We start from the raw sequence: 41818 nt of genomic DNA, 5'->3' as shown, positions 1-41818 counted from the left end.
AAAATTCTCATTTACGACTGCATGGATGCAGAAGGTAGAGCAATGCAGGATCAATTGCCGAGAACAAGTAAATAGCCAATTTTTTGCCTAGCTATCAACATGTTTTTATAGCCTCAAAATAGCTCACTCAATTAAGCGAATTAATATAACACCTATAAACAATTTCATTTTTTACAATTATAGGCCATTAATTAACTGATTTAATTTGAGTAAAAATTTAAATTAAGTAAATGATAATAACTTGTTGCATTTTTGAGCGTTGTTCCTAATACTGATGCTTGTGCTGTGTATAGCGCAGCACAAAACACCACATGAATACCTTTAATGATCAAAAACACATTGAACACACACCATTAAGGAATTATATGAACAACAAAAAACGCACACAAAAGCTAAGTTATTTACTTGGTGCAGGCCTTGCTATGTTAATGAGCTTTTCTGCGGTAAGTAAAGACTACAAAATTATATTAATTCATGGTTTACAGGTTTCTCAAATAACAAACAAGTCGGGTAGTGACGTTGTTAATGATGGCGAGACCTATTGGCAGTCGTACTGGAACAACAGGGCTGACGAACGTATTGATTGGCCTGCATACGAGCGAGTAGAAGGTAAAATTGCAACTGATTGGGTATGGCCTAAATTAAAACAAATTTCTCGCTCGAATCTATGCGATCAAGGTTGTGTATTAGTAACGCATTCAACGGGTGATTTAATTGCACGTCATATTATTGATAATCAGGAAAATTGGCTAGAAAATGCAGGACTTGAGCCACTTAATATTGTGGCTACCTTTGATTTAGCGGGGGCAGGTGGTGGTAGCGAGCTTGCAGATGTTGCAGTAAGTGCATTAACTGGCGCTGCATGGAACTTTGCAGTGGATGCCGCACTCAAATGGTGGTTAGGAAGTGATGTAACAGAAGCCGTAGGCGTTTTACACGACTTAAAAGTAAATAATGCGCGTAAAATTTCACCGCTTCCTGATGCACGTACCCCTCGTTTACGTTTTGTAGCCGATGGAAATGCATATTTAGGTATAACAGGTGGTTTTTTAAAAGGTAATGATGATTCGGTAGTGGCATCACATTCGTCATGTGGCGCAAGCTCTGCAAAATCTTTTGGCAGTTGCAGCCAAAGTATTGATACAGATGGACGTTTAAAGTCGCAAGGTGATGCTGTAAATAGCTTTATGCCAAACCATTACCCAATGATGATGAGCGACAGTTACAGCCATAATGAAATCCATAACGCTCAGCGCAAAGGTAATGTGACTATTGCAATGAATAATATAGGCGTTGATGGTCAAAATATTGGTTTTAATACTTTTGATAAAACAAGAGGTACTTGGTTTTGGAAAAAGCAGTACCGTTATATAAAAGACTCAAATAGTAAAAGTGCGTCAGCACTTATTTATAATGTGATCCCATAAACATTAATAGCGTGCAGTGATCTGCACGCTTTAAAGGAATATTTAATACTTATGAAGAAATTTTACGCAGTAGCGTTACTTATCAGTATAGCTTTATATACTTTATGGTTTGTTAACCAAAGTGATGAAGCTCCAATCGATGAGCGAAAAAAACAGTTGGTTTATCAGTCAGCTGTGGCTACTGCACCTGTTCCTAGTAAAGTGATAGCCATTGATTTACCAAAAAATAAAAAAATAGAGTCAAAAAAACAAGTTGCCTTTAATGAAGATTTAACAAAAGCGGCAGAGCAAGTGGTTATGCAATATGAAAGTGCACTTAAATATCCACCTTACTCTCAACCTTTAAACCCGCAAGATGAAGACCGTTTAAAACCAAACCAATTTTATCCTGTAATAAGCCCAATTGATGAATCGGGCACTGAAGCGCTTACTTTGAGCTTAAAGCAATATAGATATGTTTACCCAGAAGAAATTGAGTTGAGTGTAAGTGCAACTAACTTAACTAAAGTAAGTGTTGAGTTATCAAATACAGATACCAAAGAGGTGCTAAATACTCACAAGAGCTCAGCGCGACAAGGTGAGGCTATTGTTACTTTTAAAGCTAAAGAAGACTACCCACGTAATTTACAAATATTTGTTGATGCCGATATAGCAGGGAAAAAAGTACCAGTAGTCGCGCAGATTCAATACATGGCGCCTAGTGCCACGTTAACTGGGTTTGAAAATGCTTACCCCCAAAATGAAAATATGCTTGTGCCTGCAAATTTAACTGTAAAAAAGAGTGGCCTTTACCGTGTAAGGGCTAATTTATACAGTGGTAATACACCTCTTGCACATTTAGTGGCTAAAGAGCGTTTGTCGCAAGGGAGTCAAAGCGTTACCTTAAAAGCGCATTGGTCGGTGTTACCCCAAGGTATTACTGATATGCATTTAAGTGACTTTGTGATTGAGAGGATGTCACCAAGTCCTGGTGAGCTCAATAGCTTTGGTAATAGTGAAGTTAGTATTTTTGAGATCACCGATTTTGCATACGATAGCTTACAACAACTACCGTATCAGGCAAATAATCAAGAAAAGCTAAGTTTAGAGTTTTTACAGGGATTAGCGAAGGGCTAAAAAGAGCTTAATATAAGCCCTTAAATGTGTAATTTAGCTTAAATTTATAGTGACTACATCAGCTTGAGCTGGCTGCTCGTCGTCTGTATTTACAGGCACTTTTGGAATATCTGGCTTATCTAGCGCAATATCACCACCATCTATTACTTCACCGGTTTTTAGGTTTTCAAAATCAAATAATTCAGCATCAGCTAAATGAGAAGGCACTACATTTTGCATTGCTGTAAAAATACTTTCTATACGGCCAGGGTGTTCTTCGTTCCACTTAGCAAGCATGTTTTTGGTGTGCTTACGCTGTAAGTTTTCTTGTGAGCCACATAAGTTACACGGAATGATAGGATAACCCTGTACAAAAGCATATTGGCTTATGTCGGCCTCTTTGCAATATGCCAATGGACGAATAACCATATGCTCGCCATTATCGCTCATTAATTTAGCCGGCATACTTTTAAGCTTGCCACCGTAAAACATATTTAAAAAGAGTGTTTCGATCATGTCATCGCGGTGATGGCCAAGTGCTATTTTAGTCGCGCCAAGTTCTTTTGCCGTACGATATAAAATACCGCGACGCAAACGAGAGCAAAGTGAGCACGTTGTTTTACCTTCAGGGATTATATCGGTAACAATACTGTAGGTGTCTTCTTCAACAATTTTGTATTCGATATCAAGTTTATCAAGATACTCTGGTAATACATGCTCTGGAAAGCCTGGTTGCTTTTGATCTAGGTTGACCACGAACAAGTCAAACTTAATTGGCGCAACACGTTTAAGGTGCTGAAGCATTTCAAGCATGGTGTAGCTATCTTTACCGCCTGATAAACACACCATAATGCGGTCGCCCTCTTCAATCATATTGAAGTCCATAACGGCTTGACCAGTTTGGCGGCGTAAACGCTTTTGAAGCTTATTTAAATTAAATTGAGCTTTAGCTTGATCTGAATGTGACAATTACGCCCCCTTGATAAACATACGCAAAGTTAATTGCTAAAAAGAAAGGGGCGTATTATATACCCAAGTACTATGGGTATTAAAGCGCTAGTTAAGGCTTTGTTTAACTTTTGGCAAGAGGGCTAACATAACCGTCTGGTTTTAATGCCAGTACATCGCAATCTAAACTATCAATTACATGCTCTGCGGTGTTACCCACTAAAGCCGCGCTTAAACCAGTACGCCCAACAGTGCCAATAACCACTAATTCACTATTTAAACGTTTAGCTACATCGGGGATCACATCCTCAGGTAAGCCTTCTTCAATAAAACATTGCTCTGTCGTTAAATTAAAGTCGTTAGCAAGCTGTGTTGTAGATTCAATGTGGTGTTTTTTTACTGATTCGTTATAAACACCTGGGTTAAACTCTGGAATTTCGATAGCAATATTTACAGGTGTTGCTGGGTATGCATTAACTAAGTTGAGTTTTGCGTTTGCCAGTTCACATAAAAACTGTGCATCTTTAATAATGCGTTTGTTAAGTGCAACGTGTTCATCGTTTTCGCTTACTGCGTTAATAGCAGCTAAAATATTACCATTAGCTGGCCATGCCATTTCTTTTACAAACAACACCGGGGCAGGGCATTTTCGTACTAAATGCCAATCGGTAGGGGTGAATATAACTGATTTAAGCGCGCCGTGCTGATGTGTGCCTTTAATGACTAGGTCAAAGCTTTGCTCCATAACGGTATTAATAATGGCTTCGTAAGGACGGTTATGCCAAACCACTTGGGTATCTATATTGATATTTTTATAGGGAGAGACCAAGTCGGTTAGCCAAAGTTCGCGGTCTTTTATAACAGCGCTTCGCATGGCTTCTCGTTCTTCGCCAGAGAGCATGGTAGTCATTTCGTAAGAGAAGTCGTAAACCGTCATAAAGGCGGTAATACTTGCGCCAGATTTTTTGGCAAGCTCAATTGAGCGTGATAAGCCATGCTGGTCGTCTTTGGTAGGATCGATAACCGCTAAAATGCGTTTTATGGTGTTCATGAGCTACTCCTTAGTTGAAGTTCTATATTTAGTGTAACGCAAATACAAAACAGTTAAAGGGGTAGCACACAAATTGTTGTTCTAAATCAAAGTTACAGCGAGTACTGGCTTAGCAAGGCTTAACTATTGCCGCAGTTTTTGCCAGCGCACTGTTATCTAAAATAGTAATAAACTTACCTTCAACTTTGATTAAATCGGCTTTTTGAAAACGGCTTAATAAACGGCTAATGGTTTCAACGGTTAGACCTAAGTAATTACCGATTTCTCCACGGGTCATGGTAAATCTAAATTCTTTACGCGAGAAACCACGTTCACCAAAACGCTCTGAAAGGTTATAAATAAAGCTGGCTAAGCGCTCTTCTGCTGATTTTTTATTAAGCAGTAACAACATTTCTTGATCGTAGGTAATTTCGCTGCTCATTAAACGCATTATTTGCTGGCGTAACTTAGGTAATTTACCAGCGAGTTCGTCAAGGGTATCAAATGGAATTTCGCATACCATTGAGGTTTCAAGTGCTTGAGAAAAGCTTTGGTGGGCCATTTTGCTAATAGCATCAAACCCGACTAAATCGCCAGCTAAATGAAAGCCTGTAATTTGCTCATCACCTTGCTCTGAGAGTGTATAAGACTTAAATGAGCCAGAGCGTACAGCGTAAATAGCCTGCAAAGGTGCGCCGGACTCAAATAAATAGTCGCCTTTATGTAGTGGTTTTTTTCGCTCAATAATTTCGTCAAGTTTATCCATTTCTTGGCCATTTAACGAAAACGGCAAACACAATTGGCTTATACTGCAGTTATTACAGCTAATAGCACAATTACTTTTAGCGCGACTTTGAGAGAAATCCATAATTTAATCCGTTTTAGTTTTTATATACTGGGGCAAATAAACCTCGAAAGGTTAATACACCATAAACATTAATGTACTAACTTGTCGGTTGCAATAATCAATAAGTAGATACCATACCAAATTATAACACTACCTAATACAATACGGGTCCAAGGATGGTTTATTATGCTATTAAGTTTTTGCGCCGTTAAGCCAAGTGTGATCATGGCTGGAAATGTCCCTACTGCAAAGCATAACATTACAATAGCGCCATCAAAGGCTGTAGGGCTCGTCATTGCCCACGTTAATGCTGAATAAACCAAACCACACGGAAGCCAACCCCATAACGCGCCATAACCCAATGCTTTAACTGTCGAGTCAACGGGCATTAAATATTTATTAAGCTTAACAATATGCTGCCAAATAAGCGTTTTGCCTATTTTCTCTAACCATTGCAATGTAGGACCTAAACGCATTATGTAAACGCCTACCAAAAGCATAAAAATTGCTGCAATAAATGAAAGCGTTATAGAAAATGATGTATTTTGTTTAGCAAATTGGCTACTTATACCCGCAACGAGTGAGCCTGCAACCATGTAACTTAATGCTCGCCCAATATTATAAGCGAATGAGTAGGTAAGAGTTTTACGCTTGTCGCTGGCTAATTGTAAAGAGCTTGCAATACCTCCGCACATAGCAAGGCAGTGGCCGCTACCAATTAGGCCCATTAAAAAAGCGCTAATATAAAGAGGGTCAATCATTGCTTTTGTTGTGCTGCTCTTTATCATCTTCAAACAAAATACTGTGACCTTGTTTGTTTAAATCAGAAAATTGTTCGCTTTTAACAGCCCAAAAAAATACACCAATGGCAATAATGACGAACAATATAGCAATCGGGATCAAAATATAAATAATGCTCATAACTTTAAAAGCCTTAGTGAATTGCTAATAACAATAATTGAGCTGGCAGACATTCCAATAACGGCCATCCATGGAGCAACAAGACCAAGGGCTGCGAGCGGCAAGATAGAGGCATTATACAATAAAGACAGGGCAAGGTTTTGCTTAATAATACGCCTAGTTTGTTTAGCCACATTTAATAGGTGATCAATTGACGCTAAATCACTATTTAATAGCACTACATCAGCGCTATTTTTAGAAATATCAGCGCCGGTTTCCATTGCAATAGATAAATGAGCACTGGCAAATACGGGGCTGTCGTTAATGCCATCACCCACCATTGCAACCACCTCATTTTGCGATGACCATTGCTCTACAGCAGTTTGTTTATCTTTAGGTGAGAGGCCTGTTTGCACACTTTCAAGTTTTAGCTGCTTAGCAATTTTTTGCCCTGCATCGGAAGCGTCACCCGTTAGCATATGGCAGCTTAAATTTTGCGACTGCAAAGAGCTAATAAGTTTTGTTGCATCACTTTTTACTTTATCAACAAAATAAAAACGTGCGATTACTTGTTTGTTTATATACAAACTGGCTTGAGCGTTGGTTTTTTTACTCTCAAACCAGCCGCTTTTACCAATAGCATAATGGTTAGCTGCATTTTGTGCGCTAATACCGAGGCCAGGATGCACCTCTATATTATTTAAATCATGTTTAGCGGGAGGGTATTCGTTAAATGCACTCGCTATAGGGTGCTCAGAATAACGCTCAAGCTGAGCCGCTATTTGTAAAACGTCAGCTTTGCTGTACTTTTCATCAAGTATATCTACCGCGTCGAGTGTAAATTTTCCTTGGGTAAGCGTGCCTGTTTTATCAAAAGCAAATAATGTTAGTTGTGAGAGCGTTTCAAGTACATGCGCTTGCTTTATCAATATGCCTTTTCGGGTAAGTGTTGCAACAGCGCATGTAAGTGCGGTTGGAATAGCTAGACTCAAAGCACATGGGCAAGTGGCAACGAGTACCGAAATAGTGATCCAAAAGGCATGCTCAGGGTCTATTTGATACCAACCAATAGCAGTTATAGAGGCAAATATAAGTAAAGATGCAATAAACCACTGAGCTACTTTATCGGTTATCTCCACTAATTTAGGGCGCTTGGTTAATGCATTGTGTTGCAAGCGAATAATTTGGTTTAAAAGCGTGTTTTGGCCAATTTTATTAATTTTTATTTCTATTACGCCATCGTGATTAACGCAGCCGGCGTAAACATTGTGACCAATAAATTTAGTAACAGGTTGATGCTCGCCGGTCATCATTGACTCATCAACTGTTGTTTTACCTTTAACTAACTCACCGTCGGCTGGAATAGTTTCGCCAGCTTTTATGAGTACTATATCGTTTAGTTTTAGTTTTTTTGCAGCAATAATGTGCTCATTGCCGTTTTCATCGAGTGTGCGGGCAGTAAGAGGGAGTAGTTTTTGTAAGTTAGCTGTAAATTCACTGGCTTTTAATCGGGCTCTAAATTCTAAATATTTACCTAGCAATAGCAAAAAGGTAAACATACAAACCGATTCAAAATAAACTTCGCCCACTTGCATAAACGTAGCATAACAACTAGCACCATAAGCCCCAAAAATAGCAAGCGATACGGGTAAATCCATGTTGAGTTGTTTGGCTTTCAAACCATTAATGGCATTAGTTAAAAAGGGCAGGGCGCTGTACAAAATAACCGGCGAGGCAAGCACTAAGCTTATCCACCTAAAATATTGCTCAAAGTTGCTATCCATTCCTGAAAACATGCCAAAGTACATGGCAAATGCAAACATCATTACTTGCATGGTCATCAGCCCAGCAACACCTAAACGACGTATATAAGCTTTAGCTGTTTGCTGCTTTTGTTGGGCTTCTGTATCAGCTTGGAACGGGTAGGCTTTGTAGCCAATTTTAGCCAAAGCGGTAATGATTTCACTCAGTGGTGTGTTTGTTTTATCCCACTGGATCATAGCGCGGTTAGTTGAGGTGTTTACGTCAACGCGCTTAACTGTTTTTAAGCTTAGTAGTTGCTTTTCGATAAGCCAGGCACACGCGGCACAGGTAATGCCTTCAACACTTAAAAATACTTCAGAGATATTGTCGTTTGTGGCTATAAACTCACCTTGTATGTCTTCATTGTCGTAGCTTTTTATAAACGCGAGTTGCTCTGGTACTAATTGCTCTACTTTACCGGCTCGAACGGTGCGGTATTTGTAGTAGTCGGTCATGCCTTGATCAACAATGTTTTGCGCAACCGCTTGGCAGCCAATACAACACATTGGCTGTGACGTGTTATCTATAATAACAGTTGCACTAAACCCTTTAGGCACACTCTCAAGACAATGAAAGCAACAAGTACTCATATTTACTACTACTTATAATTAGGCGTTACTAACAGAGGCTGCTCTGTAGGAAGTGTGATGTTTTCTTTTAACTTCCAGCTGCCATCTATAGGCTCTATAAACACAGAGTAGGCGCCCGGTGTATAGTTTTCGAGTAGGGCTGTAAATTCTTTATTAGCATTTGGAGTTAATGTGGCGGCAAAGTCATGGGCTTTGATGGTACGATGATAAAATGATAATTTTAGTGCAGGTACATTACTATAATCGCCTTTAGTAAATTTAAAACTAACGCGTTCATCAGTAACATTAAGCTCACCGTGTAAAAAGAGTGCTTTGGCTTTTTCAAACTTAGTAAGCTCTAAATTTATAGCTTTACCTTTTTTGTAGTAATCATCTACCACCATGTCTGGGCCATTGCCCACAGCAGTAATAATTAATGTTATGCACCCAATAATGGCCGCGAGCGGAAAAAAGATTAAAAACCAAGGCCAAAAATTTTTATACCACGGAGTAGGTTGCATAGTTGCTCTGAAATTAGTTTAGGTGGGGTTATTTTATAGCAAATATTTGTAAAAGACTAAAAAAAAGCCTCCGACTGGAGGCTTTTTTGATCTGGATTAATCTATTGAAATAAAAAGATTAATTATTGGTTAACTCAATGTTTATTTATCTTGCGATAAGCTGTAAACATACGCAGTTAACAAGTGAATTTTATCTTCACCTAAAATGTCTTTCCATGCTGGCATAACACCGGCGCGGCCATGGTTAAGCGTTTCTTCAACAGCGCGTTGAGAGCCACCATATAACCAAATGTTATCTGTTAGGTTAGGTGCACCAAACGGTAAGTTATGTGCAACAGACCCTTTACCATCAGCACCGTGACACGCTGCACACATGGCAAACTTAGCGGCGCCAGCGGCTGCATCTTTTTGGTTAACAGTACGACCAGATAAGCTAAGAACATGAGCCGTCATTTCTTTTACGCCTTGCTCACCAAGTGCAGCACCCCAAGAAGGCATTGCAGCTATACGACCATAAAGAAGTGTTTCTTTAATTTTGTCAGGTGAGCCACCGTATAACCAATCTTTATCAGTTAGGTTAGGGAAGCCAGTTCCACCACGAGCATCAGAGCCATGACACTGAGCACAGTTTTGCGAAAATAAACGCTGACCAATCTCAAGTGCTAATTGACCATCTGTTTGCTCGTGTTTATCACCATTTTCAAGGGCAACTTGCTGCGCTGCATCACCTTCAAATTTAGAATTAACTAAATCTAAAACGGGTACTTGTGCAAGTTTGTTGAAAATTGGACCAAAACGTTCTTGTGCAGCTTCGTACTCTTTATCAAGTTTAACAAAACGGCCTTCTTCTTTAGCATCCGCAACTGCTTTTTTAGATTCAGCTAAAGACGTAATACCCTGATTAGAGCTAGTCCATTTACCTAAACCTTCCCAGTTACCTAAACCTGGGTAAGCTGCAAGGTAATATACAGACCAAACAAATGTTGCAAAGAACATGTACGTCCACCATTTTGGTAGTGGATTGTTCAGCTCTGTAATACCGTCATATTCATGCCCACAATCTTCACCTTCTTTAACTGCAACATAGTTTTTAAGGTTCCAAACTAATAAGCTAAAGATGATAATTAAACAGGCTAGGGTTAAAACAATAACCCAAATACTCCAAAAGCTAGTCATTTTTCAGACTCCTTTTCCTCGTTAGAGAGTGTGTTGTTATGTTTTTTTTCATCTTCAAAAATGGCATTAGCAGCGTTATCAAAACGATTTTTGCTACGTTTGCTGTATGCCCATACAACAATCACAATAAACAATACTAAAATTACCAGAGTCAAAATGCCTCTGTATGTTCCGTAATCCATAATTTTTTACTTCAAGTGGGTGCCAAGTTGCTGTAAATACGCGATCAAGGCTTGCATTTCTGTTGCGCCTTCGCCGTTATTCATAGCGTTAACTTTTTCAACATCTGCTTGAAGCTCTTCGTCGCTGCCATAACCTAACCCCGGGTGTTTTGGGTTTTCAGGGTTGATAGCAAAAGTATCACGGAAAATTTGTAGTTTTTTCAGAGTTAGGCTGGTATCAACCGTTGTCTCTGCTAACCAAGGAAAACCTGGCATGTTCGACTCAGGAACCACGGCACGTGGGTCAACTAAGTGAGCATAATGCCAATCGTCCGAGTAACGTTTACCTACACGAGCAAGGTCAGGGCCAGTACGTTTAGAACCCCATTGGAAAGGGTGATCCCATACTGACTCGCCAGCTACAGAGTAGTGACCATAACGCTCAACTTCATCGCGAAAAGGGCGGATCATTTGTGAGTGACAGTTGTAACAACCTTCACGTACATAAATGTCTCGGCCTTCCATTTCAAGCGCGTTAAGTGGGCGCAGGCCTTCAACAGGTTTAGTCGTATCGTCTTGGAACATTAGCGGAGTAATTTCAACTAATGCACCAAAACTAATAGCAAAAACAGTCAGAATAGCCATTAGGCCAACGTTCTTTTCTACTATTTCATGTTTATTTTGTGAATTTTTATTGCTCATCATCTCACTCCGTTATGCTAATTGTGCTTGCGCGTCTAACTTCAGTGATTCTTTTTCAGCTGAAATTGTACGGAAAACGTTATAAGCCATAACTAACATACCTGTTACGATGAATACACCGCCTACAAAGCGCATAATGTAGAAAGGATGCGACGCTTCTAAAGACTGAACAAAGCTGTACATTAATGTACCGTCAGAGTTAACTGCACGCCACATTAGACCTTGCATAACGCCTGAGATCCACATTGCAACAATGTAAAGTACAACACCTACCGTGTGTAACCAGAAGTGGGTGTTAACCAATTTAACGCTGTACATACGACCTTGTGCGAATAACGCAGGGATAAGGTGGTAAATAGCACCAATTGAGATCATAGCAACCCAACCTAGTGCACCTGAGTGTACATGGCCGATTGTCCAATCTGTGTAGTGAGATAACGCGTTTACAGATTTAATTGCCATCATTGGACCTTCAAACGTAGACATACCGTAGAAAGACAATGAAACAACTAAGAAACGAAGTACTGGGTCGGTGCGAAGCTTATGCCAAGCGCCTGAAAGCGTCATAATACCGTTAATCATACCACCCCAAGATGGAACGAATAAGATAATAGACATCACCATACCTAAACTTTGCGTCCAATCAGGTAGCGCAGTGTAATGAAGGTGGTGAGGACCTGCCCAAATGTATAATGAAATAAGTGCCCAAAAGTGAACAACCGATAAACGGTAAGAATAAACTGGGCGACCTGCTTGTTTTGGTACAAAGTAATACATCATACCTAAGAAACCAGCAGTTAGTAGGAAACCTACAGCGTTATGACCGTACCACCACTGAACCATTGCATCTACTGCACCTGCGTAGATAGAGTATGATTTAGTTAACGATACAGGCACTGCCATGCTGTTTACAATGTGAAGCACTGCAACAGTAATGATAAAGCCAGCGTAAAACCAGTTAGCAACGTATATATGAGATACTTTACGTTTGATCAGCGTACCAAAAAATACCACTGCGTAAACTATCCATACTACCGCGATTAAAATATCGATTGGCCACTCAAGCTCTGCATATTCTTTAGAGCTAGTAATACCTAGTGGTAGTGTAATTACGGCTAATACAATTACAAGCTGCCATCCCCAAAAAGAGAATGCGGCAAGTTTGTCTGAGAAAAGACGCGTTTGACAAGTACGTTGAACGACGTAATAAGACGTCGCAAAAAGTGCACTGGTACCAAATGCGAAAATTACTGCGTTCGTGTGTAACGGACGTAGTCGAGAGTATGTTAACCATGGTGTATCAAAGTTAAGTGCTGGCCAAGCTAATTGGGCAGCAATCAGAACCCCAATACTCATGCCAACGATGCCCCAAATCACTGTCATAATAGCGAATTGGCGTACAACTTTATAGTTATACTCAGTTTGTGATGCTACTGTTTGGCTCATTTTCTGGCTTCCGCTGCAATAAATGCGTTTAGAAATGAATTACCCACTTTAAAAAAGTGGGGCCTACTATTTTTCTCAAGCGTGTTACCTAAAACGTTCAAAGCCTGAATGCTTCAGAAAACAAACTCGAGAAACCCTTATTTTTTGCGGGTGAAATGATAAATTTTTTGGCCTAAAAAAGATAGGTCAATTACATAAAATTATGACATCAATCAAACTTTGTGAGCTTGTTGTTTATTTTTTGATACAGTTTGTGCCTAATTTGCTCTAATAGTAACACTCACACTTGTTATTTATAGTCGTGATTATTAGTATTTGCTTTTCTTTGCTGCGACATTGTTATGCTTATATATAGGTTAAGTTTATTTACTGCGTTGATTTTTTTATTAACAGCGTGTGATTTTTCTAAAAATTCAGACGTCAAATTACTTAAAAACGCCAAATGTGAAGCTAATTTACCATGTACTTTTTCGAACGGTGTTAAAGTATGGTTAAGCGAGAAAAACCTTTCACCAGAAACTCCATTCACTATTTTTAGCGACTTACCTGCAAACATACAAATTGAAGATGCCAAGCTAAAAGGGATCACTATGTATATGGGTTATATTCCGCAATTTTTTAAAAAGCATAATGACTTATGGCAAAGTAATACGATGGTTGGAATTTGTTCAGAAAAAAACATGCTATGGAATTTAGAGCTAATAGTAAAAAACACCACCACATCACAAATTGATACTCTCAACTATTATTTTTATGTCACTTACTAAATTTAATCTTCACTATACTGTACGAGCTTTATTCTATTCAGATCATTAAAGCTCAGTGCGAGATTAAAATCTCTACAATTCTCACTCGCTGTAAAAGTAACTCTAAAAAGTTCAATTTTTAATTGCCGCTGAACAAAAAACAAATCCAAAATTCCTTTGTAAGTAACTAATTAAGACTATTTAGCCGGTAACTATGCATAAATATGGTTAGTAATTAACATTTAGTTTTACGCTTTTAATAATGTGCTGTGATCAAGTTGTTAATTTGTCTGTTTTTGGTACAAAACTCAAGTAATTACATTTAATTACAAAGTGAATCACTTTGGTTTCAGCTGTGTTTATAATGTTTCTATATTTATTTATAGTATTGATTTTAATCTGTATTTATTAATTAACACTGAAACATAATGTAACCTATGTACCGAAAATGGTTATTCTATTTTGTTGTGTGATATAAAATGAGCTGCTGTTAAGTTTTCATTCAGTTAAAAGCGCCTAAGTTGCCCACCTGACTCACTATTCTAATAAAAAGTGAGCATTACCAATTAAGGTAAATTTCCAACAAGTAGGGTTTATTCATGAAAAAGTCAACTCTTGGTTTAGCTGTAATTGCAGCATTCCCAATGTTCTCAAGTGTGCAAGTTCTAGCTGCTGAAGACTCAGCACAAGCAATCGAAAAAATTCAAGTAACGGGTTCTCGCATTAAGCGCGCAGATATGGAAACCGCTAGCCCAGTTACTATTATCGGTGCTGACGATATCACTGCTTCAGGCGCTGTATCAGTAGACTCTGTACTACAAAAAATGACCGCTACAGGCGGCGCAATGACTAACCCAGGTATTAATAATGGGTCTGGTGGTAATGCATCAATTGATTTACGTGGTTTAGGTTCACAACGTACTTTAGTACTTGTAAACGGCCGTCGTATGATCAACTCAGGTACAGGTGCTGCTTCTACCGTTGATTTGAATACTATTCCGGTATCTATGATCAAGCACATTGAAGTACTTAAAGATGGCGCATCTGCTGTTTATGGTACGGATGCTGTTGCAGGTGTTGTAAATATTATCTTAAAAGATGATTTTGAAGGCTTAGACCTTAACGTTAAATCAGCAATCACTACTGAAGGTGATGCAGATGAAACGTCTTTTGATATCACAATGGGTGGTAACTTCGGTCGTGGTAACGTTGTAATCGGTTTACAGTACACAGACCGTGGCGATGCTTCTCAGGCAGATCGTAGTTTCTCTGACTGTCCATTAACTGAAGATGGCGATGGCAGTGCTCCATACTGTTCTGGTTCTTCTTATACGCCTAATGGCCATGTTTGGTCAGGTGATGAATCTTTGCAAGGTCAAGCTGATAATGGTTGGCACGACTTTGGTACTATTGACGCTTACAACTATTCGCAATCTAGCTACTTATACACGCCAATGCGTCGTTTAAACCTTACAGGTATTGGTAGCTTTGATTTAACTGATGACACGCGTTTATACTCTGAGTTTACATACTCGAAACGTTGGTCAGAGCAGCAATTAGCGCCTCAACCAGTATGGTTCGACTTTGACTACGCTGAATGGATGGGTGATTCTTTAATCGACCAAAACATTAACTACGGTGATGAAGTTTCTTACGGCCGCCGTATGGTAGACACTGGTACACGTGACTCATCTCAAGTAGTTGATACAGTTCGTTCTGTAATCGGTGCTGCAGGTTATTTAGATAATGGCTTAGAGTGGGATACATCAGTTATTTTTGGTCGTAATGACTCAGTGGATCGCTTAAGCAACCTTCACAACATGGGTTCAATTCAAAGCGAAATTGAAGCTGGTAACTTTAACCCTCTTTCACAAGCTTCATGGTCAAGCAGCAGCTTTAGTGACTATGTTTACACCGAGCAAAACTCAGGTGGTAGTCAATTGTTTATGATTACAGCTGCGCTTTCTGGTGAGTTAATGGAAGTACCAGCGGGCTTTGTAGGTTTTGCAGCAGGTCTTGAGCGTCGTGAAGAAAAAGCATGGTACACACCAGATTCTATCACTTCACAAGGTCTTGCGAATGACCCACGTGTTGATGCAACAAGCGGTCGTTTTGATGTAAACGAAGCATACCTTGAACTTGCTATTCCTTTAGTTGCTGATGCTTACCTAGCACAGAATGTAGAATTAAGCGCTGCGATCCGTGCTTTTGACTACAGCACATTTGGTTCTGATGAAACGTGGAAACTTGGTTTAACTTGGCGCGTAAACGACGAACTAATGCTTCGTGGTGTTCGCTCTACAGCTTTCCGTGCTCCTACAGTTGCTGAGTTATACTCAGGTGATTCTCCATCTTACGAGCAAGTTAGCTTTACAGGTGCACAAGATCAAGCTGAAGTTACAGTGGGCGGTAATGACCAATTAACACCTGAGTTAGCTGATACAGTTACTGTTGGTGTAGTTTACGAACCAGAGTGGTTTGATGGCTTCTCAATGACGTTAGATTACTACGACATTGAAATTGAAAACGCTATTGCAACAGTAAATAACCAATACATTGTTGACTCATGTCTTGCATCAGATGGCTCTTTAGCTAATCAATCAACAGCACTTTGTAGTTCAGCAAATATTGATTTTAACCAAAGCACTGGTCGTATCTCGTTTAATAACCAACTACAAAACGTAGGTTATGAGCAAACAAAAGGTTATGACTTAAACTTAAATTACAAATTTGATTTAGCTGGTCTTGCTTGGAACACGTCATTAGATGTTACTTACCTTGACGAATACACTGTTGATGTTATCGAATCAAGCATTGATTACGCTGGTTTAATCACTTCTGGTATTGGTGGTTATGCTGACGTTAAAGCAAACTTTGAGTTAGATGTTAAAGGTGATGTTTGGTCTGCTAACTACAAAGCACGTTACATTGCTGGAATGGATAGCTACAGCTGTCTAGGTAAAGAATCTACATGTTATGCACCAACAACACCATCTGTTGTTTACCATGATGTAAGTGGTTCTTACTTTATCAGTGAAATGGTATCGTTGACTGCTGGTGTAAATAACTTATTTGATAAGCAACCACCATACTACTCAGGTAACAACGATTCTAACACTGACCCGTACACATACGATGTACTTGGTCGTCGTGTATTTGCTGGTGTAAACGTTAAGTTTTAATTAGCACATTAATCGTATTAAGGCTCAGTTTTTACTGGGCCTTTTTTATTGAACAAAGCAAAGGAGACAAGTACACTTAATACCATTATTAGAAGGAGAACTGATTGTTAAAGCAAGACGAAAACTTATCTTTTGTCATTGAACCAGAGCTCAACCCGCGTGCTGAGCAGCGTATTGATCTGTATTTTTCTATACCCAATGAAATGGGTATTAACCCGCAAACTCTCACTGAAGAATCTTACTTTAATAACCACTTTAAATCGCACTTAGCGTATAACGCTAACAACATTCACTTACCCTTAGTAAGAAGCCGTTTTGTTAGTAAAAACAAAGGTGAGCAACAAGATTACCGCCAAAACCTTAATTTGTTTTGCTACCAGGTTCGTCTAGCGCTGGATGCTGATATACGAGACGCGCTTAAAATTGAAGATGTTGAAGATTTTTTCCAGCGAGCTATCGAGTTATTTGGCCAAAGTGAAGGATTACTTAAAAAGCTTAGGCGTTACACACCTGATGATGAAAAACTGATCCCATTTTTTACTAATGCTGATAACTACTTAAGCTGGCATGTTGAGCAGTCATTTTTAAAGCTATTAGATGAAGGTCCACGTAGTAGCGATTTTGCAAAAGAACGTAATGATCTACTGCAATTTTGTAAAAACGAGAATAGTTACCGTGGAGAGAAAAACTATAACTCCGAAACCACATTACAAGACGCAAATCGTATAACCAATAAAATGCGCCTGTTACAACGTCTAATAGAGCATGGCGTTATTTTACAGCGCCAAACACGGTTTCTTAATAGCTACCTTAAACGTTTAGTTAAAGGCACGGTGACTGCGGTTATCATGGCATTTGTAATGGTGGTAATACTAAACGCACGCTCAACCTTTACTGAAGTAACAGCCACGCTAATATTAATTCTAGGGGTTATTTACGGGCTACGTGAAATATTTAAAGAGGATATAACACGGGTAATTTGGCGAGCTATTGTTCGCGGTCGCCCTAAATGGCGCTTTAGTTTTAAAAACAGTATAAGTAAAGATAAAATAGCCAGCCAATTTATTTGGCTAGAATATGTTCGATTTAAAAAAATTCCGCAAGAAGTTAAATCAATATTTTCAAAGCGTCGCCAGCAAAATAAGCAAGCAGCGCAGTGGCTGCACTTTGCAAGCGAAACACGAGTAAGCGCAAAAGAGTTTCTACCAGGGTACGATACGCTACAGCAAACATTGCAGTTTAATTTAGCGCCATTTGCGCGTTATTTAAAACGTGGTGAAGGTAAGTTATACCATTTAGATAGTAATAAAATATCTAAACAAGGGGTAGAGCGGCGTTATCAGTTAAATATGGTACTAGTATTAACTGAGGAAGATAAAAAGCTTTACCAGCGCTATAAAATAACGCTAAACCGCAGTAAAATCATAAATATAGAACTTATTTACTCTAAAAAATAGGTTTATAGGCATACATTAAAAAAGGGGGATAGATGAAATCTATCCCCCTTTTTTAATTATTTAAGCGTTACTTAGTTAGCTAAACCATGTTTGCTATATAACGTCACTTTGTCTGAAACAAGTGTAATTTCGATATTTTTAGATTCGTCGCCCCATACACAGTTTGTGTGCAGTGTTTTTTCAACACAGTTATCAGCACTGCCTAAAATGGCTTCTACTTCAGTTTTGTCCATGCCTACTTTAATTTTTTCATAGCTTTCTAGATTTACTTTAGAACACGCTGCAAGGCTCAAGGTAGCTGCGATGATAAGGAATTTTTTCATTGTTATATCCTGCTAAATATTAATGTTTAAATTTTCTAATTTGGACAATCATGCCCATTCGAGGGTGATCAAAGTAATGTACTTCGCCACTTATTACACGTCTAAACTGCGAAAAGCGGGCTGATTCTATATCGCCGTTTTCTAGCTTTTGGCTAATATCAAAATTAGCTGTAATGTATAAATAATGTCGTAAATGTATTTTAAATAAACCATCTAGCTCCCATTCAACATTTGCCTTGTCAGGGTCGTCGAAAAGCTCAGGTTGCGTATTTAATAAGCTTACAAAGTCAGGATTTGAATAGCTTGGAATAACATTATTATCACTTTTAATATGTTTTCCAGCTATTAAATGCATGCTCGGTGCTCGTGACTTACTGGCGCCTTCAAAGCGCCATCCGGTATGCAAAATAGGTGTTAACCCTTTTCTGTCGAGCTGACGCAATTGAGTTTTAAACTGTAATTGTTCAGGTGCTAACAAATAGGTTTGCTGCATATGATCCTGTGCTGCTACTTGTGGCGTTACAGGTAATTCATCGTAGCTTTGCATGTAATCAGTGCTGTCGTCGCATACACCAGATTGCGGGTTTGAGTTAACTAATGAATCAGTAAAAGAGTGCTTTTTAAAACGCGCGTCGCCATCTATACAAGCTTGCATTGCTTGCTCTGTATAAAGAGGTGTCATTAAATCTAGGCTGTTTTTATCTTCAATAGTGTCATGTTTAAGTGTAAAGTCTTCTTGTAAGTATGGAGCAGGGCGCTGCTTAAATACCAGTACTTCTACTTCAAACCAACGTTCTGCAAATGCAGTGCTGCTAAATAAGCAACATAGAACAATAAGCGATTTTTTTAGCAACATTAATGGCTAACCTTTTTTTCGAAATCTGCAATCATTGCAGTGACCATTTTTAAGCGTTCGCGAGCGTTAGCTTCACTAATTGCGAAGCGCAGTTTATTTGCGCCATCCATTTTGTACACCTTAGGTGCACTTTGTATCAAGCCAATGATGAAGCTAGGGTTAACCTTCGTGTTTTGACTAAACTCAAAGTAGCCCCCTTTAGGGTTTGCTTCAATTTTTGTTATACCTAAATTACTCGCTTGCATTTTAAGTTGTTGCAAAATAAATAGGTTTTTAGCAGCGTCAGGCAGTAAGCCAAAGCGGTCTATTAGCTCTACTTGTAATTCATCCATATCAGCAAGACTAGCACAACTTGCTACGCGCTTGTACATGCCAAGACGCGCATTAACATCGTGAATGTAGTCATCGGGTAGTAATGCAGGGAGTTTTAAATCTACTTCTGTTTGTTTTTGTAATAGGTTTTCAAGGGTTGGCTCTTTGCCTTCACGTAACGCATTTACGGCTTGTTCAAGCATTTCCATGTACAAACTAAAACCAATTGTTTGCATTTGCCCTGATTGATCGTCACCTAATAACTCACCGGCACCGCGTATTTCTAAATCGTGAGTCGCAAGAGCAAAGCCTGCGCCTAAATCTTCGAGTGACTCTATGGCTTGCAAGCGTTTTGATGCATCTTTAGATAAAGATTTAGGATCGCCAGTTAACAAATAAGCATACGCTTGGTGATGGCTTCGTCCTACACGTCCTCGTAATTGGTGTAACTGAGCAAGCCCAAGCTTATCGGCTCTGTCCATAATAATTGTGTTTGCAGTGGGTACATCTATTCCGGTTTCGATAATAGTGGTACACACCAGTACGTTGTATTTTTGATGATAAAAATCAGCCATTATTTGCTCAAGTTCCTGCTCGCGCATTTGCCCGTGAGCTGAGGTTACACTTGCTTCTGGCACCCATTCGCTAATTTCTTGAGATACACGTTCAATGGTTTCTACGTTGTTGTGTAAAAAGTATACTTGGCCACCGCGTTTAATTTCACGAAGTACTGCCTCGCGAATTAAATCACTATCTCGTTGGCGTACAAACGTTTTAACAGCTAATCGCTTAGCTGGCGGGGTCGCAATAATAGATAAATCACGCATACCACTCATCGCCATATTCAAAGTACGTGGTATTGGCGTTGCCGTTAGTGTGAGTATGTCTACATCAGCACGTAGTGCTTTAATTTTTTCTTTTTGGCGAACACCAAAGCGATGCTCTTCATCTACAATTAGCAAACCTAAGTCGCTAAAATTAATGTCTTGCTGGATGAGTTTATGGGTACCAATAACTATATCTAACTTACCATCAGCCATTTTTTCAAGAGTGTCTTTTTGCTGCTTGGTTGAGTTAAAGCGTGAAAGCACACCCACTTCAATTGGAAAGTCAGCAAAACGGTCTTTAAAGTTTTCATAGTGTTGTTGTGCAAGCAAGGTAGTAGGCACTAATACAGCAACTTGTTTGTTATCGTTAACAGCTACAAAAGCAGCGCGCATGGCTACCTCTGTTTTACCAAACCCTACATCACCACATACTAATCGGTCCATGGCTTGTTTTGATTGCATATCGCCAAGTACCGCTTCTATTGCGTTGCGCTGATCGTCGGTTTCTTCAAAAGGGAAACTGTCGCTAAATTGACGATATGTTTGTCCATCAAGCGTAAATTTGTTACCTGGTTTGGCTTGTCGCTGAGCATAAATATCAAGAAGCTCTGCAGCTACGTCTCGCACTTTTTCAGCCGCACGTTTTTTAGCTTTTTCCCACGCGTCTGATCCTAATTTATGTAGTGGGGCACTAGCCTCTTCACCACCAGAGTATCGGCTAAGCATATGCAGCGCTGATACTGGTACATATAGTTTAGCTTCACTGGCGTAGGTGATAGTTACAAACTCGGTAATAACACCTGCGGCATCTATTGTTTGTAGCCCTTGGTAGCGGCCAACACCATGATCTAGGTGAACAATAGGTTGACCCTCTTTAAGCTCGGCTAAGTTTCGTATAAGTGCATCTTGGCTTGCTTCGTATTTGTGTTTACGACGCCTACGCTGCGATACTTTAATACCTAATAATTCTTGCTCGGTAATAATAGCAAGGCTTGGCTTAGTGCCAAGGACCACACTTTGCTCAAGCGGGCTTACAATTAAACCTACGTCGCTGTCGCTTTTTGTAAATTGCTCTAACGTATCAAACTCTTTAAATTTAATGCCACTTGGTTTTAATACACTTAATAGCGATTCTCGTCGTCCGTCTGATTCAACGCTTAGTAAAATACGGCCTTTATTCTTTTTTTGCTGGGCAACGTAATTTATAAATGCACCGTATGGTTCGTGTTGTTTATGATCAATACGAATGGCTGGTAATTCACTAACGCTTAGATTTTTATTGCCTGCTTTAGTGCCAAGTTTGGCAAGTGATAAGCGAATACGAGAAAATTCACCCAAGTTAGAAAATAGCTCATTAATTGGCTGATATAACTCTGTTGGCTCTAATAATGGGCGCAGTGGATCTACTCGGCGGTTTTCGTAGCGTACATTTACGTCGTGCCAAAAGTTATCTGCAGCATGCTCTAAATCGCCTAGTTGCATTACTGTGGTTGTATCTGGTAAGTAATCAAAAATAGTGGCGAGTTTTTCAAAAAACAAAGGCATGTAGTATTCAATACCTGCCGGCCAAGTGCCTTTACTAACTTGCATGTAAACAGAGTCTTGCTCTGAGCTTGCGCCAAACTTTTCTCGGTAATTTATTCTAAAGCGTTCTACGTCAGCTTCGTTTGTAGGAAACTCGTGAGCAGGAAGTAATTCAATTTTATCTACCTTTTCGTCAGAACGCTGGGTTTCTACATCAAATAAGCGAATGGTATCAAGCTCGTCATCAAAAAAGTCGAGCCTAAATGGGTGCGGGCTACCCATAGGATATAAATCAACTATAGAGCCGCGAATAGCATACTCGCCGTGCTCCATAACTTGTTGCACGTGTAAATAACCAGCTTGCTCTAAGTTGCTACGTAAGTTATGAGTATCGAGCTTATCGCCTACTTTAAAATTAAGTGTAGATCCGTAAATAAATGAAGCAGGCGCAGTACGAAGCATTAATGTAGATACAGGCACAATTAAAACGCTTTGTTTTTCGTTTTTAAGGGTGTTAAGTGTGGCTAAACGTGCTGAAATTATATCTTGATGCGGGGAGAAATGATCGTAGGGCAGAGTTTCCCAATCAGGAAAAACCATGACCGGATTAGCGGGTAACAGGTATTCAAGCTCGGTTTCAAGGCGTAAAGCACTGGGTGTATCAGGCGTTACAATTAAAACCAAGTCATCTTGTTGTTTTACGCCCTCAGCAATGGCAATACTTAAACCACTGCCACTAAGCTGCCCCCATTGAATTTTATCTTTTTGAGATTTTACCCAAGGCAAGGCTGCCCATTGCTCAAACGCCATAATATTATTTAGTCTCGGTAAATTTTTGTTAGGTCTTGGTAATGATCAATTCTACGGTCGCGTAAATACGGCCATATACGTCTTACGTTTTCAGACGCTTTTTGATCAAGTTCTACCACTAAAATTTGCTCATCAGTGTTATTGGCCTCTGCCAATATCTCACCTTGTGGGCCTGCAATAAATGAGTTACCCCAAAATGCAATACCTTCGCTTTGCGCACTTGGATCGCTCTCATGGCCTACTCGGTTACAGCTAATAACAGGCACGCCATTGGCAACAGCGTGGGCACGCTGAACAATAACCCATGCATCTTTTTGACGGGTTTGTTCATCGTTATCATCACGTGGATCCCAGCCAATTGCAGTTGGGTAAATTAATATTTCAGCACCAGCCATTGCCATTAAGCGCGCTGCTTCTGGGAACCATTGATCCCAACAAACTAATACGCCTAATTTACCTACAGAGGTTTGAATAGGCTCAAAACCTAAATCACCTGGGGTAAAATAAAATTTCTCGTAAAAACCAGGGTCATCAGGAATATGCATTTTTCGGTATTTACCGGCAATGCTGCCGTCTTTTTCAAGGACTATAGCGGTATTGTGGTATAAGCCTGTCGCGCGTTTTTCAAATAAAGAGGCAACAATGACTATTCCAAGCTCTTTGGCAAGTTCGCCTAAGGTATTACTACTTGGGCCCGGAATTGTTTCAGCTAAATCAAATACGTCTACGTCTTCAGTTTGGCAAAAGTAAAGGCTGCGGTGCAGCTCCTGTAAAACAACTAGCTGTGCGCCTTGCTTGGCTGCATCGCGAATTCCGGCAATTGATTTTGCCATATTTTGCTCTGCGTTATTGCTATTAGATTGTTGTACTAAGGCTACATTTAATTTTGCAGGGCTTGTCATTGTGCTGCTCCAGCTAAAAATCCACGAGGTAGTTGCATGGTAATACAGTGCAAACTGCCAAATTGTTCAATAATAGGTTGGCAATTAATGCCGATAATTTCATGCGTTGGATACGCTTTTTGAATTTGCGAAAGGGCAAGTTCGTCATTTATATCGTTATAAGTAGGTACTAATACCGCGTTATTTATAATTAAATAGTTAGCGTAGGTTGCAGGCAAACGCGTATTCTCATTGTCGTATGCTGCTTTTGGCCAAGGCAATGCAATTAAAGTATATGGGGTGTTATTTGCTGTTTTAAAGCTCTTTAGCTGTTTTTCCATCGCGCTTAAGGCGCTAAAATGTTCATCATTTTCATCATCACACTTTACATATACCAGTGTATTATTAGGCGCAAAACGCACTAAGGTATCAATGTGGCTGTCGGTGTCGTCACCCGCTAAATAGCCATGCTCTAGCCATAAAAAATCGCTAGCGCCTAAATGGCTTTTTAAAAGGCTTTCTATTTCGTCAGCTGATAAATCAGGGTTACGGTTTTTATTGAGTAAACATTCGCTAGTTGTAAGTAAAACGCCGTGTTCGTTTATTTCAATACCACCGCCTTCAAGCACCATATCAATTGCTTGATACTGGTTATTTGTATCGCCAAGCGCTTTTACCAAGCTTTTGTTAATTTGATTATCAAGCGCGCTCTCAAATTTATTGCCCCAACCATTAAATGTAAAATCAACCACGTTTAGCTCAAGCGGATTGTTTATTGATGCACACGTTAATGGGCCATGATCGCGTGCCCATGTATCGTTTGTAGGGGTAACTACAAAATGAACTCGGCTTAAATCAATAGCGGCGTTTTTAAGTAGCGCTGTTATGCTAATTTTTAATGCTTCACTGTGAGCTACTATTACAAGCTGTTGCTTGTGTGTTATTTGCTTTGCAAGTTCAACATACACGGGTTCTACACGTGCTAAATTATCAGCCCAGTCGGTGTCTTTATGTGGCCAAGTTAGCATTACTGCATCTTGCTCAGCCCATTCTGGTAAAAGTCTAAAGTTCATGAAATTTTGATACAAATTAAGGTGCCGCTAGTTTAGCATTTTACGTAAATATGTCAGCTAATTATCACTGTTAGGTTCAGCATTAACTTGTTCAAGTTCTTGGCGTTTTTTTAGTTGGCGTGTTTGGGCGTGTAAGCTTGCTCTTACTACAAGCTCTTGGTCGGTAGTTCTGATTGATGTAAACAGCATAGTGTATTGATAATGTTCATTATCTTTTTTCTCAACAGCAACTACTTCGGTATAACAATACACTGCAGAAGCTTCGTGGTGCAAAAATAGCTTCGTTCTGAATGCTTGGCCAATTGAATAAATGTCTGGGGAGGTAAAGCGAATACCGCCACCGCCATAGCTGTCACATTGAATGGCGCTATCTTGTGCTTGCTCAGAGGCTAAAATATGGCTCATGATTAAATCAATTTTACGAGACTGCGCCTGTAAAAAGGCGGCTAGTTCTTGCGCAACATCACCTAAATTTCTAAGCGGGCGTAAAGAACTTTGCTCAAGCTCACTGACCTCATTAGCTAACCTAAATAGAGGAGGAATGTCGTCTTCAAGTTCAAGTTGCGATTTCGGAACTTGGTTATCAGATACCGCGAATAAATTCACTCTTATACTTTCATTTATTTGAAAGTACTCTTCAAATTCGCTTAATCTTTGGCTTTTCATAACTATCTCCACTACGCATTAGCTAACTCGAGTAAACCCATACAAAGCAGCTATTTACGGCGCTATCTACATAGAATTTACGGCTACTATTTACAGGTAAATTCGCTTTGTTTTTACTAAAACTCACTGAATCGAGAAAGTGTATTTAAATATCATTATAGTTCAATATGTTAGTAACTTTTCAACCAAAGTTTAGTTTAGCTAAATAGTAGCGTTGTAAAGGGGAAATTACTAGGGTCTATTAATCTGTCGGCCTTAAACCCATATAAAATAAGTAAAAACTGAGTAAAGCATTAGCGCTCTGCTCTTGGGCGTTATCCATATTCACGTAAGCATTTATCAAACATAAAAAAGCGGCCAATGTCATCCTAACATCGGCCGCTCGGGTATTGATTAATTAGCGTATAAACGTGCTTACTTAAGTAGAGCGACTAATTCATGTAAATCTTTCACAACGTGATCAGGTTTTTTTGCAAGTGGGTAAAGCGCTTTACCTGGGCGTGCAATAAACGTGGTTTGTAATCCGGCTTCTTTAGCGCCTGCTACATCCCAACCATGTGCCGCTACCATCATTGCTTCATTTGGCGCTACATTTAACTTTTTAAGTACCCACTGGTAAGCACGTAAATCTGGTTTGTATATTTTAATATCTTCAATGCTGTAACGCGCATCAAAGTAAGACATTAAACCAGCGCTTTCAAACTGTGCCTTAACACCTTTGTTTGAAGAATTAGTAAGGCTTACTAACTTATAGCCTTGTGCTTTAAGTTTTGCCAGACCTTCTTTAACATCATTATGTGGTGGGAGTGTTAAAAGCGGGGTAACAATGGCTGTTTTTGCTTGTTCACTTGTTATGTCTATATTGTTATTTTGTGCCACCATCATTAGCGATGCCACACCAATTTGACCAAAATCGTGGTAACTACCGCTTACTGTATCTACTAAAGAGTGGTGCAACATAGTAGAAAACCAAAGAGGCAATAAATCTTCTCGACCACCTAGAGCTTTACCAATTGAGGTACGCATTGATGTTAAATCAAGGAGTGTTTCGTTAACATCGAAAATAAGTACTTTAGGTTTTTCTTGAGTTTGCATACCATCAGCTACCGCATAGCCAGAAAGCAAGCTTGAGCCTACAAGTAGTGAAAGAGTAAGGTTTTTTAACGATTTTAAAATAGGCATTAATTTTGCTCCGATTCAAGTGCTGCCATAATATCAATAGGCTCTGCACGCAGGGTGTAGTCTTCGTTTAAGAATGCGTAAGTAATAACGCCTTCTTGGTTAATTACGTATGTGGCGGGGAGTGGTAATTTAAAGCTTTTATCACCGTAGTAGTGCTCAAAATCAATTCCAAACTGTGTATAAAGTGCTTGAATACGCTCATCGAGTGTAAACAATAAGCCAAACCGCTCTGCTACTTTATTACTCACATCTGAAAGTACATCAAACTCAAGCTCGTTTTTTTGTGTAGTTGAGAGTGTTTCATCGGGTAACTGTGGTGAAATAGCAATTAACTGGGCACTTTGCGTTTTAAATTGCGCTAAGTAATCGTTCAGTGCTTTTAACTCTAAATTACAATAAGGACACCAACCACCACGGTAAAAGCTGATAATTACTGGGCCTTTATTTAATAAATCATTAAGCTCGATACTTTCACCGTTATGATTTGCCAAGGTAAAGTTATCTACCTTTGCACCAACTTGTAAGGCATTATCTTTAATGTGCTGAGCTATAAGCTCTTCATTTGTTGTGTCCATTAATGCGAGTACATCAGCGGGTAATTTAGCTTCTTTTTGCACATTGTATGCATCTATTTGCGCTTTTAAACTCATTATTAAATCTCAAATTTAAATGTAGTGTGATTATGTGTGTTCTAGTTATTTAAATAAACATTGCAAAACTGAAAGCTTCATTCGAAAATATTAAACATTGAAAAATATCACCAAGCTAGCTTATGTATAATTTAAGTGATTTAGAAACCTTTATTGCCGTGGTCGAAAATAAGGGGGTATTGGCTGCAGCTCGAGAGCAGCGACTATCACCCGCAACTGTAAGTCACAGGCTTAGTAAACTAGAACGAGAACTGGCCACTGTTTTAGTTTTTAGAGATAGCAGAAGAGTAAGGTTATCGCCTGCTGGTGAATTATTTTACAGCCGTGTAGGTGCCATAATTGAAGCATTACACGACGCCGAACATAGTATAGGTGCACGTAGCTCATCGGTAAGTGGATTGTTGCGCGTTACTATGCCACCGTGGATTTTTTCAAAGTATGTAATGCCAAAACTCACAGAGTTTGAGAGTAAGTACCCACAGCTTAAGCTCGATTTTTTAATAACTGATCATTTTGTGAATGTAGTGGATGACGCACAAGATGTAGCGATACGAGTAGGTACATTAACAGACTCAGGGCTGCTTTCTCGCAAGATAGTTAATAACAGCCGTTTACTTTGTGCTGCACCTAGTTATATAAAAAAGCATGGTATGCCTACAACACTAGCTCAATTAGAAGAGCATTATTGGGTATGCTTACCTTGGCAAAGGCAACTTAAGTTATTTAATGAGCACGGTGGTATAAATACATTTAATGCAAAAACGCGTTTTACTATTTCTAACTCAGATAACATGACACAAGCTGCTATTGCAGGGCACGGTATTGCTATTAAATCTAAAATAGCGATAAGCGAAGAGCTAAAAAGCGGTGCGCTTGTTGAAGTTATGCCGCATGTTATGGCGCAAAGTGACGCTCCGGTGTGGTTTTTACGCCCGCAAAACAGTTTAACAACGCGTAAAACAGATGTGTTTTATGAATTTATGAAATCACTATTTTTGAGCTGCGAATAATCTACTGTAGCCGCGTTTTAACCCTGATATAAATAAAAAACCAAGTAGTTCAGCAAGCACTGCAATTATAATAGCGCTAATAATTGCTGCTATTATAGAGTCTTTTTTTAGCACTATTTGGCCTTCAAAGCGCTGCCATACCTGTTGCTTAATATCGTTTAGGTTGCTCGTTAGAGTAAAAACATAAGGCGATTGCTTAAATTGCTCAACCGCTAACTGGAGCGATTGCTGACGCATATTAAGGGTATTAATATGTTCAGCGCCTTTGCCTACAATTTTATCGCCTAAATTTTTATAGTGTTTTATTAGTTTATTTAAATCGTTATTAAAGTATATGGCTGCGTCATTTTTAAAAGGTGAAATTGCGTTACTTGCTTCAATTAATTGTGCATTGAGCGCTTGACCAAAATCGCTTACAAAGGCCGGAATTTGTACCCCTAGCAGCAATCCACAAGCAAAAAAACTAAGTCGAATATAATCTAAAAATTTACTCATTTATCTTCTTATCCATTTAAATAACCCTAAATTAACATTTGAGCTTGTTTTTATGCCAAAAACTCGTAACCTATCGGTAATAAAAATAACAACAGGTGTATGTTAGGGATGACGAAAAAGGTAAAAATCACGTCAACATTTGTTGATATTTCGAAGCAACTAAAGCGCTTTGTATCGCGTATAGTTCAGCCCGACGATGTAGAAGACATTGTGCAAGAAACGTTTATAAAAAGCTATGAAGCTGATTTAAAACAAGACATTCAGTTTACCCGCAGTTATATGCTCAAAACAGCAAAGCACTTAGCACTTAATCATATTGCTAAATGGGATAACAAATTTAATGATTCGTTAGAGCACGATAACGAATTACCCGTATTACTCAAATCAATGCAGCTTGAAGATGAATACACATCTAAAGAGCGCTTTTTACTTTTTTGTAGAGCTACCGAGCAACTAAGCTCGTCTATTCGTAAATGCTTTATATTAAAAAAAGTATACGGTATGAGCCAAAAAGAGATAGCAGAACAAATGCAGTTAAGTCAAAGCACTGTTGAAAAACACATTGCAAAAGGGTTATTACAAACCATGCTTTATATGCGTGAGTATGAACAAGGCAATGAAGTACACCCAAAAGCACAGGCTCACCCTATTTCAGTAGGGAGGGTTGCAGAATGAGTAACGTTCATCAATTTAATTCAAAAGATCTCATTTTAGAGAAATCATGTGACTGGATAAGCGCCATCGATCGGGGTTTGACCGATGATGAAAAAGAGCAATTTAAATTATGGATGATGCAAAGTACGGCTCATCAAGACGCTATTTATGAACTAGCCCAATTATGGGATGAGTTATCTGTATTAAATGAGTTAAGTAATTTATTTCCACAGCACAGTAGCGCAAAAGAATCTAAAAAGAAGTGGATGTTTTCTTATTCAATTGCAGCGAGTTTATTTGCTGCGTTAATGGTATGCAGCTACTTATTAATTAATTTAGAAAACGGCTATAACCAAGAGCTTGCGAAAGTTAATTACACTAAAATTTACAAAACAAAAGTAGGTGAACAGTCAACTTACGTTCTGCCAGATGGCACTATTGTGCAGCTTAATACTAATAGTTTATTAGAGGTTGCATACAGTAAAGGGCGCAGGCAATTGTTACTCAGCCGTGGAGAAGGGCGTTTTAATGTAGCAAAAGACGCAACGCGCCCATTTAGTGTTATGGCAGGTGATAAAAGTTTTACAGCGCTTGGCACGGTATTTAATGTGCAGCGCAATACGTCGTCAGACTTAGAGCTTGTAGTGACCGAAGGTAAAGTGATGATCACTGACCCGAGCGTAGCGGTTGATGCTAACGACTTTAAAGATTATCAGCTTGCAGATAATAGCACGCAAAAAATTCGTCAAATTAACGCTAATATTGTTATCTCTGGCGAAAAAGCAATTATAGAGCAAAGTGTTACTAAACCTATCACTCAGCTTTCAATGGGCGATGTACAACGTGATTTAGCTTGGCAAAACGGCATGCTTATTTTTAATGGTGAACAGCTAAGTGACGCACTAAATGAAGTAAGTAGATACACATCGACTCGTTTTGAATTGTCGTCCGATGCACTGGCAAGCATAAAAGTAGCTGGCGTGTTTAAAGCCGGTGATGTGGAAGGTTTATTAGAAAGTTTACACACTAATTTTTCGATTGAACATGAGCGTTTAGGTGAGCATGTAGTAACGCTAAAACACCACACAGAATCATAAGTAGACGTTATGTACATTAAATTAATGTTAGCTAAAGTTGCATCTATAAATACGGCAAGTAAAAAAAAGATTAAAAAAAAGAAGCAAAGTAATAGAGGATTTTTGTTTGTCAGCTGTTTATATAAATTGCGCAGTAACCAAACGCATCTATTGAGTGGTTTTAGTGTACTTGCACCGGCTATTTTTAGCTTAAGTGTACAAGCTGCAACTCAAACTACTGGGCAAATGGTGCAATTTGATATAAAAGCGCAGCGAGCAGATAAAGCCTTAATTGAATACGCAAAACAAACAGAGCAAACCGTGGTTTTCTCTTTTGAGTTGGCGAAGCAATATAATGCAAATTCGGTTTATGGATTTTACACTCAGCTAGATGCACTCGAAGCATTACTAGGTGGGACAGAGCTCGATGCGGTTGTTGATCAAAATGGTTTACTGAGTATAAAACTCAAACAAATCAACAGGAATGATAACAACATGATGAAGCTTTCAGCGGTCAGTGCAGCAGTATTACCAGCTTTACTTGCAGCAAACTCGCAAGGTGTAAATGCAGCAGAAGAAGTTGCTCAAGAAAAAATCGAAAAAATTGCTATTGTTGGTAGCCGCGTAGCGGGCCGTTCAGTAGAGGATTTACCTGTTCCAGTAGATATTTTAAGTGCCGAAGCACTTGAAAATACAGGTCAAACAGAAGTTGGCCGTATGCTGCAATCTATTGCACCTTCATTTAACTTTTCAAGTTCGTCAATTAGTGACGGTACCGATGCATTAAGACCTGCAACATTACGTGGTTTAGGTCCTGATCAAACTCTCGTATTGATCAACGGTAAACGTCGCCATCAAGCAAGTATCATTCATATTAATACATCGGTAGGGCGTGGTACTGCGGGTACTGATATGAACGCTATTCCAGCATCGGCTATTAAACGTATTGAAGTACTTCGTGATGGCGCTGCAGCACAATATGGCTCTGATGCTATTGCGGGTGTTATTAATATTGTACTTAAAGATGCGAGCGAAGGCGGTAAAGCAGCGATTAATTACGGTGAGTATTCAGAGGGTGATGGCGAAACAATTAATATTGATTTCAACAAAGGCTTTGCATTAGGCGATGATGGTTATTTAAACACAACAATTAATTATCGCGACCGTTCGCCAACAAACCGTGCAGGTTTGCATGGCTCATGTCAGTTTTACGGATGTACTGAGTTAAGTGATGGCACTTTACTTGCCGATGATCCGCGCGAACTAACGGTTGATAGAGACACGTTTAGAATTGGTGATGCCGACTCTCAGCAATTTGGCTTAACCGTTAATACGGGTTATGAATTAGGTGATGGCGAGCTTTATGGCTTTATCACATACTCAACTCGTGATAACGAATCAGCTGCATTTTTCCGTCATAATGCAAATGCTGGCGGTAACCCAGTATTGCAAGACGGTGATGCAACTATTCCGCTAGGCTTTTTACCTAAAATTAATACAACGATTGATGATGTGTCATACAACTTTGGTTACAAAACCGAATTTGATAACGATGCTAGTTTAGATTTATCGTACACATACGGTGAAAATAGCATTGATTACACAACAAGCGACACAATTAACGCCTCTTACGCTAACTTTTTACGTTATGACCAAGGCTTAAGCGCTGCAGATATCCGTACCACTATTCCTCGCGAAGCGTACGCTTATGGCATGGAATTATCACTGCAAACAATCAATATTGATTTCACTCAAAACTTTGATGATTACTCACTCGCTATGGGTGCTGAAATTCGTACTGATGAGTATCGAATTTTAGAAGGCAGTGAATATGCGTATCGCGATTACGACACCAGTAATGGTGTAAGTATTTACAGCGGCTTAAGTGGTGGTGTGGGCTCTGAAGATGCATCTGGCGGTACCCAAGGGTTTGGTGGTTCTTCTCCTGCATCGTCAGTTGATGAGTCGCGTGATGTGATTTCGTTTTACCTAGATGCAGAAACTTACATAATCGAAGATGTTATTTTATCGGGTGCACTTCGCTACGATAACTACAAAGGCTTTGGTGACACTGTAAACTTTAAACTTGCAGGTAATTGGGCTGTTACTGACGATATTTCATTACGTGGTGCATTAAGCTCTGGTTTTAGAGCGCCTTCAATGCAGCAATTATACTTTAATAATATCAGTACACAGTTTGTAGTTGCAGAAGATGGTTCTTTAGTTGCTGAGGAAGTAGGTACATTTAGAAATGACTCTACACTTGCACAAAGTTTAGGTATTCCAAAACTAAAAGAAGAAAAATCGCAAAACCGCAGTTTAGGTATTGTTTATAACGTAACTAATAATATTAATGTGACTGTAGATTACTACTCAATTGATATTGATGACCGTATTGTAATTAGTAACCGTTTAGGCAAAGGGCTTTCTTCAAGCTTAGATGCTGCACTACTTAGCTCTGGTGCGGGTGCGGGCCAATTTTTCTTAAATGGGGCGGATACAGAAACATCAGGTATCGATTTTGTTGCAACATGGAACACCGAAGGTTTTGGTGGCACGCTTGATTTTACGCTAGCTGCTAACTTTACTGAAACTGATGTTGTATCGTTATTTACGCCATCAGGCTCAGGCCTTGAAACAGTGCCAGTAGAAGACGTATTCTCTGATCAAGAAATCTCGATTATTGAAGAGTGGCAACCAGAAGATCGCATTAATTTAAGTGCGCTTTATCAACGTGATGATTGGACAGTAAACTTATCACTCAATCGCTTTGGTGAGTACACAGTAGAAGACGGTGGTCGCCAAACTTATAGCGCAGAAATATTAACTGATGTTAAAGTTAATTACTTTGTTACTGAAGATTTATCGGTAAATATAGGTGCAAACAACTTGTTTGACGTATACCCAGATAAAAACGAAATTGGTAACTCTCGCTCAGGCACTATTGTAGATTCAAACGGCAATACAATAGTGAGCAGCTCAGGTGTATTTGAATACTCACGTCGCTCAGCGCCATTTGGTTTTAACGGTGCGTACTATTATGTAGGCGCAGAATACCGCTTTTAATTAATAACACTCCCTTTCGTTATTTAACTCAAAGGGCCGTAAGGCCCTTTTTTAGGTTTACCATCAATGTATATAACTACGTTATTTAGATACTAAGCTAATAGTGTAATCTTCATACTCTTTAATATTATCCATTACTCTCATTAATGTATTATGTTTACTGTTTTCGTGAGCCTTAATAAGTACAGCACTTACTTTGTATTTAGCCGCAAACATCGCAAGATTATTGGACACTTGTTCTAAGTTTATTAATCTGCCAGAAAAATACACCGCATTATGTTCATCAATACTAAAAGTGGCACTTTTAGTTTGTTTATTGATGGTGGGTTTATCAAGTGGTCGTTGTATTTCAATAGCTATAGGTTTAACAAATGAAGTAGTTACAATAAAAAATATCAATAAAATGAATACGATATCTAACATTGGTGTCATATCTACATCAGCATTATTTTGAGCTGGTTTATTTTTCATATTGGACCTTAACGTTAATTAAATGCTGCGGCGCCACAACAAGGAATTAGGTACCTATTACTAAAGCTAGCACAGTAAAAGTAGTGTGTGGTTAAATTAATATTCTATTAAAGTTAATAATTTGTATTGGTAATATGTGTTTATTAGGGGGGAGTGGACTAATAGTTGCTTCTACATGATCAGAATGAGTAGAAACCAAGCAAGGGTTCGTGTTCTGCTCACGCCATTACTTATATCTGTATCGGCAATAAAAAACCCAGCTAAAAAGCTGGGTTGTAGTTTAAGCTATTACTTTTAGTGCTTTTGCATGCGGCTCATTTCAGCATGACAGCTTTGCATAGTTAGTAATGTTTTAGCGAGAGCTGCTTCACAGTCAGCAGGTTGTGGCTTATCCATTGCGGCTTTAATTTCTTCAAGGGTTTTATCCTCAACTTCCTCAAGCTCTTTTACGTATGTGCTATCGTTATTTGAGCTAAATGTAGTAAGCAGCGCTGTGTAAGCACGTCTCGCTTCAACAGCAAAAGATGAGCCGTCTTCTCGTTCACCTTTTTCGTTAATAGCATAAGGTTGTAAACGCTCTACACTCACTTTTCGGGCATCTATCATACGTTGAAAAAGTGCACCAATTGCAGGGTCTTCAACTTTCTCTTGTGCTTTTTGATAAAAATCGATGCCGCTGTTCATAACTTGAATGATGTCAGTAATATGATTTACTTCTGTTCCTTGATGGGTGTTCATAATGACCTCTTTTATTAAATGAATGTATAGTTCGATTTAATAAAAGCAAAGCACGTTCCAATGTTTTTATTTCAACTTAACTTATTGATAGTTAATGAGTTAAATGAGTTTTTAAGTTTGCTAGGTTTATGCGGGTATATAAAACCTAGCAATTTTTACATCATATTGTGTAATAAGGTTATTTAAGTTCTTCAGCTACTTCGGCTACTTTTTGGCGTAGCCAAATATGGCTTGCGTCACGATGTAAAAGTGGGCTCCAGATCATATCCAGCTCAAACGGTGGAATAGGGAACGGCGGCTCTAATATTTTAAGGCCCGGATCATCTAAATAAATATTGGCAGCTTTTGAAGGTAAGGTTGCAATTAAGTTTTTCTCTTTCGCTAAGTGAATAGCTACATGGTAATTACGTGTAAAGGTAGCAATGTTGCGATGTTTTCCAAAGTGAGCCAGTGCTTCATCAACCCAGCCAAGTTTTTGCACATCTTTAGGGTCCATACCTACACCTACGCCAAAACCTGTTTTACTTACCCATATATGGCGAGCTTTTAAATAGCTGTCGAGACTAAAGTGTTCAATAATTGGATTATCTGCTTTTACCAGGCAACAAAAGCTGTCTTTCCATATACGTTTATGGTGAAAAGATTGAGGTAAATTTTCAAAGCGGTTAATAGCCATATCCACTTTACCGTTTTCAACATCATGAAATGTTACATCACTGGGTGTAAGTATATCTAAAGTTGTATCGGGTGCTTCTTCATGTAATTTACTTAACAGTTTAGGGGCTAGGGTGCTTGCTGCATAGTCGCTGGCCATTATTCTAAATACACGCTTACTTTGAATTGCTTCAAACTCGCGATTAGGCGCGAGGGTTTCTTCAAGGGTCATTAATATGCCACGAATAACCGGTTGAAGCTCAATAGCGCGTTCAGTGGGTACCATACCATCGCTGGTGCGTACTAAAATGGGGTCGTTAAATAAGTTACGCAGACGTTTAAGCCCATTACTCATTGCAGGTTGCGTTATGCTTAGCTGATTTGCAGCACGTGTTACGTTGCATTCTCGTAGTAATGTGTCGAGGTAAACCAGTAAATTTAAATCTATTTTACTTATATTCATTGTGTGTGTCCTTTAGCGCTTACCAGTGGTGAATAAAGCGCTGTGCTGTCGGGTAGGGGTAAATATGACTTACCTGCCCATTTTTGATATTTTGTTGTGCTTGCTTCCAATAACTAACATCTATTAGTTCTGGGTGAGTGCTGAGTAAAAACTTTTTATACATAGGGTTTGGCATTACAAATGTACAAAGTTGCTCAGGAAATACATCTTGCGGAGCAACAGAATAGCTTTGCTCATCGGTTAAGTAATCGTCGTAGCTCTTGGCCTTCGGTAGGGCTCTAAAGTTCATATCTGTTAGGTACTGAACTTCGTCGTAATCATAAAATATAATGCGTTTGTGCTTACTAACGCCAAAGTTTTTTAAAAGCATATCACCGGGAAAAATATTTACGGCAATCATTTCTTTTAACGCTTGGCCGTATTCTTCTATTGCATCGGCCGCACTTTCTTCGCTGGCACTTTCTAAAAACAAATTAAGGGGTGTCATGCGTCTTTCTATATAAAGATGCTTGATGATCAACCAATCGCCTTCGATGACCATAGATGAGCCTATTGTTTTGTGTAACTGCGCCAGTAAATTACTATCAAAACGTGCTAAAGGAAATACGACGTTAGAATACTCTATTGTGTCGGCCATTCTGCCCACACGGTCATGACTCTTTACGAGCTGATAACGCTTTAGAACAGTATCACGACCAAAAGGTTTGCTCTCGCCAAATTTATCTTTTATTACTTTAAATACATAACCAAAGGAGGGGAGGGTAAATACCATCATCACCATGCCGGGTGTACCGGGCGCAATAGTAAACTCGTCATTTGAGTGTGACAAGTGACTTAAAAATTCGCGATAAAACTCAGTTTTTCCTTGTTTATGAAAGCCTATTGCGTTGTAAAGCTCGGCTAATGTTTTATTAGGCATAAGCTGATTTAAAAATCGCACCAATGCAGAAGGCGCATGTGTTTCTACCATAAAATAAGCACGGGCAAAGCCAAAAATAACTCGCATTTGAGATGATTTAGTTAAAAGTGCATCTAAATAAAGACCGTTATCTTCATCATGTAATACGGCAATAATAAAAGGCTGAACACCACTTTGTGACACCACACGGCCAACTATATAAGCGGCTTTATTACGATAAAAAGGCGTGTGTAATATATCAAAACGCATTTGCCAAGGTTGGTGGTGAGTATCGGGTGCTTGTTTATAAAATGCTTTTACGAGCAGACGTATATCACGCTCTAAATTTACAAATGGAGCTTTAAAATCAAAGTGATTAATAATGTGTTTTATTGTTGGTTTTAAACCGTCAACAACTGGGAAGTAAGTCCTATATTCGGCTTCAACAGGCACTGATGGCGCATCCTTTAATGAGGCCTCAACAAAAATAAAGTCATTATGAAAGTAGCGCCTATGGTACAGCCTGCAAAATACAGAGTTATAAAATGTTTCGGCTAATTCTGCCTGAGGATGAAAACATAAAAATTGCTGATATGTTTTTTTTACTTCTAGCCAAAGTGTTTCATCGAGTTGCTCGGTTGGATTTTGTTGTTTTAATGTGTGTGTGGTTTCGTTAACACGATCATCATAATAGCTTATACGTAAACGGCCGATATCGTTAATTGCTTGCCAATCTTGTTGAGCAAAAGCCATCGGTGCTTTAGCTGTTATTTTTTGAAATAGCTGATAGTGCTTTTTAAAGCCCGTTAAAATCAGTTCAGCAATATCTCGTGGTTGCATAACAACTCCTTAATACATCGTAGAGCTTATACTCTATTGTGTTAAGGGTATGTTATTTTAAGTTTAAAACCAAGATAAATTATACCTAAGCGGCATTCTGGTAAAATGGTTTTTAATAAATTAAACACTAGGACGTGTTGAACTTTGTATTCTTTAGTCAGCATTGAAAATAGCTGCTTGAGATAGAAAATGACCCAAAACGGTTTACGCGCTTTATTGGTATTGAGCTATCTTTTTTTCGAGCTTTTTTATATGTTTTGTAATCGTTGCAACGTCTTTTTTATAGCTTTGATTGATCACTTTTAGCTTTTTGGTTATATCTTTAGTAATTCGCTTTTTATCGTCATCAGCTAAAATATGGTTAAGTCGTTCTTGTTGTTTATACTCAGCACGCTGCTTTTCTCTATCAAGTATTGCTAATTTATGGTTATTACTTCTTACCTCGGCTTCTAAACCTGTTAGGAGCCTCTCGCGTTCTAGCTCATTTAATTGCTTGGTATAATTGACCTTGGGTCCAGAGTATTGATTACCGGTAGTACTTACTTTGTAGGTAGTGGCTTTATCGTCGCAGGGGAATTGAGAAAACGTAGTTCCATTTTCAGTTACGCATTTATAGTAGGTTGTATCGCCTAGGGTGCAAAAGCTAGTAAATAATAAAGAGCAATATATTAATCGAAGCATTGCGATAATCCCTGATAGTTTTATACGTTAATTAAATAATATAAAACTATAACCTAGCTTACTGTTATAGCAAGCTAGGTAAGAGCAGTCGCACTAAAGTTATTGAGTAAAGGTTTTAAGCTTTTTAATGCTTTGCACTAAAAATGGGATATCTAGCCCTTGCTCAATAGAAAAGCCTTCAGCAGCGGATATATTTTTAAAGTTACCGTCTGAATCTATTAAAGTAATTCTATCTTTTTTATACGCGATAACTACACCTTGTGAGTAATTTACGCCCATATCGTCTTTTTTCTTATATAGGTTTACGCCAAGCATTGTTTGTTTAGCGATTGCTTTGCAATTTAAATATTGACCAACACTTGTCGCAATTAAATCACTGGGTTGAATAAGCCCATCAACCTTTGAAATACGTTTGTCAGAGCTGTATAACGCAGAGGTTGTAACTACCTCTGCTTTTTCATTAGCAAGACTAAATGCAAAAACATGGGTGTTGGCATCTTTTTTAGTACTAACATCGCTACTTTTTATAATTCGTATAGCGCTTGTGCTGTGAGCTTGGTCATTAATAAAATTGAGTTCTTTAACGCCCTCAACTTGTACACTGCGGCGCTGGCTTTGCCATGCAGGTAATGTTTGTTCGCTTAGTATTGCCGCTTTATAAAAAGCGGGTAAACCATACACTAAGCTAAATAAAGTGTCGTCGTGATTAGTTGGTTGTAAAAACTGCTCTGTTTTATGCAAGTTGTTATTGTTAGCAACAAATGCAGCTAATTCTTTTTTAGTGTCAAATACAAAAATATCAACATTGGCTTGCGTAAAGTCTTCGCATTTTTCCAGCGGGGCTGGCATTTGATAGCTAATATTTTGATTATTTATTTTAACATTATGTGCTTGTTTATAGCTTTCTATATCGAGTAAGTCGTTTTTAGCGAGTAAACTTTTAGCTGTGGTTGGATAAGAAAGAGGCAACACATTGTCTTGTTTTGTTACGTCAAATTTTAAATTTGCATCAGCCCAAATATGAATACTATGACTAAGTGCAAAACAAACGATTAAAGACGATATGGCATAACGCGCAAATTTATATTGTTTTAAACGTGCTAGGTGGTGCCACGTATAATTACTTACTACAAGTTGAAAACCTAAAATAAGTAGTACAATGCCACCGGCTAAAATGGTAGTTAAAGCTGGAGAGCTAGTTAAGCGGTGCCATAGTAAAGAAATAATTTCGGGTAAAGCAGAACCACTTAAATGATAGCCCAAATTAACATAAACATAGGCATCTAAAGTAAGTAACGATGCGCCAACAGTTGCTATAACTGCTGCCATACCGCGTATATGTTTAGGGTAGGGGAATATTAAACTAAGCGGAAATACCGTCAGCACAAACGCTAAAAAGGCGATAAAGCTAGTATGGCTTAGCCATGTCACTAGCATATAAGTAATGCCTATAAAGCTTGATGGTGGCGAGTCTGCAAATAAGTAGCTTAAGCTAATAAGTAGCGCTAAGCCGATGTTGGCAAAGGTAAACCAATGCCCCCAACTTAATAACTGACTTGCTTTTGATGAAAACTGATTGTGCTGCGATAAATTCATAGATTTTATTTAACCGACTGCGCGAGTGCTTTTGCAAAGTTCTCGGTAACGGCTTGTCTTTTCCCTGTTGGTACATGCTCTTTTAAGATATGCGTGATAGAATTTCCTAAACACATAAGACTTAAATCAACCGGCGCATTGTGTTTAGTTAGCACATCAATGAGCTGATCGACGATTTGTTCTACTTCTTCATTAGAGTATTTTGATAAGATTGGCATCAGTTGGTTCAATAAAAGAGTTATATTCTCGTATTTTAACACCAGAGGCGTGAAAAACAAAGATGACAACAGACGTTAAAAAACTAGTCGTTCATTATGTAGACAAAAAAGACGACGATACGCAAATTCACCTTAGAAATGATGAGATGGTTGTTAACGATAAAGTAGCCGTTTTTATCGAACAATTACATCATGCGTACAATGGTAAACCTGGTAAAGGTTACTGCGCCTTTAGTGGCGATAAAAACAGTGTTGTAGCATCTGCAATGCAAAGCTACCGCAATGATGAGCTAGGTTTTTGGCACATGACGGAGCAAGCTTCTACTGTTCTAAAAGAAGAGTTAGATAAGTATGCGTTTAGTGAAACAGGTTACTTAGTATTTTGTCATTACCAATATGTAGCCACCGATTACATGCTTATTGCGATGATCAACATCAAAGAGCATTACTCAATGACCTCTGAGCTTGATTTAGCCGCATCTCGCCATTTAGATATATCGCGTATGCAATTAGCTGCGCGAATTGATTTAACAGCCTGGGATACCCAAGCAGAAGATAATCGCTATATTTCCTTTATCAAAGGCCGTGCTGGGCGCAAAGTTGCAGATTTCTTTTTAGACTTTTTGGGTTGTGAAGAAGGTATTGATCCTAAGCAGCAAAGCCAAGTTATGTTGAGCGCTGTTGAAGATTATTTATCTGAGCAACAATTCGAGAAATCAGAAAAAGATGATTTACGTAAACAAGTATTTGATTACTGTAATGACTGTGTAACTACTGGTGAAGATGCAAACGTGAGCGAGCTTTCGGCTACACTTACGAAAGGCGATGACAGTCCATTTGATAGTTTTTGCAAAGAGCAAAGCTATGATTTAGAAGAGTCATTTCCTGTCGATAAAAAAACAGTTACCAGTATGGTTAAGTTTTCAGGCTTAGGCGGCGGTGTAAGCGTAAGCTTTGAGCGTAAACATTTAGGTGAGCGCGTAACTTATAACGAAGCAACAGATACACTGGTTATAAAAGGCATTCCGCCGAACTTAAAAGATCAGTTACAACGCTTTATGGAAAATGAAAGCGAGTAAACTTATTTTATCTAGTTAAAAGCCAATTTAAGGGCGCGATATTTAAATCGCGCTTTTTTATTGGCTGCATAAATTAGTTTTATTCTCGTTCTAAAAGCGTTCCGCCAATAAGTTGTACGTCTTGAGGTTAATTGTACTGGATATTTAATTTTGGTTGAAGGCGTGAAGCCTGCTTACGCGAGAAGCAACGCTTCTGTTATTTAATTTAAAACCACTTAAAAATCTTATTTCACAAAGAGAAGTAAATGAGAAAACATAAGCCATGATTTTAAGCGGAGCTTTTCAAGGTAATTAGATTTAGTTTTATTATTCCCTCTAAAAGCACAGCGACTCTTAACCTCTTTGTGAATAGATCGCTAATAACCGGCGTGAACTAAATTCAAAGCCTGTAAACAAAAAGCCCCGCTATTTGTAAATAGCGGGGCTTTTTTAATGAGTATTAGTTATTAATCAGCACTCATTGTTTTAGTCATTGCAGAACTCGCACGACCTGCAGGTTTAACTGACCCTGCACGTAAGCCACTGTCTGGCACTAGGTCACGTTTATCGTGAGCCATTGCAACAGATGTGTGTTTAACTTCGCTATCAGCAACCGGAGTAGGTTGAGCCATCGGTGCACTTGCAGCACCTTTAACTATTACTGTTTTAGCGTTAGCCACGGTTTCAACTTTAGCTGGTTGCTCAGTTGCTACTGGTTCTTCAACTTTAGCTGGTTGCTCATTTGCTACTGGTTCTTCAACTTTAGCTGGTTGCTCATTTGGAACT

General features: G+C 38.8%; 37 protein-coding genes and 1 pseudogene. 10 read left to right on the top strand and 28 right to left on the bottom strand.

Annotated features, from left to right (window positions below; translation table 11 throughout):
• Positions 1-365 precede the first annotated feature (365 nt).
• Together CWC11_RS19000 and CWC11_RS18995 are read left to right on the top strand one after the other, a co-directional pair.
• On the top strand, positions 366-1427 hold the full coding sequence (locus CWC11_RS19000; protein ID WP_138683942.1) for a hypothetical protein: 1062 nt from the start codon (positions 366-368) through the stop codon (positions 1425-1427).
• 51 nt (positions 1428-1478) lie between these two features.
• Positions 1479-2543 (top strand): hypothetical protein, encoded by a 1065-nt coding sequence (locus tag CWC11_RS18995; protein WP_138683941.1) that lies wholly within the window; start codon positions 1479-1481, stop codon positions 2541-2543.
• Positions 2544-2576: 33 nt separating this feature from the next.
• On the opposite strand, the gene ttcA is transcribed toward CWC11_RS18995, so the two are convergent.
• From ttcA to ccoN, 11 genes are all read right to left on the bottom strand, one after another.
• Positions 2577-3491, bottom strand: a complete 915-nt coding sequence (ttcA, locus tag CWC11_RS18990; protein WP_058549672.1) for a tRNA 2-thiocytidine(32) synthetase TtcA — start codon at positions 3489-3491, stop codon at positions 2577-2579.
• Between the two features lie 103 nt (positions 3492-3594).
• Positions 3595-4521: a universal stress protein UspE gene (gene uspE / locus CWC11_RS18985; protein WP_138683940.1), complete on the bottom strand. Its 927-nt coding sequence runs from the start codon at positions 4519-4521 to the stop codon at positions 3595-3597.
• A gap of 109 nt (positions 4522-4630) precedes the next feature.
• Positions 4631-5368, bottom strand: coding sequence for an FNR family transcription factor (locus tag CWC11_RS18980; protein WP_138683939.1), 738 nt, complete (start codon positions 5366-5368; stop codon positions 4631-4633).
• A gap of 68 nt (positions 5369-5436) precedes the next feature.
• On the bottom strand, positions 5437-6108 hold the full coding sequence (locus CWC11_RS18975; RefSeq protein WP_138683938.1) for a sulfite exporter TauE/SafE family protein: 672 nt from the start codon (positions 6106-6108) through the stop codon (positions 5437-5439).
• Positions 6101-6268 carry a cbb3-type cytochrome oxidase assembly protein CcoS gene (gene ccoS, locus CWC11_RS18970; protein WP_002963071.1) on the bottom strand — a complete coding sequence of 56 codons (168 nt, stop codon included), beginning with the start codon at positions 6266-6268 and terminating at the stop codon, positions 6101-6103. The genes CWC11_RS18975 and ccoS overlap by 8 nt, the downstream gene beginning before the upstream one ends.
• Complete coding sequence (locus CWC11_RS18965) at positions 6265-8640, bottom strand: heavy metal translocating P-type ATPase (RefSeq protein ID WP_138683937.1); 2376 nt, start codon at positions 8638-8640, stop codon at positions 6265-6267. The genes ccoS and CWC11_RS18965 overlap by 4 nt, the downstream gene beginning before the upstream one ends.
• 8 nt (positions 8641-8648) lie before the next feature.
• Positions 8649-9140 carry a FixH family protein gene (locus tag CWC11_RS18960; RefSeq protein ID WP_058549677.1) on the bottom strand — a complete coding sequence of 164 codons (492 nt, stop codon included), beginning with the start codon at positions 9138-9140 and terminating at the stop codon, positions 8649-8651.
• Between the two features lie 141 nt (positions 9141-9281).
• Positions 9282-10316, bottom strand: coding sequence for a cytochrome-c oxidase, cbb3-type subunit III (gene ccoP, locus CWC11_RS18955; RefSeq protein ID WP_138683936.1), 1035 nt, complete (start codon positions 10314-10316; stop codon positions 9282-9284).
• The gene (locus tag CWC11_RS18950) at positions 10313-10498 is read right to left on the bottom strand and encodes a CcoQ/FixQ family Cbb3-type cytochrome c oxidase assembly chaperone (protein ID WP_058549679.1); all 186 of its coding nucleotides are present in this window, start codon (positions 10496-10498) and stop codon (positions 10313-10315) included. Before CWC11_RS18950 ends, ccoP begins: the two co-directional genes overlap by 4 nt.
• Before the next feature lie 6 nt (positions 10499-10504).
• Positions 10505-11179: a cytochrome-c oxidase, cbb3-type subunit II gene (gene ccoO / locus CWC11_RS18945; protein ID WP_058549800.1), complete on the bottom strand. Its 675-nt coding sequence runs from the start codon at positions 11177-11179 to the stop codon at positions 10505-10507.
• 12 nt (positions 11180-11191) lie between these two features.
• Positions 11192-12625, bottom strand: coding sequence for a cytochrome-c oxidase, cbb3-type subunit I (ccoN, locus tag CWC11_RS18940; RefSeq protein ID WP_064386483.1), 1434 nt, complete (start codon positions 12623-12625; stop codon positions 11192-11194).
• 341 nt (positions 12626-12966) lie between these two features.
• Here ccoN and CWC11_RS18935 point away from each other — a divergent pair, with 341 nt between their 5' ends.
• From CWC11_RS18935 to CWC11_RS18925, 3 genes are all read left to right on the top strand, one after another.
• On the top strand, positions 12967-13392 hold the full coding sequence (locus CWC11_RS18935; protein ID WP_138683935.1) for a hypothetical protein: 426 nt from the start codon (positions 12967-12969) through the stop codon (positions 13390-13392).
• A 578-nt stretch (positions 13393-13970) separates the two neighbouring features.
• Positions 13971-16553, top strand: coding sequence for a TonB-dependent receptor (locus CWC11_RS18930; protein WP_138683934.1), 2583 nt, complete (start codon positions 13971-13973; stop codon positions 16551-16553).
• Positions 16554-16657: 104 nt separating this feature from the next.
• Positions 16658-18010: a hypothetical protein gene (locus tag CWC11_RS18925; RefSeq protein ID WP_058549683.1), complete on the top strand. Its 1353-nt coding sequence runs from the start codon at positions 16658-16660 to the stop codon at positions 18008-18010.
• A gap of 71 nt (positions 18011-18081) precedes the next feature.
• Here the strand turns inward: CWC11_RS18925 and CWC11_RS18920 are convergent, their stop codons facing one another.
• From CWC11_RS18920 to CWC11_RS18885, 8 genes are all read right to left on the bottom strand, one after another.
• Positions 18082-18333, bottom strand: coding sequence for a hypothetical protein (locus tag CWC11_RS18920; protein ID WP_058549684.1), 252 nt, complete (start codon positions 18331-18333; stop codon positions 18082-18084).
• A 19-nt stretch (positions 18334-18352) separates the two neighbouring features.
• Complete coding sequence (locus CWC11_RS18915) at positions 18353-19189, bottom strand: peptidoglycan binding protein CsiV (RefSeq protein WP_138683933.1); 837 nt, start codon at positions 19187-19189, stop codon at positions 18353-18355.
• Entirely contained in the window at positions 19189-22662 is a 3474-nt protein-coding gene (gene mfd / locus CWC11_RS18910) for a transcription-repair coupling factor (RefSeq protein ID WP_138683932.1), read from the bottom strand. The genes CWC11_RS18915 and mfd overlap by 1 nt, the downstream gene beginning before the upstream one ends.
• 8 nt (positions 22663-22670) lie before the next feature.
• Positions 22671-23564, bottom strand: coding sequence for a carbon-nitrogen hydrolase (locus CWC11_RS18905; protein WP_138683931.1), 894 nt, complete (start codon positions 23562-23564; stop codon positions 22671-22673).
• Complete coding sequence (locus CWC11_RS18900) at positions 23561-24616, bottom strand: agmatine deiminase family protein (RefSeq protein ID WP_138683930.1); 1056 nt, start codon at positions 24614-24616, stop codon at positions 23561-23563. Before CWC11_RS18900 ends, CWC11_RS18905 begins: the two co-directional genes overlap by 4 nt.
• Positions 24617-24673: 57 nt before the next feature.
• Positions 24674-25282, bottom strand: a complete 609-nt coding sequence (locus CWC11_RS18895; protein ID WP_138683929.1) for a PilZ domain-containing protein — start codon at positions 25280-25282, stop codon at positions 24674-24676.
• A gap of 414 nt (positions 25283-25696) precedes the next feature.
• Positions 25697-26464, bottom strand: a complete 768-nt coding sequence (locus CWC11_RS18890; RefSeq protein WP_138683928.1) for a haloacid dehalogenase type II — start codon at positions 26462-26464, stop codon at positions 25697-25699.
• Positions 26464-27114: a peroxiredoxin-like family protein gene (locus tag CWC11_RS18885; RefSeq protein WP_138683927.1), complete on the bottom strand. Its 651-nt coding sequence runs from the start codon at positions 27112-27114 to the stop codon at positions 26464-26466. Before CWC11_RS18885 ends, CWC11_RS18890 begins: the two co-directional genes overlap by 1 nt.
• A gap of 122 nt (positions 27115-27236) precedes the next feature.
• On the opposite strand from CWC11_RS18885, the gene CWC11_RS18880 reads away from it, so the two are divergent.
• Entirely contained in the window at positions 27237-28124 is an 888-nt protein-coding gene (locus CWC11_RS18880; protein ID WP_138683926.1) for a LysR family transcriptional regulator, read from the top strand.
• Here the strand turns inward: CWC11_RS18880 and CWC11_RS18875 are convergent.
• Positions 28104-28619, bottom strand: coding sequence for a DUF2937 family protein (locus CWC11_RS18875; protein ID WP_138683925.1), 516 nt, complete (start codon positions 28617-28619; stop codon positions 28104-28106). The two genes, CWC11_RS18880 and CWC11_RS18875, sit on opposite strands and share 21 nt — an antisense overlap.
• A 108-nt stretch (positions 28620-28727) precedes the next feature.
• Between CWC11_RS18875 and CWC11_RS18870 the strand changes: the two genes are divergently transcribed.
• Genes CWC11_RS18870 through CWC11_RS18860 form a run of 3 tightly spaced genes read left to right on the top strand, consistent with a single transcriptional unit; the run spans position 28728 to position 33415 of the window.
• Positions 28728-29294, top strand: coding sequence for an RNA polymerase sigma factor (locus tag CWC11_RS18870; protein WP_058549694.1), 567 nt, complete (start codon positions 28728-28730; stop codon positions 29292-29294).
• Positions 29291-30370, top strand: coding sequence for a FecR family protein (locus CWC11_RS18865; protein ID WP_138683924.1), 1080 nt, complete (start codon positions 29291-29293; stop codon positions 30368-30370). The genes CWC11_RS18870 and CWC11_RS18865 overlap by 4 nt, the downstream gene beginning before the upstream one ends.
• A 9-nt stretch (positions 30371-30379) precedes the next feature.
• Positions 30380-33415: a TonB-dependent receptor plug domain-containing protein gene (locus tag CWC11_RS18860; RefSeq protein ID WP_138683923.1), complete on the top strand. Its 3036-nt coding sequence runs from the start codon at positions 30380-30382 to the stop codon at positions 33413-33415.
• 81 nt (positions 33416-33496) lie between these two features.
• Here the strand turns inward: CWC11_RS18860 and CWC11_RS18855 are convergent, their stop codons facing one another.
• From CWC11_RS18855 to CWC11_RS18825, 7 genes are all read right to left on the bottom strand, one after another.
• Positions 33497-33886, bottom strand: coding sequence for an ExbD/TolR family protein (locus CWC11_RS18855; protein ID WP_138683922.1), 390 nt, complete (start codon positions 33884-33886; stop codon positions 33497-33499).
• A gap of 294 nt (positions 33887-34180) precedes the next feature.
• The gene (locus CWC11_RS18850; RefSeq protein ID WP_058549698.1) at positions 34181-34624 is read right to left on the bottom strand and encodes a ferritin-like domain-containing protein; all 444 of its coding nucleotides are present in this window, start codon (positions 34622-34624) and stop codon (positions 34181-34183) included.
• A 178-nt stretch (positions 34625-34802) separates the two neighbouring features.
• Entirely contained in the window at positions 34803-35741 is a 939-nt protein-coding gene (locus tag CWC11_RS18845) for a LysR family transcriptional regulator (protein WP_058549699.1), read from the bottom strand.
• A 19-nt stretch (positions 35742-35760) separates the two neighbouring features.
• Complete coding sequence (aceK, locus tag CWC11_RS18840; RefSeq protein ID WP_058549700.1) at positions 35761-37479, bottom strand: bifunctional isocitrate dehydrogenase kinase/phosphatase; 1719 nt, start codon at positions 37477-37479, stop codon at positions 35761-35763.
• Between the two features lie 213 nt (positions 37480-37692).
• The gene (locus CWC11_RS18835) at positions 37693-38160 is read right to left on the bottom strand and encodes a DUF4124 domain-containing protein (protein WP_171038459.1); all 468 of its coding nucleotides are present in this window, start codon (positions 38158-38160) and stop codon (positions 37693-37695) included.
• A gap of 99 nt (positions 38161-38259) precedes the next feature.
• Positions 38260-39756 (bottom strand): DUF3413 domain-containing protein, encoded by a 1497-nt coding sequence (locus tag CWC11_RS18830; RefSeq protein ID WP_138683920.1) that lies wholly within the window; start codon positions 39754-39756, stop codon positions 38260-38262.
• A gap of 5 nt (positions 39757-39761) precedes the next feature.
• Positions 39762-39974, bottom strand: coding sequence for a YejL family protein (locus tag CWC11_RS18825; RefSeq protein WP_002961475.1), 213 nt, complete (start codon positions 39972-39974; stop codon positions 39762-39764).
• Positions 39975-40036: 62 nt separating this feature from the next.
• Between CWC11_RS18825 and yejK the strand changes: the two genes are divergently transcribed.
• A complete protein-coding gene (yejK, locus tag CWC11_RS18820; protein ID WP_138683919.1) occupies positions 40037-41053 on the top strand; it encodes a nucleoid-associated protein YejK in 1017 nt (338 codons plus the stop codon).
• Between the two features lie 446 nt (positions 41054-41499).
• On the opposite strand, the pseudogene CWC11_RS18815 reads toward yejK, so the two are convergent.
• Positions 41500-41818, bottom strand: a pseudogene (locus tag CWC11_RS18815) (ribonuclease E); the annotation flags it as partial.

The organism is Pseudoalteromonas sp. S3178 (assembly GCF_005886985.1).
In the GTDB taxonomy this organism is placed as follows: domain Bacteria; phylum Pseudomonadota; class Gammaproteobacteria; order Enterobacterales; family Alteromonadaceae; genus Pseudoalteromonas; species Pseudoalteromonas carrageenovora.
The sequence above is the reverse complement of the archived record's forward strand: the minus strand, read 5'-3'. Positions and strand labels throughout refer to the sequence as shown.

Coding starts and splice junctions, on each gene's coding strand:
- CWC11_RS19000 (WP_138683942.1), top strand. CDS start 366: ATGAACAACAAAAAACGCACACAAAAGCTAAGTTATTTACTTGGTGCA.
- CWC11_RS18995 (WP_138683941.1), top strand. CDS start 1,479: ATGAAGAAATTTTACGCAGTAGCGTTACTTATCAGTATAGCTTTATAT.
- uspE (WP_138683940.1), bottom strand. CDS start 4,521: ATGAACACCATAAAACGCATTTTAGCGGTTATCGATCCTACCAAAGAC.
- CWC11_RS18980 (WP_138683939.1), bottom strand. CDS start 5,368: ATGGATTTCTCTCAAAGTCGCGCTAAAAGTAATTGTGCTATTAGCTGT.
- CWC11_RS18975 (WP_138683938.1), bottom strand. CDS start 6,108: ATGATTGACCCTCTTTATATTAGCGCTTTTTTAATGGGCCTAATTGGT.
- ccoS (WP_002963071.1), bottom strand. CDS start 6,268: ATGAGCATTATTTATATTTTGATCCCGATTGCTATATTGTTCGTCATT.
- CWC11_RS18965 (WP_138683937.1), bottom strand. CDS start 8,640: ATGAGTACTTGTTGCTTTCATTGTCTTGAGAGTGTGCCTAAAGGGTTT.
- CWC11_RS18960 (WP_058549677.1), bottom strand. CDS start 9,140: ATGCAACCTACTCCGTGGTATAAAAATTTTTGGCCTTGGTTTTTAATC.
- ccoP (WP_138683936.1), bottom strand. CDS start 10,316: ATGACTAGCTTTTGGAGTATTTGGGTTATTGTTTTAACCCTAGCCTGT.
- CWC11_RS18950 (WP_058549679.1), bottom strand. CDS start 10,498: ATGGATTACGGAACATACAGAGGCATTTTGACTCTGGTAATTTTAGTA.
- ccoO (WP_058549800.1), bottom strand. CDS start 11,179: ATGAGCAATAAAAATTCACAAAATAAACATGAAATAGTAGAAAAGAAC.
- ccoN (WP_064386483.1), bottom strand. CDS start 12,625: ATGAGCCAAACAGTAGCATCACAAACTGAGTATAACTATAAAGTTGTA.
- CWC11_RS18935 (WP_138683935.1), top strand. CDS start 12,967: ATGCTTATATATAGGTTAAGTTTATTTACTGCGTTGATTTTTTTATTA.
- CWC11_RS18930 (WP_138683934.1), top strand. CDS start 13,971: ATGAAAAAGTCAACTCTTGGTTTAGCTGTAATTGCAGCATTCCCAATG.
- CWC11_RS18920 (WP_058549684.1), bottom strand. CDS start 18,333: ATGAAAAAATTCCTTATCATCGCAGCTACCTTGAGCCTTGCAGCGTGT.
- CWC11_RS18915 (WP_138683933.1), bottom strand. CDS start 19,189: ATGTTGCTAAAAAAATCGCTTATTGTTCTATGTTGCTTATTTAGCAGC.
- mfd (WP_138683932.1), bottom strand. CDS start 22,662: ATGGCGTTTGAGCAATGGGCAGCCTTGCCTTGGGTAAAATCTCAAAAA.
- CWC11_RS18905 (WP_138683931.1), bottom strand. CDS start 23,564: ATGACAAGCCCTGCAAAATTAAATGTAGCCTTAGTACAACAATCTAAT.
- CWC11_RS18900 (WP_138683930.1), bottom strand. CDS start 24,616: ATGAACTTTAGACTTTTACCAGAATGGGCTGAGCAAGATGCAGTAATG.
- CWC11_RS18895 (WP_138683929.1), bottom strand. CDS start 25,282: ATGAAAAGCCAAAGATTAAGCGAATTTGAAGAGTACTTTCAAATAAAT.
- CWC11_RS18890 (WP_138683928.1), bottom strand. CDS start 26,464: ATGCCTATTTTAAAATCGTTAAAAAACCTTACTCTTTCACTACTTGTA.
- CWC11_RS18885 (WP_138683927.1), bottom strand. CDS start 27,114: ATGAGTTTAAAAGCGCAAATAGATGCATACAATGTGCAAAAAGAAGCT.
- CWC11_RS18880 (WP_138683926.1), top strand. CDS start 27,237: ATGTATAATTTAAGTGATTTAGAAACCTTTATTGCCGTGGTCGAAAAT.
- CWC11_RS18875 (WP_138683925.1), bottom strand. CDS start 28,619: ATGAGTAAATTTTTAGATTATATTCGACTTAGTTTTTTTGCTTGTGGA.
- CWC11_RS18870 (WP_058549694.1), top strand. CDS start 28,728: ATGACGAAAAAGGTAAAAATCACGTCAACATTTGTTGATATTTCGAAG.
- CWC11_RS18865 (WP_138683924.1), top strand. CDS start 29,291: ATGAGTAACGTTCATCAATTTAATTCAAAAGATCTCATTTTAGAGAAA.
- CWC11_RS18860 (WP_138683923.1), top strand. CDS start 30,380: ATGTACATTAAATTAATGTTAGCTAAAGTTGCATCTATAAATACGGCA.
- CWC11_RS18855 (WP_138683922.1), bottom strand. CDS start 33,886: ATGAAAAATAAACCAGCTCAAAATAATGCTGATGTAGATATGACACCA.
- CWC11_RS18850 (WP_058549698.1), bottom strand. CDS start 34,624: ATGAACACCCATCAAGGAACAGAAGTAAATCATATTACTGACATCATT.
- CWC11_RS18845 (WP_058549699.1), bottom strand. CDS start 35,741: ATGAATATAAGTAAAATAGATTTAAATTTACTGGTTTACCTCGACACA.
- aceK (WP_058549700.1), bottom strand. CDS start 37,479: ATGCAACCACGAGATATTGCTGAACTGATTTTAACGGGCTTTAAAAAG.
- CWC11_RS18835 (WP_171038459.1), bottom strand. CDS start 38,160: ATGCTTCGATTAATATATTGCTCTTTATTATTTACTAGCTTTTGCACC.
- CWC11_RS18830 (WP_138683920.1), bottom strand. CDS start 39,756: ATGAATTTATCGCAGCACAATCAGTTTTCATCAAAAGCAAGTCAGTTA.
- CWC11_RS18825 (WP_002961475.1), bottom strand. CDS start 39,974: ATGCCAATCTTATCAAAATACTCTAATGAAGAAGTAGAACAAATCGTC.
- yejK (WP_138683919.1), top strand. CDS start 40,037: ATGACAACAGACGTTAAAAAACTAGTCGTTCATTATGTAGACAAAAAA.